Source organism: Psychrobacillus sp. FSL K6-1415 (genome assembly GCF_038003185.1).
GTDB lineage: Bacteria > Bacillota > Bacilli > Bacillales_A > Planococcaceae > Psychrobacillus > Psychrobacillus psychrodurans.
In genome coordinates this window covers 519,043-576,713 of record NZ_JBBOOQ010000001.1, presented here as the reverse complement: position 1 = coordinate 576,713, position 57,671 = coordinate 519,043, and the positions used below count along the sequence as shown (strand labels likewise).

Below are 57,671 nucleotides of genomic sequence, written 5' to 3'. Positions count from 1 at the left end.
ACAGATTTTATCGTAAACACTCCTTTTCTTTAAAAGTTTGCGTTTCACTAGGACTCTTTATACCGTTTTAATATGTGGAACTGTAAAGCTTATTGCCTAAGGTAAAAAAAGACTAAGGAGTTGCACATATATTTGTTTTTTTATGATCTTCTTGTGTTTTACTAACTAAATGATTTTCCGCAATTTCCTTGGTGTTCATTTAACGAGACTCCAGCGGAATAGCGTTATCCTAAGATCCCATAGAAGCATAACTAGTAGGATACTTGCCCATGTCATAGGTTAGATTATGATGTAGCATATGAATAAAAATATGGTATAATAGGAAAAATTAAAAAGCAATGAAGAGAAGAGTAGGTATTCGAATTTCTTAAACAGAGAGCCCTATTAGCTGCGAATGGGTAAGATTGAAGTTACCGAAACAAGCCTCTGAGCTTCACGTAGGACTTGTATAGTACAAGGTATTATGTGACAGTAGCTCCTGTTATCGAGCTAGGGTATAAGCATGGATACATGCCGTACTTGAAAAGGCCACTAATGGTGACATTAGGGCAAACTAGGGTGGCACCACGACATATTAATCTCGTCCCTAAGACAATAGTCTTGGGGGTGGGATTTTTTTTATTGTTCAAAAAAAATATGTCGGAGGTTTTAGCATGGATTCACTTAATTTGAAATTTCCTATTATATATTTGTTTACAGTGGGTATTGCCAATATTGGAGGATGGATATACTTATTAGCGATCAACTTAATGGTACTAGAGGAAACAGGATCGGCATTAGCAGTTTCAGCACTATACATTATTAAACCAATCACTCAATTATTAGTTGGACCTTGGGCAGGTAGTGTCATTGACCGAGTTTCTACAAAGCATATGATGGTGACTTTAGATGTGATTAGAGCAATGTTAATATTATTTATCCCTTTTTCTGATTCCATTCTAATCATTTATATACTAGTTTTTTTCATCCAAATGGCTGGTGCAATATTTGAGCCTGCATCCTTTACGTATATGACACTATTGTTACCTGAAAATATACGAAATCGTTTTAACGCAATTCTAAGTTTTGTTCATTCGGGTGCATTTGTGACTGGTCCATTAATTGCAGGTGTTTTATTTATGATCGGTTCTCTTAAAGAAGCATTATTTGTAAATGTCGTTATTTTTCTAGTTTGCGCTGCTATTACACTTCTCCTCCCAAAGAAAATGTCTTCAGCTACTATTGAAAATTCAAAAATAACTTGGATGAACATCAGAGATGATTGGCATCTAGTTGTACATTTCAGTAAGAAGGCAATCCCTTTTTTCGTCATATATATGATGTTTCAAACAGTAATGTTAATGACTGCTGCATTAGATTCCATGGAAGTGACATTTGCCAAGAAAGTTCTTCATTTATCCGATACTGCTTACGGATCGCTTGTCACTATTGCTGGAATTGGATTCTTAATGGGAGCTGTCTTCACCAACATATTAGTAAGATTCGCTCCAGCTAAATTATTGATGGGCCTTGGAACACTTTTAGTCTCTGTCGGATATGTGATTTACAGTTTCTCTTCAACCTACTTATTAGCTAGTATCGGATTTTTTGTCCTATCATTTTTTCTTTCTATCTCGAACACTGGATATATGACGTACATTCAATCCAATATCCCTACCGAAATGATGGGTAGAATATCTAGCCTATATGAGATGCTATCGAGTTCTATACAAATTGTAGTAATTCTTTTTTTAGGATTGGCCACCCATTGGTTTTCTGTAAAAGAGGTAGTCATTAGTGGCTCTATTCTAATGTTTTGTGTAGCGTTCTACTTAACCTTACTTTCTGCCAACCAAATGAAAAAGAAATTAGTCAAATAGAATGCATCTTTATTGGTCTTTACAAAACTCAAATGAATACCTTGATAAGAAGAGGTTTAAAAGTTTTTTGTAACCTCAAACAATGGTACGATTGGATAATAAATGTGAGAAGGACCAGGTGACGTTAACAAATGAAAAATACAATTCAACATCTTACAAAAAGACAATGGATTATTTGGGGCGGCTTGCTGTTAATTATAGTTTTCGTCATATTTAATAAAGATATTGTCGTGTCTTTATTGCACGGAGATATAAATGAGGTCCAACTATTTTTAGAAAGAAATATTGGCTATGCGCTATTCTTTATGGCGCTAGTCATGCTTATACAAAATTCATTTACTATATTCCCGCTTATTCTAGTGATTACGATAAATATCTCTTTATTTGGATTCATAAACGGCTTTTTATGGAGTTGGTTCACGAGTGTAATTGCTTCTATCATCGTATTATACGGTGTGCGCTATGTTTTCCAAGAAATTATTATCGAAAAATTCAATATAAGTTTGATTGAAAAGGTTGATGCTAATGGTTTTGCTTATGTACTTCAGGGAAGACTCTTCCCTTTTATCCCTACTAGTCTGATCAATATCTTATCTGGACTTAGTACGATACGAATCGTACCTTTTACTATTGCTACTGCAATTGGAAATTTCCTTTATTTCTTCGTCCTAGCATTAATTCCTGCTGGAATATTATCATCTGATGTAGATGAGTATGTCATCTTCGGCATTATTTTTGCGACTATTCTTATTTATTATTTAGTGAAATACGTTAAACACAAAAAGAAATCTACGGAAAAAGTGGAGTCGTTAGATTAGGCACTAGGAGTGATTATTTTTGAAGATAGCAATTATAACCGATATTCACGGGAATGAAATTGCGTTAAAAGCAGTATTGAACGAAATAGATGCTGGGAGAGATGTGCAGGAAATTTGGTGTCTTGGAGATATGATTGCTATGGGACCAGATACAAATGAGGTTCTAGATATTCTATTTGAACGTCCAGACGTTCGAATGATTACGGGTAACCATGACGAGGCAATACTATCCCTTGTTTTAGGCGATGGACACCCCGATAGCTATATGCATACTCGCGAGCACCATGAATGGATTGCTAAACGTCTATCAGACCTAAATGTTCAAAGGCTTCAACAACTACCAAGAACTTTAGTAAAAGAAATTAACGGCAACCGTCTATTTGGAATTCACTACCATATAGAAACACATATGCGTGATGCTCATATTAGAAAAGAGCCCTTTTTTTCCATTTTAGAACCAACGCTAGAAAATATGGAAACGATGTTCGGTGATTATCCGGCAGACATCATTTGCTTTGGACATAACCATCCAGAGCATCTATTTCAAACTGAGTATAAAATTTACTTAAATCCAGGTTCTCTAGGTGTATCTAAAGGTAATACTGCACCATATGCAATAGTAGATTTAAGTTCTATTACACCAGAGGTTAAAATTCATCACGTAGCCTATGATAAACAGGCCTTTTTACAAAAGTTCGATACACTCCAGGTGCCACAAAGAGAAATAATGTTTAAGCTTTTTTATACAAAGGAATAAGGAAATTTCACCCTAATAGATATAAATCTGAAGAGATTTTTTAGTCGTATGAATTACTTACTTTGAAAATAATTTAATCACATTTGTTTGCGAAATATATAATCTTTACAAATTATGTATCTCTAATTTATTGGAAAGCTATTATAATTATAATTCTTATCCAAATCACCTTTACCTCCATTTTACTAACATTAATAACCTAATTGACCTTTAGAATACTTAGTCCCTAAAGGTTATAGTATATTTACTATTCTTTTATTAACTTCTCTATTTAGAGATTTGATGAATCTTATTAATATTATTATAATAGAAATAAATTTAAAATTTTTCCATAAATGGAGGGGATTTTATGATAAAAACAATTTTAGTGGATGATGAAGACCTTTCACTTTTCACCCTAGAAAAAAAATTACAGGAATTCCCTAACATACATATTATTAAAACATACAATTCACAAGAGCATATTCTATCTGACCTAAAAACAAATCATGTGGATGTTGCATTTTTAGATATTGAAATGGCGGACTTAAATGGATTAGACTTAGCCGAGGCTATCCTATCAATTCAGCCATCTATACAGATTGTCTTCGTAACTGCCCATTCGGAGTACGCAATACAAGCATTTGAATTAAACTCGATTGATTACTTATTAAAACCAATTACTACAAAACGTCTTCTTAAAACCATTAATAGATTAACTAAAACTGTAGAAGTATCTAGAAATCATGAAGATAGAACTGACGTTATCTCTACTTCTGTACCTTACATTAAGTGCTTTAATGAATTGCAAGTATTCCGTAATGGTCAGCTAATTCATTTTAAAACCGCCAAAGTTAAGGAATTATTTGGGTTCTTTCTTACAAATATTAATACATATATAAATCGTGATATTTTAATAGAAAACTTATGGCCAGGACAAGATTATAAAAAGTCTAAAATTCACCTGCATACATGCTTATCTTATTTACGCAAAACTTTAGATGAGCTTGGATACTCTAACTGTATTACATTCTCCAACCAAAGTTACTTTTTCACATTGGAACCAATTTACTGTGATGCAATAGAATTGAAAAAAAACCTCCAAAGCCTGGATAAACTTGATGTTACAAATATTCAAATTGCTGAAAATGCAGTCAATTTATATACAGGTGAATATATGGAATTGAATAGGTACGACTGGGCTTTTGTAGAAGCACAGGCATATCAAAATCAAATGCTGATTTTTTTAGATAAAATAATTGATTACTATCAGCTTAATGATGACTCAAAAACCCTATTTTATTTGCAAACTTACCTTAGGTTAAATCCATACTCAAATGAAAAAGTTAAGCAAAAAATCAATTTATTAATAAAAATGGAAAATCGATTCGAAGCAATTAAAACGTATCACGAGTATGAACAATTATTATTGAAAGACTTAGAAATAGAACTAGATGATTCATTTGTTGAGTTATTTAATGTTCTTATATCAACAGCTGAACGTTCCTAGACAGAGTTCCAAACGTTGTGAACATCAAAATGTACTATAAATAATGGTTGCACAGCATAGCAATATGGAGATGTATACTTCAAGTATATTACGAAAAATCGCCTTTACCGTCCTCTTCTGTTTCTTATTGAAGCTATTAGGGGACTTCTGCTTTTATTGTCATTGTTCCAATGTGGGATTAGATATGTCTTATCTTTTTGGAGTAACAAATTCTCTCTTAGATTTATTCTGTTTCTTTTGTTCATACATCAATCTATCTGCATGATGGATTAACGATTCTTCGTAAAGCCCGCAGTCTGGATAAACACTATCCCCTAAGCTTATATAGACTGAAATAGGACTATTATCGATATAAAAATCAGCAGTAAATTGATGTTGAATAGAATCGCAAATATCTTGCATTTTTCCCACTTCGTCAACAATAATTAAAAATTCATCCCCACTTTTGCGAAATATAACCGCACTATTGCCCACAGCCTCCACTAATCTTGATGCACATTCCTTTAAAAGCTGATCGCCCACTACATGACCATATTGATCATTTATGTGCTTAAAATTATCAATATCCAAAAATAATAATCCAAATTTTGAACTTTGTTGTTTACTCTTTTCTATATGATAAGAGATGCATTCGCTAAATTTTCTACGATTAGGAAGACCAGTTAGATCATCTGTGTAGGCTAAACTTCTCCACTTTTCTTCTTCGTTGGAGCTATTGACAGGAAGTATTATTAAAAGATAATTCCTTGCTTTATCCCCCTCATCACTAAATTCCAAAATATCAACAATAGAATCTATTGGTTGGTTAAATTTATCTATTAGTCTCAAATTACCCGACCAATACTTATCCTTCTCGAGATTTTCATAAATGTTTTTTAAACCCTTGTTTGAGGACTCACTAATTACCATATCAATAGTTAAAGTCTCTATATCATCCAACGAATAGTTAAAAACACTTAAAAATTTCTCATTAGCTTTTACAATATTTCCACTAGAATTTACTAGTGCAACTATGAATGTTTTCAATACAGATAAAGAAATGTTGAATACTTCTTTACTTACTAAATTATCATTATTTTTCTTGCGTTTACTTTGTTGGTAATCCATATTATCCCTCTTCTTCGATTTATTAATTTGTATATTCAAGTTTGAAATACTAAAAATCACTTCTTTTATTGTAATAGATTACTCTTACAATTCTCTTAAATTACTAAATTAATGAACCTTTTGAATGCCAACGAAAAGGAAGTTAACATAGGTATATTATACTACTCAACAAATATTTTCGAGATTTTCAGTTCATTTTAAAGTATTTATACCTAGTTTAATTATATTAGAGCCGTCATTAATAACACTCTATAGACAAAAGGATATCCACCAGGATATCCTTTTTACTCATTTATAAAATTCTGTCGGGATTGCACCGATATTTCTACGGTGATACAGTAAAGGCTCTTTAGCTGCATTTTGAATATGCAGTACCTCACCAATCATAATTGTATGATCGCCCGCTTCAACTTTGTTAAATACTTTACATTCTAATGTTGCTAAGGAATTAGAGAGCACCGGCAAATTCAATTCTGATTTATACCATTCACACTCAGCAAACCTATCCTCCACTTTACTAGCGAATAAATTACAAATATCTCCCTGATCTGCTGCTAGTATATTTACTGTAAACTTATCTACTTTTAAAAACTCTTCGTATGAGTATACTCTTTTATCAATAGACCATAATATTAATAATGGTTCCAACGATACAGAAGCGAAGGAATTAACGGTTAACCCCATAGGTTTACCGTCGCTGTTATAAGCTGTAACTACAGTGACTCCAGTAGGATAATTCCCCATTGCCGCTTTAAAGCCGGCTACTTGATCTAATTTATTTTCCATCTAAATAACATCCATTCTCTTTTTCTTTTAAGCATATCAAAACCACACATTTCTTTCACATATTTGGATTCATTCGAACCGATTTTGTTTAAAGTCGCTACTACCGGGTAAATATAAACTAGAACACATTACAAACAAAATGGAGGAATTATTCATGACAGTCAAACTAACAGTTGAAAATGCAGTTCAAGCTAAACAAGAAATTGAAAAACTTGAGACCCAAGGATACGTTCGAGACAATATTCATATTTTCGCCCATTTTAAAGAACGAGCAGACGATATCAATGATGCGCTCGACACTTCCGATGTGGGCATGAAAGAACAAGGCTTTTTACAATCTATGAAAAACATGTTCACCTCACGTGGAGATGAGCTTCGTAACAAAATGGAAGCAGCTGGCATCTCTAAACAAGAGGCAGAAGCAGCTGAAAAAGAACTTGATGAGGGCAAATTAGTAATCATTGCTCACAACTAATTAATAGAAGTACATCCCATTCCTTCATAGGAATGGGATTTTTATTTTCTAAGAAAACTATCCGGTCCTTTTCAGCATGAATATGCAAATGTGGTTCAAATGTATTCTCTGAAATCCCTACGCATCGAATTTTACCTCCAACATTTACTTTCTCATTTTGGATTAATGTTACACTAACTTTTTTCTTATAGGCTAAGTAAATAATTACAGTCGTATTTTCACATCATAAAGTCACATAATTACCGGTCGGTTTTCTGCATTAGCATCTGGTGTTCTAAGATCTAGTAATTCATTTTAAAATTCTTACACCTCTCCTTCGGAAATAGATCATTTGGGGTCATTTTTTTGTGCTAGATAAGCCTGGTGATAATTCTTTTGCGCTTGATTTCCTCCTTGCCCAATATAGTAGGTACCATCTTAAAGGGAAAAGTGATTCAATCGCCACATCAACAGTTGAAATATAATACCAAACAAAGGTATAAGTAATGTATATACAGCAAGTGTAAATTTTTGATCGTTACTATATATTTTATTCTAAAAGGTGAAGTACGTACTTTGAACAGCAAAGCTATAATGAGAAGTGCTAATAAAAGAATACGGAGATAGTCCTCGACCCAACTCCAATTGACCGATTGAAATATCCAAGCAACCATCGCAATAGTCGTAAGTGAATCGAATAACCATTCCAACTTACCTTTTAAAAGAATCAGTATACCAACTGAGAAAATAAGTGTAATAAACATTTACATCGTCTCCTTAAAAAATCTCTCCTTTTGCCCATCATTAGTTATCTACTGGTAATAGCGCCGTCCCGTAATACTAATTGAATAGAAACCCGATTAATCATTGTTCTTAGTTAAACAGCAGATGCACTATCTCACGCATTTACAGGAGGAAAGAATACATTAACTGGATAATCAATTTACTTTTATTGATAAAGACCTTTATCAATAAATAAGAGCCGCAATAATGCAGCTCTCTTCAACTAAATTATTAACATTTTAAATCTGTCTTTTCAATATTACGGATTGCAAAGTAAGCGATACTAATGCCAATTATGGCTAGTGATATTGGAATTATAATAATATCGTTTAATGAAAAATTGCCGCTATTCGAAGAAACAATCATGACAATGAGAATGGAAGAAATAATTGTAGTTGATGCAGAGTACTTTTTCATTCCGAAATATAATGGAATGAGGCACATTCCTGATGCTGCAATCGCGTTCATCAGCATGGAAGGCGTATGCTGTGTGACCATAGTGATTGATAATGTGCCAGGTATCAGATCAAAATAGTTTGTGACAGAAGAGAACACTATTGTTAAGAATACATTAGAAAGGATAATGGAGCAGAATGTGAAAAGGATTACGATTGCAAGCTTTGCCGTAATTAGTTTTTTTCTATTAATAGGATATAAAAATAATGTGGTAATTGTTTTATTCTTAAACTCACCAATAATGAGCTTAGAAATTAAGCTTGCAGCAAAAATAATAAAGGTTGCCCTTACAATCGTATCAATTATGGTTATGGCTTCTGTATAATTGGTTAAAAATAGGTCACCTTCCACCTTCGCGATGAACAGCATGGCTACCAACAATCCTGCTATAATGATATTGGCAATTATTGCTCCCTTTATATATGAAAATAATTTATACTTTTTCATTTCTAAACGCATTAAATTAGGCACTCATCTCACCTCCGTTAATTAACTTTAAGAAGTAATCCTCTAACGAATTTTTTTTCATGCTAATTTCCTTTATCTCCACGTTTTGCTCCATCAAAGCCCTTGAAATAGTGTTCTGTGTTTTTTGATTCATAGATACGGATACAATGATCCTCTACTAGTTTGTAATTGACGATGGCTAATTTGTCCTCTAAAATAAAAGCTGCTTTTTTTCCATCGTCGACAATCATTTCGATGTAATCTATTTGACTAAGTTTTACATCAGACATTGCAAGCTCACTAATTAATCTGCCGTTGTGAATAACACCAATTGTATCTGCAATTTGCTCCATTTCACCTAAAATATGGCTAGAAATAAGAATGGTAATGCCATATTCTTTGCATAACATTTTCAATAAATCACGAATTTCCTTAATACCACTCGGATCTAACCCATTAATGGGCTCGTCTAGAATAAGTAATTCGGGTTTAGTAATAATTGCACGTGCAATGCCCAATCGTTGTTTCATCCCAAGTGAGAAATCTTCTACAGGCTTTCCTTCCGCATGTGACAAATTAACTAGATCAAGTACTTGGTCGATTTCCTTTTTGTCGTAATAGCCCATGTATTCACAATGGAGATCCAATATTTCTTTAGCAGTTAAATTTTCATGGAAAATAGGATATTCAATAATTGTGCCCATTCTTTTTAAAACTTCATAAGATTTATGCGTTAATGTCTCTCCAAAAATTTCGATGTAGCCATTAGTTGGTTTTATTAAATTTGTAATTAATTTCATGATTGTTGTTTTCCCTGCACCATTGGAACCTAAAAAACCATAAATTTCACCTTTTTTTACATGCATGCTCACTTCGGAAACAACTTCTTTTCCCCCATATACTTTTGTGAGCCGATTTGTTCGGATTAGATATGTCATATGAATTTCCTCCCTCATTTGTTACTTTCCTTAGTATAAGAAATGAAGTTCTCTTTTTTCTTACCTGTTTCTTAAGAATTTCTTACGTAAAAAATATGTATGTATATACCTATGTCAGTCTCACAATTAATCGAAAAAAGAAGAATATTTACAAAATATCTTCTTACAGACTGTAGACAAACTCAATTTTTGGTGCATATATACTAAAATCGGCAAGGACCACCACTTCGCTTTCCGTGGGCTTGGCTTTAGCCTCCTCGTCACTGCGTTCCTGCGGGGTCTTCTGCTCAAGCTGTTCCCACAGGAGTCTTCGTGGTGGTCCTTGCCTTATAAACAACTCCTTAAAGATATTTATTATTACTTATAGCAGTTTATAAAAACACTTTTGTCGTCAAGCTGAAAGAAGAATATTTACAAAATATTCTTCTTATTATTCGCTTTTTAAAATCGAATCCTTTGTTTGACTAATGTCTTTGCGACGAGTAACCGCAGGAGCATATGTTTTCGTAATGGCAAGGAGATTGGAGCCATACCCGACTAGAGTGGAAATCAGCGTTGTTCGGATTTCCCTATTGAATATGCTTTTACGAAATTGTTTCATATATGAAAGTAGAGGTTTATTCCATATATGTTATTCTTTTTAAGGACACGCTAAAGACAGTCTTTTCATAGGGAATACTTGATAAATGAATAGAACCTCCCAACACTTCAACTAGTCGCTTTGTAATTGTCAGCCCAAGACCACTGCCTTGAAACGACTTATTCCTAGAATCTTCGAGGGTGTACATTCTTTCAAAGACATGATCTCTATGATGTTCATCAATGCCTTTCCCCCGGTCCCAAATATCAATAGAAATAGTCTTATCATCATATCCGATAGCTAAGCCTATTACCTTTCCCTCGGCACCGTAAGTAATGGCGTTAGATAGTAAATTGTTCAAAATTCTGTCCAGTGCTTCTTCGTTTCCAAGGGCAAAAACTGTTGATTCCGGGATGTCGATTTGCATGTCAATTCCCATTGTCGTTACGATATCATAGAAAGATAAAATATTTTTCCGACAGATTTCATTCACATTTATCCTTGTAATGGGATAATTCGAATCGCCAGCTTCAATTTTTGCCAAATCAAAGAATTGATGAATTAGTTGAAGGACTTCAAGTGATTTTGAATGAACACCTGAGAGCAAACGTTGCTGTTCTTGTTCACTGATTGCAGTGTTAAGTTGAAGCATTTCCGTATACCCCAAAACAACAGTCAATGGTGTTTTTATATCATGAGAAATATTTGCCAACATTTTCTTAGTCGAGTTTTCTATTTTACGATGGGTAGCAATAATTTTTTGATTATGGTCCAATAACCTATTAATCTCATTGAATAATAGCTGTAATTCCTTATTGGTAGTCATATTTAAAATTTTTTCTCCCGATTGCTCAGCGATGATGGATTGTAATTTTTGAGAAGTATAATAAATGGAAGCATTGTGCTCTTTTTTTTCACGGTACTGGAAAGAAATAACGATGAGTAATAGCAATATAATAATAGAAAGAAATAGTACCATTTTAATCCCCCTCAAACTTATAGCCAATACCCCAAAGTGTTTTAATATAATGTGGATTGGATGGATCGTCTTCAATTTTTTCACGAAGACGTCTTATATGTACATTTAGTATATTTTCATCACCATAATATTCATCGTTCCAAATCATTTGATAGATTTGCTGTTTCGTAAAGACACGCTGACGATTTGTAGCAAACAATTTCAAAATGGCGAACTCCTTTGAAGTAAGCTTTATAGTTTGCTGGTTTTTCATGACAGAAAAGTTCATAAGGTCAATCGTAAGATCACCGATTATCAACATATCTTGCTTGTTATCTGAATGATTCGAGTAAATTGTTGCTCTCCTAATTGCAGATTTCACTCGTGCTGACAGTTCCAACATTGAAAACGGCTTAGCAATATAATCATCTGCTCCTAATCCCAGTCCTATTGCTTTATCCACATCACTATCTTTTGCTGACATAATTAAAATCGGCAGTGCACTTTTCTCTCTAATTAATTTTAATACTTCTAAACCATCCAGCTTTGGCATCATAATATCTAATATCATTAAATCAAATGAAGTACTCTTACACTTATTCAGTGCTTCGACTCCATTTGAAGCAGATGTAACGCTAAAGCCTTCGGTGATTAAATATTTCTCTACCATTTCGCTAATTGATACATCGTCTTCAACAAGTAGAATATGCTTTGACATTGTTATGCACCCTCTTTTTATTTTCCTAATACTATCTAATTATCATAACGAATTCATGAAATGAAATATAGTAATAGATGTAAGCCTATTCTAGTACATCTATTTCTATCGGTATCCATACACTAAAAAGACAACAAGTAAAATATTGTGGCATGAAATACAAAAATGCACATAAACAGATTAAAAATCTGGATTTATGTGCATTTCAAAATGAGAAGAAACTAATAGTTCCGCTTCTCTAGATTGTAGGAAATACAATGTATTGACCTAGTATAGTTTTTACTATATTTAAAAGATATGTATCAATTCATTAGTTGAGCCTGTTCAACACCACAAAGTTCATTTAAGGAATCTTTCTTTTGATGGTCATAGTAATAAGGACTTCAATTCCATTAGAAAACCTTCTGAATTTATGCGATAATAAAAGATCGAAGTTTCTATTATATCCGAAAAGAGGTGTCCTCATGAAACCGGTCATCCTAGCCGAAAAACCTAGTCAGGCAAAAGCATATGCAGATGCTTTTAAAGTAAAACGTCACGAAGGCTATTTAGAGATCCACCCTTGTTCTATTTTTCCAGAGGGTGCCTATATTACATGGGGAATTGGGCACCTAGTTGAATTAAAAGAGCCCAAAGCATACGATCCAAAATGGAATAAATGGTCTTTAACTAGTTTACCCATTTTGCCAGAGAAGTACGAATTTCAGATTGCTAAAGGGAAATTTAAACAGTTTTCTGTTGTAAAAAAATTACTCAAGTCTACTGATACTGTTATTAACGGATGTGATGTGGACCGCGAAGGATCGAATATCTTTTATAGTATATACAATCAAAGCGGAGCCCGCGGTCAAACGATTAAACGTTTATGGATTAATTCTTTAGAGGTTGATGAGGTTCTGAAAGGTTTCAGTAATTTACAGGATAATCGTAAGGATCTTTTATTATACGACGAAGCCAAGGCTCGTCAAATTAGTGATTGGCTCGTAGGTATGAATGGTTCCAGATTATATTCTCTTTTATTGCAAGGACAAGGTATTAAGGAAGTATTTCCTATAGGACGGGTACAATCACCAACTATATTTTTGATTTATCAACGTCATCTAGAAATTGAACAATTTGTTTCAGAACCCTTTTATGAGATAGAAGCTACATTTCAAGCGGAACAAGGGAAATACAAAGGAAAAGCAAAAGCAAAGGAATCCAAAAGAGAAAAGATTCAAGAGCTCCTTTCCGGGCATCTTATTCAGCCGAACTCTCCTGGTGTCATTACTTCTATAGAAAAAATCGATAAACGAACATCGCCTCCTCAGCTCCATTCTTTATCGACATTACAAGCAACTGCCAATCGTTTATGGAAAACGAGTCCAGCAGATGTGCTAAAAACAATGCAGGGACTATATGAAAAAAAACTAGTTTCATATCCGAGAACTGATGCAAGACATATTACACCAAATGAGTTTTCCTATATAGCATCTCAGGTTTCATCCTATCAACAGATTATTGGTCACACTTTTGAAGTTGCTTCATTCGCCCCTAAAAAACGGTATGTCGATAGCTCAAAGGTACAGGAACATTATGCTATAATACCAACGAAGAAGCTCCCAACCCCTGCTAAATTGGGTGGACTCTCGAGTCTTGAGAGAAATCTTTATGAAGAAATCATTCGTACTACTTTAGCGATGTTTCATACTGACTACTTATATACAGAGACGAAGGTTATAACAGATGTGAATGGACTAGCCTTTTTTACTACTGGAAAAACGGAACGAGATCAAGGCTGGAAGGCTTTGTTTGCCCGCTCCACTAGTGATAGAGAAGAACAACCTCTTCCTCCATTACAGGAACAGGAAAAGGTCGAGAGCGATATTGGTATTAAAGAAGGTAAAACAATGCCTCCGAAGCCATATACAGAAGGCCAACTCATTGCCATGATGAAAACCTGTGGAAAGCTTGTGGAAGACAAACTAGAAACGGAGATTTTAAAAGAAGTGGAGGGTCTTGGAACCGAAGCAACCCGAAGCGGAATTATCGAAACTATTAAACGTCACGGTTATATAAGTGTCACGAAAAATATTGTTTCCATAACAGATAAAGGACGAGTCCTCTGTCAGGCAATTGACGGTAATCTTCTCGCTAGTCCATCGATGACAGCTAAATGGGAGACCTATTTACGAAAAATCGGTAATGGAGAAGGTTCAATGGATCGCTTTTTAGGAAGTATTGCTAAGTTTATCCATAGTTTAATGCAAGAAGTACCAAATCAATTAAAAACAAAACAAATTGATATAAAGCTAGCGCCTCGTGCATCAAAATATGATTCCAAATTTAAGAGAGACCCAATTGTAATATGTCCAAAATGTCAAAAAGGGTCTATCATAGCACATAAAAGTTTCTATGGTTGCACTGAATATAAAAATGGTTGTACTCAGACATTTAATGGATTCTTTTTAAAGAAAAAAGTAACCCCTAGCCAAATAAAAATGCTTTGTACAAAGGGTAAAACAAATATTATCAAAGGATTTGAAGCTGAAAACGGTCAAAAATTTGATGCCTACTTAGCATTTGTTGAAGGTAAAATTAAATTGGAGTTTTAATAACAACAGTATGCTCACTTCTCTTTCTTTGGCCGTTGCCAGATGAAATAAGAAATTGAAATAGCAAAATCAATTCCGAGGATGAATAACCAGAGTTCCAATGTGCCGGATAATACTTTTGTTCTTGTAGTGTCATCTATGAAATAGATCATCGCAACAATAATTACAGCACCGATAACATAAGCAAGAAGATGCAAAATAGATCCTTTCATAGAGTGATAGGCATAATCCATACCAGTTTTCCGGATGGGTCTCGTGCCTTGTTTTTTCACATAATAAAGAAACCGTTCGTCCGTCCATCGAATCATACTTTTACCAAATGCAATCGATACTCCAAGGTAAATTGCTGAAAGTGCATGAAATCGATTGGCTATTGCACCGTTATATAAATCTACAGCTGTAACGATGAGAAGAACAAGATCGATAACAGGCGTCAGTGCCAGAAAGAATAAGCCTAGTTTTTCACGTTTAAACATATAGCGGATTAAAAGGCCTAGTAAGATAACAACCCAAAATCCAATTTCACAGACAACTATTGTCCAAGCAACAAGATTCATCTAAACACCTCCCTTATAATATAATGTTGTTATTTAAAATTCATAACACAATATTGAATTCCCAAATGATATCTTTATTCAAAATAAGGCTGATCTCCATGGTGAAGATCAGCCTTCATTTTATTCAAAAGGATATGCATGAACTACCGTTCCATTTCGCCCTGTTGTAGTTACAGCCTGTGACAAAGAATTTAAAATAGCCTCTTCTGTTACCTCTGCCACTCCTTGGAATAAATCATTCATAATTGAGTGGTCATCTCGTAATTGCCGCCTTACCTCCACACTTTCTTGTGAATTATGCTGTATTTGATGAGCAGTGGAAAATGCGATAACTATATCGCCACTTCCATTACTAAAATGACTACCTGTTCTACCTAGGCCTATCCCGCATCGTTTAGCAAGTCGCGTAAGCTGTCTATTACTTAAGGGAGCATCTGTTGCCAATACAATCATGATGGACCCGTCTGCTAGCTTAGGAAAATTAGGCACATCTCTCATTTGATTTACTTGATATTGAGTAGCCTGAAATTCTTCTTTTCTTCCGAAATTACTCAGCACCATACAACCGATAGTATATACCGAATCATTATCTTCAATAATACGTGATGAAGAACCGATGCCACCTTTATATCCAAAGCAAATCATACCTTTACCTGCACCAACTGCCCCCTCTGGTGAAACATCAGCCGAAGCACTTTGAATACACTCAATCGCATGTTTTGGCTCAACAGGGAGTTTACGAATAGAATTTAACCGGCTGTCATTGCATTCTCCTACCACTATATTAAGAGTCCCCGTAGAATCCCCTATTTCAGGATTGTTTTCTAGCATGTACTCCAGTGTCCCTTGAGTAACTGCTGGAATGCCAAATGTATTCGTTAGCATAATGGGTGATTCAATTAGCCCTAGCTCATTCACTTGTACAAGTCCGGTTGTTTTACCAAAACCGTTTAAAATGTAACTTGCCCCAACTACTTTCTGTTGAAATAAATTACCTCCATGCGGTAAAATAGCGGTCACTCCGGTACAAGCATAATCTTCTCCTCCAAGTGAGCTATCTAATGTAATATGTCCTACTTTCACACCTTCTACATCTGTTATGCAGTTTTTTTTACCAACAGGTAATCTACCAATCTTTATACCACGCTGTCTAATCTTTTTAGGATCCACTTTTACTACCCCTTTACTTTAGAAACCTCTTTCCACCTATGAAGGAAAGATCCATCACAAAAATCTTGTTTTTCTCCATATAATCGAAGAACATCCTTAATCTCTTCTGCTAAGTATTTTTCATTACGATTGTTCATGAGACTTGGATAACCTGACCCTCTTTGTAGATAGTCTGAGCTGCCTACCATGTACCATCTTTCCTCTTCTAACAAATCCCCATTCACATATATTGCATGAATCTTTTTCCCGTCATGTTCTATTTGAAGTCCCGAAGCATGAAGGCTCCCTACAAATCTCCCTCTAAATCCCGGACCTCTCCCATCTGCTAAGCATATTTGTGCATCTAATGACTGCTCCAATGCTTCCTTTAAATACTTCCCTTGCATCTCAAAAGAAGTTGGATTTAATGGAGAAGGACATATCTCGATTAGCTTTTTTTGTGTCATTTCATGAAATATTCCCGCATTACAAATACCACTATTGATAAGGCCAATTTCTGTTCCCAGCATATCCTTCAGCCCGTCAGCTATTAAATTAGAAATTGGATTTTCTTCCACAACGTCATGCCACAAAGGATGTTCTATTGTATACAAAGGTTTACTTAATGCTTCTATAGCTCTTTCTTTACTATATCTCAAAATAGATTCTATCTGTTCACTCTCTTTTATATCCTTTGTAGAAATAGTCTCTGAATGGACAAGATGTACTTTACCATCTAGTATATCTAACTCCATAATGCCTATATGTTCCCCGTAATTACCTGCGCTATTCATAATTGTTTGATCTATAATCTTTGCCTGCTCAAATAACTTATGATCATGTGCAGAAATAATAATGTCAATCTCTTTAATCTCTTTAGCAAGAGATTCATCTGCAAAGGTGCCAATATGACTTAACAAAATGCAAATATCATACTTACCTTTGTTTTTATATATCTCTTCTTTTATAGCTCTTGAGTAGTCAGTCATATGAATGCCTAGCCCGTCATTAAATACTCCCATATCAGGGGAAGACCCTGTAATAAGGACCCGTACCCCATTTTTTTCTAAAATAACGCTTGGCTTTACCCCATTAATAGATGAACAATCTTTTTTTAATAAATTATTGCTAATAAACGGAATCGGACTGCTACTTGCCATAAGTTCTAGTGTGTCAATTCCATTGAACATTTCATTGTTTCCAATTGTTATTGCATCGTAACCAGCGGCAGCTAATAACTCTATAGCAGCCATACCTCTTGTGCCTTGGAGCTCAATGCTTTTAAAATCAGCAAAATCCCCTCCGTCTAAAATAATCGTGTCTTCATCTTTCTGTTGGTTAATCAAAGTAACTATTTTTTTGTAGTTTTCAAAATTACTATGTATGTCATTTGTATGCAATATTTTAAGTCTCATAGACGCCTCCGTTTATGTATTTAACTTGACAATTATACCATATTCAAATTTTTCTAATTAATCTACTTTGATAAAACTAGATTATTTTGAATGGTTTAGGGAATGGAATAACAAATAGAACAAGGAGGCTGTAAAATGGAATTGCTACAAGTAAATGGTCGTATAAATAAAAAAAAATTAGCACTTAGTATTCTTATACCAGTGATTGGAGGCTCAATTACTGGTTGGATTGCTAATAAAAATGCACAGGAGAAATACAAAAAACTAAAACAGCCATCATTCTCACCCCCTGGCGCTGTCTTTCCTATCGTTTGGACCACACTCTACACGACAATGGGAATTGCTAAATACCGTGTAGATCAAAAAAAGAAGGACTCTCCAGTTGCTGTTCCCTTGTATGACCTACAATTGGGTTTGAATTTTTTATGGTCCTTTCTATTTTTCCGATGGGGATTACGTGGAACTGCGCTTGTAGAAATTACCCTTATGCTAGCATGCATTACATTAACGGCATACGAATTTCAACAAGTAGATAAAACAGCCGGAGCACTAATGGTTCCATATGTTGGATGGGTTGCTTTTGCATTGGGCCTTAATTATGCCGTTTGGAAATTGAATAAATGAGTGCTTAAGACAGGCTATTTCATTTCTCCGATTTCCGCTGGAGTCACCGTCTGCTGCTCCAACGGGAACGACTTTTTTTAAAAAAGAACAATAAATTTCGATATTAATTAAATGTTTGTTTTTAAAATAAAACATGTAATTATTTATGAAATTGACTCCATTAATTTTGGTAAAACAATTTATAAGCTACAGGAGTGGAATTCAGCTAACATTCGGGTTTCCAATCCTTTTCTCCATCTTAAAATTTGGGTTGAAGCTCCTTTTAAATATTACTAAGGGAATCCTTGCTATGTTGTTTTCTTTTTTCATATGAACTTGCTTTGAAAGAATTACAAATGAGAAAAATTAATGTATTATATGATTATTAATCGCAAGCATACTTTTAGGAGGAGAGCCCAATTTATCTTCAACATAATATCGGTAAAAAAGTTAAGGAAGCTAGGTTAAGCAAGAATTTTACTCAACAAGATCTAGCTGAAAGATGTAATCTTACAAAAAGTCATATTTCAAAAATAGAAAATGGACAAGCTGCACCCGCTGTAGCGACTCTATCAAAAATAGCACATGAGTTGGATACTCCTTTGTCATGGTTTTTGGAATCCAATCTTCAAAATAAATTATCAATAGTTAAAAGCAATGAAAAAAAATTAAAAATCGGAAATAAAGAGATTGGATATACTTACGAGGCACTTGCCAATCGTCCCCGTTTCAGTAAAGTAGAGCCAGTTATAGTAACCGTCCTACCTGAAGCTGAGTATGTAGAACCATTTACTCATGTGGAAGACGAGTTTATTTATATTCTTAACGGATCTATCAATCTTTATTATGATGGTGAGCTGCATTATTTAGAACAAGGTGATAGCGCCTATTTCGAAGGAAATATACCACATATTTTTCTTTCAGCAGATAAGAACAAAGAAGCAACAGTGTTGACTTTTTTTATACAAAATAATCCCCTTTAATTCGTATCATATCGAAGGAACCAACCGTATTTTTCTCCTTCTCTGCCATTCCTAATCTTCATTAATAATTATTAAGCTAATATTTAAAGAGATTTCATTTTCTGAATAGATTTTAAATTTGGTATTTACAAGTAATAATTATTAATGTATTTTTGTGTAATAGCATTCAACTAGGTTGAATGCTATTACACAAAAATAAGGGGTGTATATTATGTCAAATACAAGAGTTCCAGGATTTTATCGTTTATCACCTAAAGAAAGATTTGATATTGTAACAGAGGGACGCAACCTAACAGATGATCAATTAAAGTATTTATCTGGGGAGTATCCACTTTCGATGGATTTAGCAGATTCAATGATAGAAAACGTTATTGGTCAGATTGGAATTCCACTAGGGATTGCAACCAATTTTAAAATTAACGGAAAAGATATGTTTATTCCTATGGCAACAGAAGAACCTTCTGTTGTAGCAGCCGCTAGTAATGCAGCAAAAGCAAGCTATGAACACGGTGGTTTTTTCACATCAATAAGCGGAACCATCATGCGTGGACAAATTCAAGTTTTAAATGTAGCAGATCCATATGCTGCAAAAGCTAAGATTTTTGAGCATAAAGAAGAAATTTTAGCTTATTGTAATGAGAAAGATCCAACATTAGTTTCATTAGGCGGAGGAGCTAAGGATTTAGAGGTTCATATCATTCCAACAAACTCTCAAATAATGTTAGTTATTCATCTAATTGTTGATACAAAAGATGCAATGGGTGCAAATGCTGTAAATACGATGGCAGAAGCAGTTTCCCCTACTATCGAGACAATTACTGGTGGTAAAGTTGTATTAAAAATTATATCTAATTTAGCTGACCGTAGATTAGTTCGTGCAAGAGCTACTTTTTCTACAGATGCATTTGGTGGCAAAGAGGTTGTCGATAACATTGTAAGCGCTTTCGAATTTGCCGATTATGATCCTTATCGAGCTACTACCCACAACAAGGGTATAATGAATGGAATTTCTGCTGTAGTTTTAGCAACTGGGAACGATACTCGTGCTGTAGAGGCAGGAGCACATGCCTATGCATCTATATCTGGTCAATATAAGTCTTTAACAAAATGGGAAATAAATGCAGATGGTAATTTATCAGGTTCTATTGAGCTACCGATGGCTGTTGGAATTGTTGGTGGAGCCACGAAAACACATCCTGTTGCACAAGGCGCTCTTAAAATTATGGGAGTAAATTCTGCTGAGGAGCTTGCAGGTTGTATAGCAGCGGCAGGATTGGCGCAGAATGCGGCTGCCTTAAGGGCCTTATCAGCTGAAGGTATCCAAAGAGGCCACATGTCATTACATGCCAGAAACTTAGCAGTAATGGCAGGAGCAAAAAAGGAAGATATAGATAGAATCGTCGCACAAGCAGTCAAAGAGAAAGACCTTAGGTATGACCGTATCTTAGAAATAACTAAAGCAATTCGAAGAGGTGAATAGGATGGTAAATAACAAGAAATCATCAGCTACTAGTTTGAATGAGAACAAAAAAACGTATTTAGAAATACTTGGAGATACCATCCTACCAAATCAATTGCTTCTAGCGGTTTTATTAAGCGTAGGAATTAGTTTAGGAGGGTATAATATTGGTCTTTGGTTGCTTCCTGCTATCGCAAGTGAAAGTATGGTTGCTTCATACTCATTGTTAATCGGAATTTTAGGAAGTGTTATCTCTTTAGTTCTTTGTTCCATTCTATTTAAACCAAAAAGAATATTAGTCGAAGAGGAAACCTCGTCTGAAAGCATGAGACAAGTTTTCGAAGATTTACAACTGGATCCTCAAGAAGAATTAGAACTAATCGAGAATGACCCTATTACTAAAAAAGAACTGGAAGAACTAGGAGTTTTAAATAGTTTTCGGGCACTTGGAGAGGAGCAAAAGAAATGAGTTTACTAGTCACAGCTATTTTATTTGCATTACTTGGTGCTATTGTCTTTTCTTTAATAGGATTAATATCTGGTACTGATGAGACTGCAATTATGGTCCCTCTTACTTTGTTAGTAATTCTATTAGGTGCTCCTCCTGCTGCTGTATTTTCATTTTTCATGGCAGCTGTTCTAGCAAAACATCTTACACATGCAGTTCCAACTGCATTAATGGGTATTCCCGGGGATACTACTGCTGTACCATTAATAGATCATGCAACTACTTTAAGAAGAATGGGTATGCCCCATATTGCCCTGAGAAAGATGATTTCTGGTGGGATTATAGGCGCATTTATCGCCCTACCAACCGCTGTTCTGTTAGGTCAATTTTTAGGACAATTTGCCGACTTTTTCAAGTCATCAACAGGAATAATTTTTACACTTGCTGCAATTTTAATCGCCTTTTTCTCTAAAGGTAAATGGGTGAGTGTTTTAATGATTATTCCATTTGCATTCTTTATTAAAAGTTTAGATTTTATGAGTTTTAGTATATTAGATAAGCATTTATCAATCAGTTTTTTCTTAGGAATTGCGATAGGTCCGATTTTCTGTGATCTTCTATTTGCCACTTCCTCTAGTGCTAAAAAGACAATTGAAAGAGATAAGCCTAAAGAATATCATCTAGCACCAGAAACTAAATCATGGAAGGGATACTTCCCGAATCCCTTGAAGATTTTAACTGGTCGACAACAAATATTCACTTCTATTACTACGTTTATATCTTCTCTTACTTTTGTTTTTAGTCCTGTAGGTATGACATCTCTTATGGGTGAAATTGTCGGTTCCCGTACAAAAGGTGCTTATAAGAAGTCTACAACTAGTTTAGCAGTAATGAACGGGGTAACAGAGTCAACATATATTGCAGAGGTAATCATTCCATTAATAGCGTTTGGAATTCCACTAAGTCCTGTCGCTCTAGGTCCTGGTTCGCCATTATTTAATGCACCACCTGTTTTCACCGTAGATCCTATTAATAATCTGCATACCTATTTAACTTCATGGGAGTTTTTCCTTTACGGAGCAATAGGTCTTATTGTAGCTTCATTGATCGCTTACCCTTTCTCTATGAACTATGCAAGAAAAGCTTCTGTTCTCGTAATGAAACTTGTAAGTCAAGAAGCTATTGTTGCAATGTTCATCGGGCTTGCTTGTCTACTGGCTTACCATGAAGCACAACTTGTTGGTGTTGTACTTACATTCACAGTAGCAGCAGTTGGTGGTCTTTTAAATCGAATTCTTGGAATCGGGGCTGGTGTGCAATTTATGATTTTCTACGCTTCAACTTGGATTATGATGACCCTATTTGGAATTTAAGAAAGGAGTTTTTAATATGGTCGTACCTAGTTTTCCCGAAAAAGTATACATTAGAGAAGTAGGCCCACGTGATGGATTACAAAATGAGTCTAAATTTATTCAAACAGACGATAAAATTCAATGGATAGACCACTTATCTAATACAGGATTAAACTATATAGAAGTAACTTCTTTTGTAAATCCTACATGGATACCCGCACTTTCGGATGCAGATTATGTAACAAAACATATAAAGAAAAACCCCGATGTTACTTATGCCGCACTTATTCCAAATATAAAAGGATTATCCCGAGCATTGGAGAGTAGTATTGATGAGGTAGCTGTTTTCATATCTGCGAGTGAGTCTCATAATAAGAATAATATTAATAAAACAATTTCAGAAACTGAAATTGTTTTATCCGAGGTCGTTAAAGAAAGTATCTCTAATAAAAAAACAGTTCGAGGGTATATTTCAACTGTTTTTGGTTGCCCTTTTGAAGGACATATTGAAATTGATCAGGTAATTCGATTAGCAGATTCGTTGTTTGAAATGGGCATAAATGAATTATCATTAGGTGATACCATTGGAATAGCTAACCCATCTCAAGTAAAAAAAGTATTAGAGAAAGTTCTCAAACGATATTCTCCCGAAAGTATCGCTATGCATTTTCATAATACCCGTGGAACTGCTTTAGCAAATGTATTAGCTTCATTAGAAATGGGTATTTCTAAATTTGATAGCTCTTTAGGTGGGTTGGGTGGATGTCCATACGCTCCAGGAGCATCTGGTAATTTGGCAACGGATGACTTAAATTACATGCTTACAAATATGGGTATTGTAACAAACATAAATCCCGTCGAACTCAATAGAGCAGCACTTTTTATACAAGAAAAACTACAAAAACCTTTAGATAGTTATAGCGTAAAATACTATGAATCTCAACATTAGGTATTAAGTAATCAACTAACAAAATAAAAATACCAAGTATCAGCAGGCTGATACTTGGTATTTTTATTTGGATTGAAAGCCTTTTACTTTATCAACAGCTTCTAAAAGCTTTTCAGTAACTACTTCTGATTCATCGATATGATTCATCAGCACATCATTAGTTTCATCGAACAATGCAGTTGTCTTTTGGAATTTGTGTATAACATCTTCATTCGAAACTTTTTGATGCTTAATGAAATTTAATAGTTCATTTACCTCCCCTTGAACATTTGTAATAATGTTCAATAAGGAGTTTATTTGCTCGGATGTTTGAGAACTAGTTTTTATGCCTTCACTTACTAAGTTCATGTTGTTTATATTGTCTTCGTACGCTTTTGAAATTTGTTCTTGAATTTTTTGAGTTAGATCTGCAATGTCTGCGGTGCTCTCCTTCGTGCTTTCAGCAAGTTTCCGGACTTCATCTGCAACAACCGAAAATCCTTTCCCATGCTCTCCCGCTCTCGCAGCTTCAATCGATGCATTTAAGGCAAGTAAATTTGTTTGACTAGAAATATCGCTAATCACTTTTACAATTTCTTCAATCTGTTTTGACCGTTCACTTAATTGATTCATACTTGCAGATGTTTTTCTAGATTGATCCCCCAAGGTATCGATAAGATTTTCTACAGCGTGTACAGCTTCCCTACTATCTACGGATAATGTAACCATCTCATCTGATGAAGCGATTAGTGACTCTCCTTTGACCAGCGCTTCCTCTGAAATCTTATTTGAGTTTATCGTACTTTCTTCAACTCGTTTAAACTCTTTTAAGATTTCTCCAACCATTTTCCCTAAAATAGCGTGTTGATTGTTTACAATGTCATGTTGACCGATAGTAGATACTAATTCTTTATGTAAATCATTCAAGAAAATTTGAAACTCATTATCTTTTTTATCCAGCTTTGTGTTTAAATCATCTATCTTTTGTTTGAATTGTTCAATATCTTCTTTTTTCGATTTAAATGCTGTTAACATTTTGCTTCACTCCAAATTTTAAGATTACTTAAAAAATACGGTATATATATCTATCATACTACTAATGTAGGATAAAACAAATATTATTTCTGAATCTTTAGATTCAATTAAAAATAGATATATTTTCATAACAAATAATTTTCACCACTTACTTCCCACCTATTTTTATCGGAATATTTAAACTTTTACAACATTTACACAATCCTGTCATTTTCTTTTGCTATAATCTATTCGAAATATAAAATTCATAAGGAGTGGATAGAGTGTCAAAAGAGAGTATTTGGAACCATGCTTATAATAAGGTTATTGTTTCCTTCATATTAGTAGTTTCCATGTTCGTCCCATTTATAATTGAAACTAATGTTCAGGCTGCTGAACCAATTAGCGTGTCAGAAGCAATTACAAACAACACGGGTACAGCAACCGTACAGGGTTACATTGTTGGAACTGCTAACTCGGGATCTTCCTACGATCAAGAAGCCCCCTTTACAGTAGCTACAAATATTGGACTAGCAGATTCACCAAATGAGACAAATCCATCCAATATTTTACCGGTACAATTACCATCTGGTACAATTCGAACTACACTAAACTTAAAGGATAACCCACAAAATTTTAAAGCAGAAATAACGGTGACAGGCTCACTTGAGGCATACTTCTCTGTTCCCGGTCTAAAAAGTCCGACCGCATATACTATAATTTCTGATGGTGAAACTCCTCCCGAAACTCCTGAAGCAGAGAACATGGAAAACATTGCTGCTGCTCGAGCAGTTGAGGATGCAAACAAATTGATAAAAGTTACAGGAACTGTAACAACTGGGACAGGCTTTTGGGGTGGAAAAGCCTTTTACCTTCAAGATACTTCCGCTGGAATCTATGCGTTTACCTCTTCAGCTAATGTTAATCCCGGTGATGTTGTTGAACTAGAAGGTAAAGTTAGTCCATATAGCGGTGAATTACAGATTCAACCTACCAAAATAACAAAAATCTCCTCTGGCAATGAACTACCTGCCCAGCAAATCATTACACCAGCTGGAGTAAATGATGAAACACAGGGTGAAAGAATTCTATTAAAAAATGTTGAAATTACTAATTTAACTAAAACAAATGACTATGGAACATTCGAATTTACTGCAACACATGAAAACGGAGAGTCCGTTATAATTCGAAATGACAATCGTAATGGTCTAGATTATGATACATTCACGCAGCGTTATAAAGAAGGTGACATAGTTCAAGTTACAGGTATTTCTTCAATCTTCAACACGACCTACCAAGTTAAAACACTTGGTCTAGAGAGCTTTGACTTAGTAAATAAACCAGCTGTATACACAGATATTTTCCCTGGTACGGTATCAGAGGGAACACAAATTTCATTAATGTCACCAATTGAAGGTGTAGCAATATATTACACAATAGACGGCTCTACCCCAACTACAGATAGCACGTTATATACTGAACCAATTACCTTATTAGCTGACACAACGATTAAAGCAATCGCTGTAAGTGAAACTACCTCGGACGTATTTACTTTTACGTACAATATATTAAAAACAAACAATCTAACTATACGAGATATTCAAGGACAAGGTCACTTCTCTGACTACGATGGTACAACAGTTCAAAATATTACTGGCGTTGTTACTCATCTGTATAATTCAGCAAACTTTGTAATTCAAGATATTAATGCTGATGATGACAACACAACATCAGAAGCAATCATAGTCAACAAGGCTTCCAATGGTTTTGCAATTGGAGATTTAGTTACAGTAGCTGGAACCGTGGAAGAATGGTATTACGAGGGCTACTCAGATATGAAAGCAAATGATCTTCCCATTACTAGAATACGTGCCACTTCTGCTACTAAAACTGGAATAGCAGAATTACCTGCACCTTTAGTGATTGGAGAAGATATTTTCCCACCGACGGAAATCATTGATAATGATGATTTAACAACATTCAATCCATTAGAAGATGGAATAGATTTTTGGGAATCTATCGAATTAATGCGTTTGGCTGTACCAAATGCAAAAGTTATTGGACCTCAAGAATATGGTGAAATACCTGTAATTTCAGGGAATTCAACGAATACACAGTTCAATGTACTTGGGGGCGTAAATATTTCTGCTAATGACTATAATCCTGAAAGAATATTAGTATTAACAGGTAATGAAGCATATGATGCAAAATCTGGCGATTATTATACAGGAGATATCGTTGGTGTTATGGGATATGGTTTTGGTAATTTCAAGTTATGGACAGAGGAGGATAACCTTCCTCCAATCACTCGTATTGAAAAACCAACTGTAGTAACCGATATCGAACCTTCAAAAGATAAATTAACAGTAGCAGCATATAATGTTGAAAATTTCTCAACAAACACAAATAACACGCCAGATGAAAAAGTTGAGAAAATCGCAAAATCATTCGTGGAAAATATGAAATCTCCCGATATTATCACTCTTGTAGAAGTACAAGATAATGATGGACCGACTGCCTCTGGAAATACAGATGCATCAGCAAGCTATGAACGTTTAATCGCAGCAATTGAGGCTGCTGGTGGACCAACTTACGCTTGGACTGATATTGCACCCGAGTATGATCAAGATGGGGGACAACCAGGAGGAAACATTCGTGTTGGTTACCTTTATAACCCTGATCGTGTAACACTTACAGAAGGAACAAAAGGCAGTTCAACTGATAAAGTTGCCTGGGACAAAGTTGGTAATCTTACCCTGAACCCTGGTAGAGTTCTTGACTTACCCCAAAAGAACACACGTAAGCCATTAGCTGCACAATTCGAGTTCCAAGGAGAGAAAGTAGTCGTAATCGGTGCTCATTTAAATTCTAAAGGTGGGGATCAGCCTTTATTCGGTAAAAACCAACCTCCATTCCTTGGGTCAGAAGCAGAAAGAGTTGAACTAGCTACGATGATTAATAACTTCATCCAGGAAGGTTTAGAAAAGGATCCAGATTTAAATGTAATCGTTGCTGGAGATATGAATGATTTTGAATTCACACCGACTCTTGCTGCACTTAAAGGTGGAATTTTAACAAATATGGTAGAAAAAGTACCGGCAGATGAGCGTTTTTCTTATTACTACCAAGGGAACAACCAGGTACTTGACCATATTTTAGTAACAAATAATTTAGCCAATAAAACAACTGTCGATATGATTCATATCAATGCTAACTATATGGATATTCACGGTCGCGCTTCAGACCATGATCCTATTCTTATTCAACTAGATTTGAACGAACCAGATACTAAAACTCTTGACGCAAACAAAACAGCCATTGAGTTAGAAAAAGGTAAGCAGTCCAACATCAAACTTATTGAAACAACTACCAAACAGGATGGTACTACAACAACAAAGGATGTTACTTCCGAAGCTACTTATAGTGGCTTTAATAGTAAAGTTATTTCTGTAGACAAAGGGGTTATAACTGCCAAAGCCGCTGGGTTAACTACTATCAAGGCAGCATACGGCGGTAACTCTGTATCTATTAGTGTAACTGTCCAGTCTGTTAAAGATGGCGAAGCCGTTATTACAGAAGATGAAGTAGACACTTCTAAGAAGGTAATTATTGTGGATGGTTCAGTAATGCATAATGCGGGAGATGTGAATATTCGTTTTACAGAAGCTGCAACTACTAAGATTAATGCAGCAAAAAAAGATGTGGTTATCAAACTTATCAACGGGACATTCTTGATAACCGCTAAAAACTTTGATGTTCTTGCAGTAAGTGGACAATTCACCTTATATCTGGATTATCATATTCCACCGGGATTATTAAAGGAAAAAAACAAACACAAGATTAAAGACAATTTAAAACTAAAAGATATGGCTTTCTATGATAACAATAGGAAAACTATAACAAAAGGATTTTCTGATTACTTTACCATCACTACAGAAGGTAAAAAAGTTACAAAGGAAGTCGCATACTACGATCAAAAATCAAAGAAGTGGAAGTTTAAAAAGATTAAGTAATAATGAAGAAAAGAGACTGGGACAGAACCCCAAAACAGCATTTTTCTCTGTGAGAAAAATGCTGTTTTTTTTGCTGTGCACAAAATTGGTTTCCATTCCAGGGACGCTTTTCACAGGCGTGGCCTGAGCCTGTAGTCTCAGGCGTCACGCTATTCCCGTAGGAGTCGCCCCTCCATTCCAATCAATTTCATTAAATATCCATCATTTAATATAGCTTTCTCCTAATCCAATAAATTTCTACTTCTGTCCCAACCTCTTTCTATTTCACTAATGATTTCCCTCTACGTATCTGTTTTATTAACATTCTATTTATTAATACGCATATATTCTACAACCTTCTTATCGATAAACCCTCTCTCTTGAACTCTTTCATCAAAATTTTCAATGAGATGATAAGATTGGATAGCATCTAATAAATCATCTTTTTCTGTAAGATCTCGATCTAAAAAGCCATTTTCATATAACATGTTTTGAATCTCATCCGCTAACACACCATCAATAGAGACAATATCCTCTGGAGCTGTTCCTGAAAAATATAGTTGATGAAGTTTCAATAGTCTTCCTAATTCTTTAACTGGGTCGGTATGGTCATCCACTCTAAGGTCGATGTAACGATCAGTATACTCACCGTAACTTCCATTTTCTTTTACTACTAACAAAGCTGCAGATTGTTTCCCCCTGCTGTCTCCCCCTGCAATATCTCCAGCATATAACGCTGCCAATAATCGTTCTTCAAGTGGTCCATCCTGTTGTAAGAAAACTGATTTCATTGCATCCACTGTTTCCTGATTAACCAAGATATTTCCTTGAATCGCAAAGTTTTCTCCAGAGTGTCCTCCTGCCCATTCGAAACAGTCTTCACCCGTAAATGTAACACTGCGACCGACAGCATCTACAATTCCAACTTGTCGAGCACCTGACTTTTCATCATTTACAACTAATTCTTTAAGAACTTCTTCCGGTGACATACCACTTTGTAGCATGTCCAAGCCATCTATCCCATAATTTAAATTTGCCCACGACTGAGTTGCTATTGCTCCTACGCCAGCCTTGGCAAATGGTACGACTGCTCCAACACACAAAAACTTGGACGCAACAGCTATACCTAATTCCTTTGTATGTGGATCGAAACCAACGATAGAAAATGTCATATGTACTCTCCTTTCAGTTAATATATTTACATTTTAACTTTTTATTCTGATAATTAAAAGAAGATCCCGTCATTTTTGGATGAATGGGATCTTGAACTTTTACTGTATTTTTTTATTTACATATTTCCCATGACTAGGTAAGGCAATCGAGTCAAATTCAGTCACTAGTAAATGCAAATTACTTGTAAGTAAATCTCCTGTCATAGGTAAGCCATGTCCTGTAATCGCGACTTTTGGTTTTAGTTCGACAAGTTTATTCACCGATTCCCTAGCCGCTTCCCAATCAGGAGTAAGATATCTTGGCGGACCACTTATTTCCTGCTCCTGTGTGAACACTTTATATAAGTATTCTTGCTTTACAGTAACAAATGCATCTCCAACTATTAATACCCCATCCTCTTTTCTAAATAATGAAATATGGCCAGGTGTGTGACCAGGTGTATGAATCCATTGAAAATCAGACATAAAAGGAACTGCTCCATCTGCAGGCAATACCTCTATGTGATTACCCAAATTTATGGGATCAACAGGAAATATAAAAGACATTTTGGCAACTGATCCACCTTCTACGGTTGGATCAGGCTTAGGATAGCTTTCTTTGCCAGTTAAAAATGGCAATTCCGCCTCATGAGCATATACTGGAATTTCCCACTTTTTTACTAACTCAATTATTGCTCCAACATGATCAAAATGGCCATGAGTTAATATAATGGCTTTGGGTTTCTTATCTACTCCAAAACGCTCTTCAACTACTGAAATAATTTCTTCTGCTGAGTAAGGCATACCTGCATCTACCAACACAAAGTCATTTGAATTAGGAATGCCTACTAAACAAATATTGACGATTTGTATAGTATGACAAAAAATGTCTGGAAGAATCTCCAAGCCTATTCCACTTCCTACTGAAGTTGCTGGTATATATTTATAATCGTCACCGTAAGATATTGAATTGTCCAAGATGATTCACCCTTTCCTTAACTATTAATAGGATTTCACCGGGATAACTTATTTATACAATTTCTCAGTTATTAAAAAGAAATGCGTTATTATCATTTAATGATCGTAACTATTGTTCATTAATCCCTATCTTTATCAAAATGGATATCGAACTAACCTTAAAAAATCTTGCTCTCCAACGATTTCAATTGGAAGTCCTTGTTGAATCATGCCTTCTACCTTTTGCATTTTAGAGCTTTTGATGCCTTGTAGGTACTTGGCTAAATCATTATCCCCTACGACTAAGTAATTTGTTTGATGATCCACTGTTCCCTTACAAACCGCCCCACAATTCACTGCAAGTTGCGCTGCTTTCGATCTAGTCATCGCAAGCATTCTTCCCGTGAAAACAATTTGGGCTCCATAAAACGGATGTTTGGAATTTAGCTCTGTACTTTCAGGTTTCAAATATTCAATAGTCAAATCTGCTTTACCATTACGTTGAGAAGATGGTTGTTTCTTAGTTTGAATCGATGGATTTATTTTTACATTATGTAGTTTTGCCAGTTGTTGAACTGTATTTGTTTTGGTTTTCTGCATCGCTTCTATCGTAATAATAGCAGCTGCACGGGCATCCTCTAAAGCATCATGATGTCTTAAGCTAATACCTAAATAATTCGCTACCGTTGATAACTTATGATTGTAAAGTTGTGGCCAAACTTTTTTGGCAATTCGATAAGAGCACCCGTACTCAAAATTTGGTGAGGGTTCATGAAATTGACGTAAGGATTCCTGTAATACACCCATATCAAAACTAGCATTATGTGCAACGACAACTTGATCTTTAATTAGATTTTTCATATCTGGCCAGAATTCTTCGAAGGTTGGTGCACCATGTACCATATATTCAGTAATTCCATGAATTTTTGTATTATAATAATGAAATTCACTTAAAGGATTTATTAAGGAATGTATTTCTTTATATATTTTCCCGTTCTTAACTTGTACAATCCCTACTGAACAAACACTTGAACGTAGGCTATTAGCTGTTTCAAAATCGATAGCTATAAAGTCCATTATAAGTCACCTCATGTTGTTGGATTAAAACTCATTATCTCATAATAGAATACAAAGAAGAACCTCTCCAAAAAGAGAGGTTCTATAGTTAGGTGTGATTTAGTATAGTCGATTAGTTGGAGGGATATCATCAAGTTTCCTTTGATAGTCCAACTTTTCTTCATATTGATCATGAGAAAGTCTTTCTTCTTCCTCATTTACAGTGTCACTTCCATATGCTGCAGGACCTAGATTCGGATCAGCTCCTGGAGATTGCGTGCCATATGATTTCCCTTCATTCGTAACAGTTTCATCAACAATCGGTCGAGAATCTCTAACTACTCTATCTTCTTGCATAGAGTGGCCTATATGATCCTCTTCTCTAGCTAAGTGTGGATCCGTCGCAAAGGTCTCTCCACGTGCGAAGCGATCCTGAGGTTCATCAAAGCGACTATCTGTTTCATTTACAAATTCATTATTAGATGGTTTAAATCCTTGCTCTTTGGCATAATCACTAATCGGGTCTTCGTTTTCCATAAAACGATTTTGTACTACCTCTGTACCTACTGTATCCGTATACTCTTGCTCAAATTCATTTTCATGGGTACCGTACATTGGCTCGTCGTTTAGCGTGAGAACATCTGTATATAGGACGATACTTCCTCCCGCTACTTCTCCCGCATACCTTGTTCTTTCCTCTTCACTTAAATCTAACTTTCGTAATCCTTCTGCTACTGCATTTTCTCCAGTAAACCAAGATTTGAACTTATCTATAAATGTACCAGCCTCATGGGTAGACACTTCTGAATGACGACTAAGTGCATTTAAATGTACATTTTCAGTTGAAATGACATGTATATCGCTTTCTGCATAACCCTGATTTTGTAGGCCTTCCAATTTTTCATACATTTCTTCTTCCGTACGAGCAATTTCAATTCGTCTATTCGATTCAATGTTCATGGTATTGCCTCCTCAAAATTAGTCTTATTCTGTATGTACCCCCCTTAAGATGGAAACTAAACACAATGTGACCATTGTTAATCACTTTGTAATGAAACAGTAATTATTCTACTATTAGAATCATAGCTTTATATTTATAGATTCTAAGAAAACCAAGTAAAAAACGCCTGAACTAAGGTGTGCTTTGGACAGGTTTGTTGATGGATTTTTACCGATTGACTATTTGGAGATACTGTCTGTCGCTCAGCTTTTAGAAACAGGTTAGTGCTTTATCGGAACTAGGGAAAAGATGCTTTTCTATTTATAAAGGAAGCCCCTGAAGTTACAATTTCGGGTGCTCACTTTCCTGCTACTTTTTGTCATATGCTTTTTAACTAGTTGAGGAGATTTAATATGTAATGCCTTTTTATTTTGCATGATCATATATCGTTCAATGTACCAGGAACACTGAATTTTATTTGTGCTCTCAAGAGGCATTACATCTTTACCTCATGAATGATTCAACTCTATTTTAGCTTTATTTGCTCCAATCTATTATTTACTTGCTCCCAACTGCAGCTTACTTGCGGTCGTATAGGATTTACTTGCTCGAAGCCAATATTTACTTGCGGACTATTACCATTTACTTGTGTAGTGGATAACATTACCAAATAACTTCACTAATTCTCTACCTAAATGTGTAGATCGAATGACTAAAAGTTACTTTCTACTCAGTGTCTATAGATAACCCTACATTTATTAGAAATCTTAATTGATTGAAGCGGAAACAAGAACACCGCCTCTATCCAGAGAAACTTATATAAGATATAAAAAACCTTAAGAAACAGCTTTCATTGTCTCTCAAGGTTTTAATCTTCTATTTCCTATCATTAAATTCTTGTGTGTCTCCGTCAGAGAACTCTACTTCTAGCTCGAACTCTGTATACTCCTCTACTCCAAATGCTTGAGTAACTTTTTCAATCACTTCTTCCTTGCTCATATCTTTAGTTAGAGCAATTTCCTTAAAAATAGGCTCCAACTCTGTGTAAGCATCGTTTCCAGAAAGATTATTCGATTCTAATTGGTTAACGTACTCAGCCTCTGTTTCTGATATATCAATATCAAAAGAAGCGTCAATTGCATCCTTTTGATCTGCCGTATCTACATCCAGTTCAAATGACTGAAAACCAAATTCACTTTGAGCAGTCTCTTTATCGGGCGCTTCGCTCACTTCTTCCTTATCTCCACAAGCTCCTAATAATAGGAAAGATGAGATAACCACACTTCCAAGTAATGGATACTTCCTTATTTTCATTTCGAAAATCCTCCTGTCTACTATATCAATTAAATTATCACCAATGTTTAGCGAAAATAAACAACTCAAAAGCACTTATCCTGGATAACGCTCTTCACTAGCAGAAGTAGACTTAGTATTTCGCTTATCTTTTTCATCTTTCACTTTTTCATTTAATTCTTCTACTGGGATAGGATCAACTGTCTTCATATCTTCATCTTTATCAAAAATACTTTCCTTTTCTGTATTTAATAAATCAGGATTGTCCATAATACGACCCGAAATATCTTGTTTTTCTTTATCCTTTGAATGCTTTTTCATAGTTACCACTCTCCTTAGTATGTTTTAAATTGTTTATCCTTTTTTTCGATTACTAAACATTGGCCAAATGTTTGTTTAACATCAATAAATGTGGGAAAACAATTCATAACAAAAAAATTTAGGAGGAAACTATTATGAATAAAAATAAAATGGCACTAACTGCACTAGGTCTTGGAGCTGCATTTTTAATGAGAAATAAGGGATCAAGGGATAAACTAGCAAAGCAATTTAGTAGCTTTAAAAATACTCCTATTCGTGGAACGAAAGCAGATAAAACATACAGTAACTCATCAAAAGGCAAAGGGATTTTAAGTGGAATATTTAATTAGTACTTGCCTTGAATTCCATTATTAATAGTTAAAGGTCACCACTTATAAAAATAATAAGTGGTGACCTTTTATACATAAACTATTTTCCTTTGTAATACTCCGTTATTTCATTGTAGTACTTATTTAGAGAGGAAGTGGAAACCTCAAAAGTCTCTGCAATTTCTTTTATAGTCATATTAAAAGGTTCAAACAACCCATTTTCTTGACCAAATCGAATGGCTCCAGCAGCAATTGCCACTTCCTTACGTGCATTCGGTTGTTGCTCCACTAAATAATCTTCTACAATTTCTATAAACTTACCATATTCACGATTATTTTTCTCTAAGAAATCTATCGCTACTTGTAATACTCCGACTTCAAAGTGTGTATACTCTCCACCCTCATAGCCATTTTCTCCAAGCAATTTCCATAAGGTTGCTCCCGTATCCTTTAAAAAGGCCGAAGCTGATAGAGTATCTTGCTTTTCAAATTGTTTTTCTATTTTATCAAAGACTTCTTGATGATCAACTGGGAAGAAAACTAAACTTGAAATAGCTAAATAATGATTTTCTTTGTTAGTGCCATCTGGCAAGATAAAACAGTATACATGGACTCCTACTGGCACTGGCTTATCACTTTCTCGTCTAAGCATAATGCTCTCTTTGGTGAGTATATGAGAAACCGTCATATAGTTCTCATCCACCTCTGCTACTTTACCAACAAACACCACCGGATTATCCCATTGGCTCAAAACACTTAGTGTAGATGGACGCACCATCTTCTTCTTTTGCTTTTCTATATAGCCTAACCATATCTGCTGTTTATAATGGAAAAAGAACTCATCCATTACGATGGCTTCAATCATTTCTAAATCTAAATAGTCGCCAATCGTTTTGCTCCAAGCACGCACAAGGTTCGCATATTCTTCCATATCCTTACGCTCTGGATAGTGGTCATAAAAAGATTGCAATAATCGTTCCAATTCCTCCGTTTGTACCTCTTCTATAGAATCAGTCTGCCTTGACTCGCAGCACTTTTTGTATTTTTTTCCACTACCACATGGACAAGGATCATTTCGACCTACCATACTTAACACTTCCTTCTCTTTTGGTAAGTGCTTATTTTAACATGAAAGTAGGAAGAATTTAAGATTAAGTAAAAAATAGTAACATGACGGCAAATAAATATATTTAAACACTATTAAATAAGTAAACAATTTACCGTTTTATGGATGTATAACCATCAATATTATCTAGTATTTAACAATATAATAACATATTCTTATTAAGGCTTATAAAATACTATTTTATAAGACTTACATTTTAGGAGAATACATATGAAAAAATTATTATCTTATGGATTGATAGCGGGAATTATTAGCGCAAATATATTCATACCTATTACAAATGCTGAGGCAGCTTCTATTTCAAAAGCAGAATCTCTAGTTAAAGTAGCGGAGGAACATGCAGGTGCATTGAAATGGCAAATTTCGTATGAACTGACTAAGGACATTAAATACCCTGATATGAAAATTTTCAACTTAACTAAAAATGCTTATTTAAATGCAAAAAGCGAATTAGAAAAAGTAAACGTTAAGGATAAGGTGAAGTTAGAAAAACGATTAGAAGATAATGCTGGTATTCATTATAAAAGAGCAATGGGATATATCGATGCGATTACTTCTGGAAAGAAAATAGTAGAAAAGGCAAATGAATTTAATGCTCTATATTCTAAAAATCCAACATCTGATGTAACGGAGAAAAGTTACCATAACTTATCTAGTGAAATACGAAAACAAGCAATTTTACTTTACCGTGTTTACGGAAAGTCTACTAGAGATGCCATTTTAACTCAGTTTAAAACTCCGGGTGAAAAAGCTCTTCAATCATCTAAAAACGTAATTACGGCGAAAATGCATATAGACAAGTTAGATCAATTAATCATGGAAAAATCCAACCAAAAATTAGTGGAAGAACAGGTTAATACGTTTTTTGACTCACTAGATACTATCAAAGATGAGGCAATTATAGAAGATCTATATGAAGCATATTATCAAAGTATTCGCAAAGATGAGAACTTCCTTAAGCAAGAAAACGAAATTAAGGAGTTTTTCCAAAAGGCTGATGAATATGCAAATGCTGAAAATCTAGAGGCAACTATCGGTTTATATAGTGAAGAATTCCCTGGCTATGCTACGCTGTCAGAAACAATAGAAGCAACATTTAAAGACTTCGATGTTCGATTCGAAACACTTAATTTTGACGTTCAATATATTCTGAATAACAGCGCTTTAGTTATACAACATCAAAAATCCACAATTGATGACAAAAATACAATTGAAACCACTATAGCCTATCTTTTAGAAAAAAATGAAGCTGGTGAATGGAAATTCTTTGATGTATTAGAAGAGTCTGATGAATCAGATCTTCCAGAAGTAGAATAATACTTATTATTGCAGTAATTCTCGGTCTACTATCGAGGATTACTGCATTTTTTATACTTTATAACAAAACAATCATAAATTCAGACCCTATCTATATATAGTCAATTACTTTATTACACATCCACTTTTCTTTCCACATCCAGAATCTAGAAATAATCTGTCAAAAAGCATCACGCAAACTTAGCTTTGCGAAAAAAAGTCCATTTTTTAGCGTTAAATCACTATAAATTAAGTAAATATTCCAAAACGGAAGATATCGACTACAAATTAGGGTATACTTAACATAGGAGTCTGTAAATGTTGAGGAGGTATGGAATATGTCAGTCGCTAGTGAAGCGTCTCAAGTGAACTTAGATTTTCTTATTAATGATTTAGGTCTCAAGCAAGTGTCGAATACAGCCTTGTTCCGCAAAGGGAATATTTTAGTTCTTTCGCCATCTGTTCAAAACAAATCGAATACGTTCGAGTTAGGTGAATCCCTAATGAAAAAATTCAATCCTGAAACAGATGAAGGTTACCTATTAATTCGTATAAAAGAAAAATTTTTAATGGCTAAGCTGCACCCTTTTCAACGCAAAATGATGACAAAAGATACGGAAAAGAGTACAAAAAGTAAACCATCCTTTTGGAAATTCAATGTAATAGAGTCCATCATTCCACGTATAGAAAACAGTGGTGATCGAGAGTTAACCTACAAAATTCAAGCCCCTACTAAAAAACAGCTTACCACCTTTTTTAATAAAAAGTAAAAATGCTCAAGTACGTGGAATGTTTATGCCATGTACTTGAGCATTTTTTTAGATAATAGATGATATGAATATTGAGTTCATCGGACTGGCAAGTATGAGCCCTCGTGGATAAATTAAGTAGCTCCTTCAACCTCTTACACATCTTACATATAATTCAGCTTATCCCGTTTAAATGAGTTGAAATTAGCCATATTAAGTTTGAACGAATAAAGGGAAGGAGATTTATATGGGGAGAGACAATAAGCAAGGAAGAAGTAACAACAAAGATTCACTACCTCAAACGCCAAAAAATCTAAAAATCAAACCAGGCGACATCCGAGAAGAATTTGCCAAAGAATTTGAAGAACTAGAAAAAGCTACTCCTAAAGCAAAAAAAAAATAAGCTTCATGAATAAGCCCGCTCTTATCAACTGAGTGGGTTTTCATGAAGCTTTTAATCTAAGAGCTATTAAACTCCTAAAGTTTCTTTTACATATTGCTTAACTTGCTCCGATGTCTGCATAGACAGGGCTTTATCCGCAAGCTGTTTCATCTCCATTTGCGTCAGCTGATTGATCTGATTTCTCGCTTTTAGCATTGAAGGAGCACTCATAGAGAACTCATCTAACCCTAAACCTATTAATAATGGAATAGCTATAGAATCTCCTGCCATTTCTCCACACATTCCTGCCCACTTTCCATTGGCATGTGCAGCATCGATTACCATTTTAACTAATCGTAAAATAGCTGGATGATAAGGCTGATATAAATAGGCAACTGATTCGTTCATTCTATCTGCCGCCATTGTATATTGGATTAGATCATTTGTTCCAACACTGAAAAAGTCCACTTCTTTTGCGAATTGATCAGCTAATACAGCGGTCGAAGGAATTTCTACCATAATACCGACTTCTATATGATCTGATACTAGTGTGCCTTCCTGCTGAAGCTTTTCTTTTTCTTCTAAAAGTAATTGTTTTGCCTCTCTGAATTCCTCTAGAGTTGCAATCATTGGGAACATTATTTTAAGATTCCCAAAGTTACTTGCGCGTAGTAAAGCGCGAAGTTGAGTTCTGAATATTGTTTGTTCCTCTAAGCATAGTCGAATTGCTCTGAAGCCAAGGAATGGATTCATTTCTTCTGGAAGATTTAAATATGGAAGCTGCTTGTCTCCTCCAATATCCAATGTACGAACAACTACAGGTTTATCATCCATCTGTTCAAGCACTTGCTTATATGCTTGGAACTGCTCTTCCTCTGTTGGTAAAGAATCTCGTTCCATATACAGAAACTCTGTACGATATAGCCCGACTCCTTCTCCACCGTTTTCAAGAACACTTTCTATGTCCTTTGGAGTTCCGATGTTTGCTGCTACTTCCACATGTATTCCATCTAATGTGATCGTTTGCTTATTTTTTAGCAACAATAGTTCTTGTTTCTCTACTTCTTGCTGATTTCTTTTCGTGACATAGCTCTCAATAACATCCTTGGAAGGGTTTATAATTACTTCACCATTATCTCCGTCCACAACGATAAAATCACCTTGTTTAATAGCAGATGTAGCATTTTTTGTACCAACAACCGCAGGAATTTCTAATGAACGGGCCATAATAGCAGAATGTGACGTGCGTCCACCCATATCCGTTGTAAATCCTTTAGCGAATGCTCTATTCAATTGAGCCGTATCTGAGGGTGCTAAATCTTTGGAGATGATTATAACTTCTTCATCTATCAACCCAATATTCGGTACTTCCACGCCAAGAAGTCTTGCTATTACTCGCTTCGTTACATCTCGAATATCAGCTGCCCGCTCACGCATATACTCGTTATCAAGCTGTTCAAACATGACAACTAATGTATCTGCAGTTTCTTGCAAAGCAGCCTCTGCATTTACTGCTTCGTCATTTATTTTGCCTTCTACGGTGCCTATTAATTCAGGGTCACTAAGAACAAGTAAATGTGCATCAAAAATCGCAGCGTTTTCCGCGCCTAAGTCAATTTCAGCACGGTCACGAATCTTTTGCAGTTCTAACTTAGCAGCGTTTACTGCCTCATGGAATCGAGTAACCTCTTCTTCCTTATTAGAAACTGTACTTTTTGAAATAGTTAAATCTGGTTCTATCATCAAAAAAGCTTTACCAATGGCTATACCACTGGAAGCTGCAATTCCTATTAAATTTTCTGTCATCACTCAATTATCCCTTCAGATTTAAGAAAGCTTTCGATTGACTCCAACGCTTCTTGTTGGTCAGTTCCCTCAGCAAATATAGAAATACTAGCTCCTTGCCCTACACCTAGAGACATAACACCAAGAATTGATTTTAGGTTAACTTTTTTCCCTTTATACTCCATGGAAATGTCTGAAACGAATTTTGATGCAATTTGTACAAGTCCCGTCGCCGGTCTTGCGTGAATTCCTGATTCTGCTACAACTGTGTAAGTGTGGTTTGTCATAATAATCTTCTCCCTTGAATTGGTTTTATTTTATTTTGCTTATAGCCATTCTATCATATTGCTCATGAATCAGCTCAAATAGATCTGTACCAGGCTTTAAACTAGTCGTTTCTTCTATTGCAAATTGAATTCCTTTTTGTTCAATCATAGTTTGTATTTCATTTGCTTCTGGATCCTCTTTGAAGTCATAATGTAAAGCTGCTGCTATCCCTTTTACTAAGTATAAAGGATTCTCGTTGAACATTTCTACATATTTGGTCGCCGGACGGACAAGTCGATCATTGTTTTTAAGCTTACGCATAGGTGAACGCCCAACTCTCGTTGTATCATCTGAAATATATGGGTTAGCAAAACGATTTATGATTTTTTGTACATATTCAGCATGCTCTTTTTCATTAAAAGAGTAGGTTGTAGTAAGGTATCTTCCTGTTTCCTGCAATACTCGCTCTATCATTTCTCTTATTTCCATATTCTCAAGGGCTTCATGCATATTGCGAATTCCAGCTAAATAACCAAAGTAAGCAACAACAGCATGCCCCGTGTTAACAGTGAACAATTTACGTTCAATAAACGGCTCCAAATTCTGTACAAATGTAACTCCTTGAATTGGTGGATTGGTTCCCTTTATCTCTGATTCATCCACTACCCACTCATAAAATGGCTCAACTACTACTGCTAATTTATCGGCATTAGTTTGATTTGGGACAATTCGATCTACTGCCGCATTTGGAAAGCTGAAATGCGTGTTGAATTGGATTTTTTCATCCATTGTTAGCTCTTCTAATACTTTTTCCTTTAGGAATGTACTGCCACCAATCATATTTTCACAAGCAATAATAGTTAAAGGCTTTTTCGATTGTGTCAGCCGTTTTTTCAATCCCTTTGCTATTAATCCTGATATTAAAGGAAGTATATTAGCTCCTACTGCAGCAGTTACAATATCCGCATTCGCTACCGCATTAATGACAGATTCAGGATTCTTTATACTATTAATTGCATGAACATTCTCAACGAGGAACTCTTTCTGAGATTCCTCAGCAAACTTAACAGTATATTGCTTCTTCTCGTTCAATAAATTAACAATTTCTTCATTGACATCGACAAAACAGGTCTTATATCCAGACTGATGCAACAATAAACCGATAAATCCCCTTCCGATATTTCCAGCTCCAAAATGAACAGCATTCATATTAGTTCACTCCTTCAAAAAAGGCAAGTACGTCCTTTGGTGAAGTTGCATTAACTATCTTTTCTACATTTTCTACTTCAGAAACAGTAATTGCAATATTAGAAAGAATGTCCAAGTGATCATCACCCTTGCCAGCAATACCAAAAATTAGTTTTACTATATTTCCATCTCCAAAATCTACACCGGCTGGAACTTGAATAATAGTGATACCTGATTCTTTCACTTCTTTTTTGGCATCATCTGTCCCATGTGGAATTGCAACAAAGTTTCCCATAAACGTAGATGTCATCTCTTCTCTTTCTAACATTTTTTCTATATAACCAGACTCCACATAACCTTTATCTACTAACATTTGACCCGCTAAACGGATTGCCTCTTCCTTTGTAGCTAATTGTTGACTTAGTAAAATATTTTCTGCTGCTAAAATTGGTAATGCCATTGTAAAACGCCTCCATTAATTTATATTTTCTCTAATAAATGCTTCAAATTCTTCTGCTAAAAATGCTTGAATTTGAGATTCATCTCCTGTTTCAAATAATTGGGTATTTTGTTCATTTTGAATTATTAAGGTACTGATTAAACTCAGCACTTCTAAACCTGCCTTTAGAAATGCTTCAGGTGAAAGTAATACAAGTAGTGTATCCACTTTCATGTCGTTTCCATCCATTCCTTTTGTACGGATGGCCTGTTTAAGTTTGTGAATAGTAAACGATGGTTCTTGAACATATTCGTTACGTGTATGATATAACGCAAGTTTTGTCCCCGGAATACCAATACCACCAATTTTCTCTCTTTCCAATAAAGCTTCTATAACTTTTTCCTTTTCTTCAATGATTTTTCTATCCTCCAACAACACACAAATCTCTTGCATATATTGCTTAACTGTATTTTGTTCTTTTAGTAGACTAAGTTGAAAATTCGTTAAAACCTTTAGCATTACTCCTGTGAACTGATTTAATTTTTCTATTTTTTTCGTTAATATTTCTACAGTTGGATGACTTTCCTTTACTAGTGTTTGAGGTTTCTGGATAAGCATTTTCCTTCTTGCATACAGTTGCACTTGGTTAATCTCTTCGGTTGTTAAAAAAGGGTTAACCATAATATATTCCCTGTGAAAATCCTGCAGGTAAATGGTTGAGATAATAAGGTCCCTATCAGTGATAGTGGTGGTCAACTTATTTAATTCGAATACGGAAATATTCGACACCTCTGATATCTCTTCAATTTCCCGCAATAATCTTGATGCCAGTAATTTAGAAGTTCCAATTCCACTTGAACAAATAATATATGCCTTTAGATCTCCCTTACCTAGTACCCCAATTAAGGCAGATCCAAAATGCATAACCAAATATCCAATTTCTTCATCTGGGATTAATAGCTTTGGAAAAACTTTTCGTGCAGCAGCCTCTACTTGCTCAAACAACTCTTTATAATTCGTTTGAATTTCCTCTAGTAAAGGGTTCACTATACCCATATTTTGCTCTACCCGATAAATCGCAGGTTTTAAATGGGTAACTAATCCTTCAAGAAGGGATTCATTATTTGATAAACGAAAGCTAGTTTGCTTCTCCATTTCCTGAATTAACTTTTTCGCCTTTCTATATAATTCTAAATTGGAGGATTCAACTAATACCCCTTCTTGTTGACGAAGTTTAGATCCTTGAAGATGCATCGTTATATAACCGACTTCTGCTTCTGGTATATCAACTTGGAAACGGTCCATTAACATATTAATAATTTTTTTTGCAATCGGGTATTCTGGTTCAAGCGCTATTTGCTTTAAATATGCTTCATCAATAGTAATATTTTCACCTTGTAAAATACGTTCAATAGCCAAGGCAAGATGAACGATTAACCCCACGTAAGCACTATCTGTCATTGATAAAGAGAAGTCTGGATATAAATCCTTCATAGCCTCTTCAATCATCCCTAACTTTTCTCTATCTACAAGGTGCATTAGCCTTTCCGAAATTGGATCTTCATACTTGCTCGTTTTTTGATGAATCTTTTCTTTAATTAAGGAAAAAAGTCCCTCTTCCTTTAAGGTTTTAGATATTGCGTAACTGATAGCTCTACGCTTTGCATTTTCCGTTCCTGAAAGTTCTACTCCATAACCTCTTTTTTTCAATATCGAAAGCTGGACAGGCTGTAGCTGTTCCTCAAGCTTCATCAAATCTGCACTGACGGTTGAAATCGAAACTCCCAAATCTTTGGAAAGGGAATAGAGTTTGACCGGTTCAGCTGATTCATACAAAATACATAGTATCAATGTTAGCCTTTCCTCTAATGTATATTCCCTTTGCCTGAACTGTTTAAGCTGTTGAACTAATTCTTGCTTTCTTTGTTCATTCCCTATGATTTGAACACCAACTCCTGATTTCCTAATCAGTTCAAGCTCATAGGAATCTAAAATACTCTGAACATTATTTAAATCTCGCTGTACTGTTCGTGAACTCACATCAATTTTTTTAGATAATTCTTTAATCGTTATTTCTTCCTGCTCTACAATTAGTGCTTCAATAATCATCTTTTCTCTGCTCGAAATAAGCATGGTCAACACCTCATTCCTAACGATCCTAAATCATTGGCAAAACTCAGCCTATAAAAATAGGCCGAGTTCCGGATGTGTTTCTATTTTTTTAGTTGTTCAATAAGCTCATCATATTTCGGGCTATTCAAGAAATTCTCTACGGAAATATGATAGGCATTTGGCGATTGTTCCTTTGCACGACTCGTTAAATCCTTATGAGTTACGATTACTTCTGCATCTGACGGAAGATTGCTAATAGCAGTATTCGTTACAGATACATCGAGACCTTCTTTTTTCATTTTGTTTCTTAAAATAGAAGCTCCCATCGCACTTGACCCCATCCCCGCGTCGCAAGCAAAGATAATATGTTTTACATTAGCAAGAGAAGTTTCCTGAACTAAGTTAGCTGTTGTAGTTGGCTGGATAAATTCTGCGGCTCTACTTTCTTTCCCTTTAAGTGAAGAAGTTTTTTCTGTTGCTTTAACTAAATCATCTTCCGCTATATCTTTAGACGTTTTAAGAATAAGAGAAGCAATCAGGAAGGATACTGCAGTAGCGACTACTACAGCCAATATGACTCCTATATGACTTCCTTTTGGAGTTAACGCTAGTATTGAAAATATACTTCCTGGTGAGGGAGCTGCCACTAGACCTGCATTGAATAATTGCAGTGTAAAGATACCAGAAGCTCCACCGGCAATAGCGGCTACAAGTAAAAATGGCTTCATCAAAATATAAGGGAAGTAAATTTCATGAATTCCACCTAGGAAGTGAATAATAACTGCTCCAGGTGCAGTTTGTTTAGCTGCTCCTTTTCCAAAGATCATGAATGCAAGTAAAATACCAAGACCTGGTCCTGGGTTTGACTCCAATAAGAACAGAATCGACTTACCTGCATCCGCAGCTTGCTCAATTCCCAACGGTCCTAATATTCCATGATTAATAGCATTATTTAAGAATAATACTTTGGCTGGTTCTATGAAAATACTTGCAAGTGGTAATAGACCTGCATCAAATATGAATTGAACTCCAGCTGCAAGGAAATCTGTTAATGCATTAACCGCTGGTCCTATTAATTTGTAAGCAACTAATGTTAGGAAACCACCAATAATACCTGCTGAAAAGTTATTCACTAGCATTTCAAAGCCAGCTTTAATTTTACCCTCTACTAGCTTATCAAATTGCTTAATAGCCCAACCACCTAGAGGTCCTACAATCATAGCCCCAAGGAACATCGGGATATCCGCTCCAACGATTACCCCCATCGTTACGGTAGCACCAACTACTCCACCTCGAATACCATGGACAAGTCTACCACCAGTAAAACCAATTAGGATTGGCAGTAAATAGTTGATCATTGGACCGACTAGCTCTGCAAAATCCGCACGTGGCCACCATCCTGTCTCTATAAATAATGCTGTAATAAGACCCCATGCTATGAACGCACCGATATTTGGCATAATCATACCACTTAAAAAGCTACCAAATCGCTGTACTCTAACTTTGAACGCAGATTGTTCTTGTTGTTCTGTACTCATTTTCTCTGTCCCCCTATTTAAATTATTAAGTTATTGTTGTTTACCATATTAAAGCGTTTACATTTAGTATTCAACAAAATGTAAACGCTATCATGTCTTCTTTATTCACGCCAAAATTGAACTTGATTGTTATCATAATTCCGAATCTAACGATTTACTTTAGATTACCTGTACTGATAATAGAAGTTTCTACTTTAACATCTACCTGTAATTTACTAATAATATCAATTGTTTTCTCTTTATCCCATCTACCATGATAATGTTTCCGAAATTCTTCCGCTAAACCAATGGGGTCTACTTCTAATTCTTTCAACTTATCTAGAAATTCTTCGACCTGCTTGGAGGTATGCTTATCTATATCCTCTTCCAATTCAGATAATTTTTCCATACTTTCTAGTTCACCAACTCTATATCCTACATAATCTACAAGAGTTCCTTCCATTTTTAAAGTAATAGATAACTTTGGTGCTTCCATATTTTTGTTACTTTTCATCTTTACCTTATTACTGATTAAATCCAATACAAGCTTATCTTCTTCTCCATCTCCAAGGTCTAAAGCTAGCGGTGCTAGGTTTTTTCTCCCCTGTAGTGCTTGTATAATAAGGGCTTCATCATGTGGTATACTTTCTATCATTTCTTTCCCCTTGAAAATAGCAACCTCTTCTATTTTAATTATCCCATTTTTTTTATCAACTATCGGAACAATAGAATCATGAACTGTACTCGTTTGAGTATATATAAAGTCATGAATATTCGTGTTTGGGTTGAAGGCAGTATTAATACTAGGCTGTAATAGATCATTAATATATAAATTGACATTAGGTTTGTCAGGATAATCGGCCTTTAACACTTCTTCTCCATTTTCCTTTACTATTGCAATTAGTACCTTATTGCCAACTGATGAATCCCGATATAAATGTCGTATCACTTTCCTCATTCTTCCATGCTTTGCAAATTCCTCATTGAAAAGCACTACCCTTAGCTGATTTAAAACAATTTTTTTGTCCGATTGCATTTCGATCTCAACAATCCCTTTAGAAATCATATCAGTAGTCACCGAGAAGAGTTGCGTATTCTCTTTAGCCTCCGGTGAAAATTGTGGTATTGCAACGGTTAATTTCATCATTTCTTCATCAATATAGTCAAATGAGAGTGTACTAACCATTCCAATATCTTCTAAAGGCACTTTCAGCTCTTTATCGGAGCAACCGGTTAACAATATCGTTAAAACGAATAGTATGATACTCTTCTTCATTTTGATTTCACCTGCTTTTTTCTTACTAAATGTATTAGGCATAAAAAAATCGGCCATAGGATTACTATATATTCTATATAAATACTTGCATCAAAAAGCTTCTGTTGAAATTCACGGTTAACTGGGAGCATTATAACCCCAAAAATTGCCGCTGCAATAAAGTATACATGGTATCTACTTTTTTTGGATCTAATGGAATCCAATCCCTTTCTTGCGCTCCACAAGTATACCGATGCCGTCGTTAGTATTAAAGAAACCCAAAACGTAATACCCATGATATCGATTCGTTCTACAAAAGAGAACTCACCTGCTTTAAATAGGTGCAGTACCGAGAATTCAACATGCTCTAACTGCCATTCTGAGTAATACATCACACTCACCAATGTTGTAATAAATACTAAAGAAATTGTAATCCATATTCCAATCATGGCATGTTTAAATGCCTTTTTTTGATCAATTATATATGGAAAATAAAACATAATTAATTCATAGCCAAGAATTGATAAATAGCCTTGCTGCATAGCTTTGAAAAACTCCTTTGAAGTAAAGTTAAACAAAGGAAATATATGACTTAGATCACCTTTTTCAATGCCCCATCTTAAAAAGTACACCATCGGCATTGCTAAAAAAAAAGTTAACGTGCAGAATCGTGCAATTGTTTTAATACCACCGTTCACAATATAAGTAAGAAGTAGAAGCACTAATATTATGGTTACAGTAGTAGTTTGTTCAGGTAACGCAGTGCTTTGTATCAGATTCATATAATTACTAACGACAGCAGAAATCAACAAGGTAAAATGGAGAACTATTAAGACATTAATACCCTTACCCATCCACTTTCCTAATAGTATTTCATTGATACGAAACAAGTTATCCCCTTTATACTGAGAACAAATCCAAACCATAGGCCATATAGTTATAGTTGCTATGATTCCAAAATAGATTGGCATCAGGACCTGACTATAGCCTAAAACACTTAATCTTTGAGGAGCGGAGAGAAGCCCAGTTCCAACCATTGTATTTTGCACTAAAAAAATTACGTGGTATACGCCTAGGACTTTTAAGTTCTTTGGACTCAAGTTCTCCCTCCTCCGTTTAAAATATTATTTCTTGGGCGATTTGGAAATCCCCGATTTCTTAGTCAAATACTTAGTCGGAAATCTAATGATGCCATTCAATAAATCCGTTGCCTTTCTAGGAATAACAGGACTCATATAAGGCTTTCCTAGGGAATCAATTCTTAGTAGATGGACCATTAACCAAGTAAAAGCAATCATTTGCCCAAACAAGCCAAACAATCCGGCAGAAATAATGAAAATATATCGTACAAACCTGCTAGTATTACTAACTAAGAAGATAGGTGGTAAAAAGGAAAGTAATGCGGATGTAGCAACAAGTACAACCAAGATATTACTAATCAGTCCCGCCTCAACAGCTGCAGTTCCAATTACAATACCTCCTACGATACCTATTGTTTGCCCTACTTTAGCCGGCATTCGAGATCCTGCTTCCCTTAGTACTTCAATAATGAGTTCGATAAATAACACTTCAAATAGGGGTGGAAACGGCACCTTAGCTCTAGATTCCTGTAGGTTTAGTAGAAGCTCATAAGGGAGAATTTCTGGATGAAATGTCAAAGCTGATACGTACAATGGAGTGATTGTGATTGTTAAAAAGAACCCAAAAAATCGAAGCATTCTTAGTAAGGAAGCCGTTGTCCAGCGATTATAATAATCCTCTACAGACATGAACATTTCCAAAAAAGTGACTGGGCAAATCATTACAGCAGAACTATTTTCCATAAAAACGACAATTCTTCCATCATGCAAATAGCCACTTACTGTATCTGGACGCACCGTTAAATAGTACTGCGGAAAAGGAGATAGAGGATTATCCTCTATAAGTTGTTTGAGAATTGTGACATCCGTATAAGCCGGGTGATCTAACTTTTCAATTCTTTCTTTCAAAACTTCTAGGTTATCTTTGTTTACAATGCCATCCATATAAACTACGGAAATTTTTGTATCCGTTTCAGTTCCTATTGTAAATGTTTCATTTTTCAGCATCGGACTTTTAATACGTCTCTTTACTAAAGAGATATTCGTTTCCAACGATTCTGTAAAAGCATCCTGCGGACCTATTACGGTAGATTCTACCTCTGTGTTTGTGATAGAACGGGTTGGTGCGCTGTATGTATCAATACTAAGTAATTGAAAGGTCTTGTGAAAAAACAAAATGGTTTGTCCAGTGATCACCTTTTTAGTTATCTCTTGTATATCCGTATCCTCAATAGAATCTGAAACCTGATGTATCTGATGGATTTAGTTTGTGAGAGGAATGAAAACCATCGTTTGTATCGTCATCTTTTCTACTAATGAATTAGAATATATAACTGTAACTACACCTTCATCTGTAGCAATTTTTTTAAACATAATATCATCTATCTCAGATGTCTGTTTTCTAATATTTTCCAGTCTTTCTGTAACTTGGTCCTTTAGTTCATTTGTTGGTTCTTCGTGCTCTATTTTTGTCGTTTTCTTTTGGGATGTACCACTTAAAGTGGCACGCACTAACCTCCCTATTTTCACAAGAACCACTCTCCTACTTAAAGATTTCCTTAGTTTGCCACCCCTTTCATTAATTATGTATTTTAAACAGTAGAAAATGATAGAATGAAACTATTTTGATGAATGGACGTATTAGTAAAAAGAGGTGATTTAATGATGTTAGATTCACAAGAATGGTTACATACTGAGTTAATAAAAGTAGAAGCTTGGGAGAAAGATCAGGGTGACCTATGGTTTTGGGAGAAAATCGGTAGATTGCCTTTTAAAATAATGGATAAATGGACTCCAAAATTTATTCAATCAAAAATGGGATCGTTAATCGATGAGCTTGGACAATATGTCCAAACAGGTGGCAGCTATTTAAGTTCAACATCGAAGATCAGATCATATTATCCAACCATGGGAATTGAAAATATAGAAGAAGTCAACCGATTACCCATTGCTACTATGGACAATGCAGTAACAGGAATAGCGAAAAATAGAAAAAACCTAGCTACCGTTCAAGGTGCCGGGACAGGTATTGGAGGTATCTTTACATTATCCATTGATATCCCTTTCCTATTAGGTCTACAGCTGAAAACGTTACAGGATATTGCCATTTGTTATGGTTATGATCCGAATGACAAAAAGGAAAGATTATTTATTATCAAATCTCTTCAATTTATTTCCTCAGATATTGTCGGAAAACAAGCTATTTTATCTCAGCTATCTAAGTTTGACAAACAAGATGAAGAGACAAAGCGAGAGGTATTATCGGAGATACAGGGCTGGCGTGAAGTGGTATTGTCTTATAGAGACCAGTTTGGCTGGAAAAAGCTATTTCAAATGATTCCAATTGCAGGTCTTGTTTTTGGGGCTTTTATTAACCGTTCAGCAATCCATGATATTGCTGAGGCTGGAATGATGCTTTATCGTAAAAGAAGAATTATAGAGAGATTAAACGAAGAAAGTAGTGATCTTATGCTAGATACTTTTAAAATCAGCAGTAAAGAGACCTAACTTAACATCAGAAAGGTCTCCGAAATACAGAGAAGGACTTTAGAGTTCTACAACTTGAGGTTCTTCTCCTTTTGTATTCATCACTCGGATTTTTGTAGGCGTAACTTTTAAGATTAACAAATCTGGATCTTCAGGACCTTCAAACCAACCTTTTAGCGCTTTGTTCCATACTTTTTCTTTCATTGCTTCATCATCTGATTCGATGACAGTCCCCTCAATTTCTAAAAAGCTGTCGCCAAACCCATGCCCATCATAGCCTAATAGTATATGTGTATTGGGATTTTGCTTAAGTTCTTCCGCTTTATGTGTTTTTTTACTTGTTGCTGTATACAGAGTAAGGTTATCGTTAAAAAAAGTCATATATCGGGAATGTGGTTTATTCTGTTGTACTGTCGCCATCGTACCAACCATATTTTTCTCTAAAATTTTTAGTGCTTCTTCTTTTGCATTATTTGCCATGAATGATCCTCTCCTTCGATTGTATCCTCTTTCTTATTATTCCTTTGTCTGCTCGAATTAAACATTTTACTTACCACGTTTTTAAAAATTGAGTGGCACGATTTCTACCCTTTTCTAGTAATTCGTGTTTTATTTCATCGCTCAAATCAAACTGTGTTGCCTCGTAATCCTCCACTGGAATAAAAATTATGTTCTTTTCAATTTTCCGTGAAATATATCTTTCGTCGTGGGCATTTTTCATTGTTGAGAATAGTGCTTCAAATAAATTTAATCCATTTTTTATTTTGCGAGGTTCCCTGTCTTCTGATTTGCTACTTAGTTTTAAGCCTAGTATCGGTCTCTCTTTGTTACCATTGTCAAAAATCCACATAGGAAAATTACTTAACACACCACCATCGACAATAATCGTATCAGATGAAGTAACTTTTAATTTAACGGGTTCAAAGAAAAATGGGATTCCGCAGCTCATACGGAGAGCTCGCGCTATCGGAAAACTAGATGCTGATATCCCATAACGCTCTAAATCATCAGGAATTACCATTATTTTACCGTTCGTAAGGTCTGAAGCTACTAACTTTAGTGAACCTTGCTCGATGTCTGAAAAGGTATATACTCCTTTCAAAGCAAGCTTTTCTAGAAACCAGTTTTCGAGTGCCTTTCCTTGATATAATCCTAGCCGCCAATATAGATTTATCCACTTCATTAATGGAAATGGCAGAATTGTATTCCGAGGATCTAAAAGCGCTAATGTATCTAGTTCGTTCAATAATTCTTCTATTTCTTTACTAGTAAAACCAGCCGCAATGAAACTAGCAAGAATCGCTCCTGCACTAGTGCCAGCTACTCGCTTGAATTTATATCCTTTTTCCTCTAATACTTGATGGGCACCAACCAATGCAAAGCCCTTAAGTCCACCTCCTGAAAAAACTCCATCTATTAACAAATGAACATCCCCTTTTTTCTAGCTGTTGTTACACTGTAAGAAACAAAGGGGAAAAATAGAACTCCAAAAGTTGATTTTGTTTTCATAGTAAAATTAAAGAATGATATATTTTATAAAAATAAAAAAAACCATATACAAAACAATTCTATCGTTTTGTATATGGGTTTATTAAAACTTCAATTCTTTTAACATTCGTTATTATTTTTATTGCGATTGGCATTGGTTTTATTTTCGTTATTATTTTTTTTCTGAGCATTATTGTTTTGTACGTAGACATCTAAATCATCTGGACTGACATCATATCCGAATCCATATTCTTCACGGTCTAATGAGTTACTCTTGTTACTGTTATTTTTCTTCGACATGAAATTTCACCTCCATGAAGAATAACTTGTGTAAGTTATTAGGTTTTATTCATCAATTATTTAAGCTTAACTTGAAGTAATTGAAACACTTCTTCTAATTTATCTTTTGGTATGGAATTGTATTGATCTCCAATACTCACCTCAAAACTATAAGTAGATTGGTTTGTCTCTTTGAGATAACTAGTCAAACCTACTCCAGTTTTGTAGTAAACTTCTTTAAGTACTGCTTCTAACTGCTCCTTTGGTCGAGTTATGTGTACATGGAACATGTTAGATACGGGAACAGTAGGTTTAGTTTGGATGGAAGGGCATGAATTAAATAGCATCGCTAACTCTATTGCATTTTCATAGTATAGCTCCATTTTTGATATTCTCTTATCAAAGTAATAACTAGAGCTTAAGATATACGGATACAGACTTATTAAATCTCCACCATGACGACGCTTCCAGACTTTCGATTGTTGTGTAAACTCTTTGTCTCCTGCAAGAATAGCTCCGGCTAGTCCTCCAATTCCTTTATAAAACGAAATATACACACTATCAAAAAGACCACAAATTTCGGCTGCAGATTTCTGATAATACGGAAGAATTTCAAAAAGTCTTGCTCCGTCTAAATGCAATCGAATCCCGTTTGCTTTACAATACTCGGAGATTTCTACAATAGTTTTGTAGTCAGGGAGCTGTCCCCCAATTTCTCGCTGAGGCAGTTCTAATAATAGACAGGCTATATCTTGATCTAAATTCAGGACATCCTCTAATCCTATTAAGCCTGCTTCATCACCAAGTAAAACTGTATCAATATGATGCAATTCCTTTAAACCATCTTCTTCATGTATTTCTAAATGGCTTAGTGGATGGTACGCTACTTTCTTAACCCCTTTTTCGTCGCACCAAATTCGTAAGGCTATTTGTTGAGCCATTGTACCACTTGGGAAGAATACGGCAGACTCTTTTCCTAAATACGTAGCCATTTTCTCTTGAAAAGACTCAATGATTTGTCCTTTTCCGTATATATCGCTTTCTTGCTGTCCATCTACCTGTTCAAAGACTTCTTTTATAACTTGCATATTTCTTTTTCCATTTCCAGCTACTTGATACTGAGTTTGTTTAAACGCTTCCACTAAAGAAATACTTTCAGTCATATTCTCTGCCTCCTGATATTTAGGAATTATCTATTTATTTTAACACTCCAAGAGGCAAATTATTGGTATTATTTATTCTTGCGTTCTATAGCTGCATCTATATAGGCTTTAAAAATACGCTTTGAAGGCTCGTCACCATCAATAGCAAATTCTTCTGGGTGCCATTGAAAGCCAAATACGAAACTATGGTCCTTACTTTCTAGACATTCAATGATTCCATCTGCTGCTTTTGCAATTATTTCTAAACCTCTGCCTACTTTATTGACTGCTTGGTGATGAAATGAATTTACTTTAAATTCTTCTTCCTGCAGAAAATCGTAAAGTCGGTTATCCTTTTTCAGTTTTACAGGATGCGATCTATGCGTTCGAATTGCCTTTTGTAAATGTTGCATTACTGGTTCTTCCCGCTGTGAATGAATGGATTGGTAAAGCGATCCGCCCTGTACAATATTTAACATATGTAAACCACGACATACCCCAATATAAGGTTTATCTAAATCCAACATTTTTTGAATAAGCTTATATTCCATTTCGTCTAATTGGGGTGTAATCTGCTTTAAGTGCACATGAGGAACTTCGTTGTAATAACCTGGATCAATATCCTCTCCTCCTGTAACAAAAAGTCCATCTAACCGTATACTCAATTCATCTATGTCTTCCTCTGGTACTAGAGGGATTAATATTGGAATTCCGCCGGCTTGTATAATCGCATTTGCATAAACTGGCGGCATAAAATAACATCCATCCTCAAGAACTTCTGTTGTGATCCCTATTATTGGTTTCATTTATTTTCTCTCTCTTCTCTTTTCATAAGTATATTCTTTCTATATATACCCACTTATAAATTTCCAGAAACGTAACGGACTATTCGGACAAATGAAGAGTTTTACGTTTGTTTTTATGTATCTAGGGAATAAATGTAACAATCAAGTTAAAGGAGGAATTCATAATGGCAGATAAATATGAAGAACTAGACAAAAAAGTTCTAGGTCAAACACAGCAACAGCAACCAGGTATCGAAGAGGAAATGACTCCACAGCCTATTTTTGATGACCAAAATTATAAAGGATCAGGCAAATTAACTGGAAAAGTTGCCTTAGTTACAGGTGGAGATAGTGGAATAGGACGCGCAGTTTCTGTTGCATTTGCTAAGGAAGGTGCAAATGTTGCTATTGTCTATTTAGATGAAAATGAGCAACAAGATGCAGAAAAAACTACAACGCTTATAGAAAAGTATGGTGGAAAAGCATTAGCAATCAAAACCGATTTGAGCGATGATGAAAACTGTCAACAAGCAGTGGAGCAAGTGATTCAGGAATTTGGGCAACTGAATGTGTTAGTTAATAATGCTGGTAAGCAGTTCCCAACACAGGATTTTCTAGCAATCTCACCAGACCAATTGCAAGAAACCTTCTCAACTAATATTTTTTCCATGTTTTACTTATCCCAAGCTGCACTTCCACATATGAAAAAAGGCGATACTATCATCAATACTTCTTCTATCACAGCCTACAATGGTTCACCTGAGCTAATCGATTACTCTGCCACAAAAGGAGCAATAACCACCTTCACGCGTTCCTTGGCATTGAACTTAATCGAAAAAGGTATTAGGGTAAACGCAGTGGCACCTGGTCCTATTTGGACGCCACTTATACCCGCTACATTTGATAAAGAGAAAGTGAAAAAGCATGGTGCAAATACGCCAATCGGTCGTCGTGGACAGCCTGCGGAAAATGCACCATCTTATGTATTTTTAGCATCCACTGATTCCAGTTATATGACCGGCCAAACGATTCATGTAGATGGTGGAGATTTTGTAGGGTCTTAATTAGGAATTTTAAATTCAGCGCTGATATTAGCTGTTGATTGTAAAATAAAGAATATGCTCAGAGTTTTTTCTCTGAGCATATTCTTCTTTATTTTACACATCTATAATTACAGTTCATTTATTTCCAAATATTTTTTTACCTTGAAGCCCTGATATTATTTAAATTTATTAATACTCTAATAATATCTTAAAGAAAGAAGGGATGATTAATATGTCAGGAAATGATGGTGTTAGTGGATACGGTTATGGTTCTGGTTTTACTCTGATTGTCGTGTTATTTATTTTGCTTATTATTGTGGGAGCTGCTTTTGTTGATGGTTACGGTGGCGGTTACTAATTCGAATAGTTGCAAATCGCAAATTAGTTGCTTCAAATCGCTAGATGCACCTATTAAACCGCAAGTAGAGGACTTCAAATCGCTATTTCCACTTGGATAATCGCAAGATGTTTAACTAAATCAACTATAATTGTATATGCAAAAGACGAGATTCTATAAAGGAAGAATCTCGTTTTTTATTGCAAATTATATTAAATTAAAAATCAAAGTTATCTGGATCTGGCCCTACTCGGTGATTTTTATTCAATTGATTAATTTGATCCATGTCCTCTTTTGTTAACTCAAAATCAAACACCTCTGTATTTTCTATAATGCGATGTTCTATCGTAGATTTTGGAATTGTAATAACATCGTTTTGGAGGTCCCAGCGCACAATAACTTGAGCTACAGTCTTTCCATGCCTAGATGCTATTTTTTGAAGTTCTTCATTATCAAGCAACTGTCCCGCCATTAATGGAGACCACGCCTCTAATTGAATGTTTTGTTCCTTACAGAATTTTTGTAACTCTTTTTGTATCAAACGCGGATGATACTCCACTTGGTTTACCATAGGATTAATTTCAGCATCCATCATTAACTCCTCTAGGTGGTGGATTTGAAAATTACTTACACCAATCGCTTTTACACGCCCCTCCTTGTAAAGTGTTTCTAGAGCTTTCCATGCTTCTTTAAATTTGCCTTCTACCGGCCAATGAATTAAGTATAAATCTAAATATTCTAGACCAAGTTTTGCCAAGCTTTCTTCATAGGCAGCAATCGTTTCTTCATAACCCAACTCGGAGTTCCATACTTTCGAGGTTATAAAAAGCTCCTCTCTAGCAACATTTCCTTCTTCTATACCTTTTCGGATTCCTTGTCCCACTCCGACTTCATTTCCATAAATGGCTGCTGTATCGAAGCTACGGTATCCATGTTTAATAGCAATTTTCACTGCGTCTATTAATTCTTGTCCATCCTCAACTCTAAATACCCCGAGTCCTAACAAAGGCATTTCTACACCATTGTGTAATGTTTTTGTAGATTTTAAATTTTTCATTTTTAATTCCTCCAATATTAATTATTGTGTTGGTCTTTTCTCTCTAGCATTCGACTAATACCGGTTAAGATAGCTGCAAGCATAACCATTATCGCTCCAATCCAAGCAGTGTGGATGAGGCCGAGAGAAGCAGCAACAAATCCTCCTAAATAAGATCCAACCGCAATACCAGCGTTAAAAGCAGCTATATTCATTGCAGAAGCAACGTCAACTGCACTTGGTACAAATCGCTCTGCTAGCATTACTACATATACTTGCAGTCCTGGAACATTCATAAATGCAAATAACCCCATTAAAATGATGGTTATTAACCCTGCTACTTTAAAAGGAGCTGTAAATGTTAATAGAAACAGTACAATTGCTTGTATTATAAACATATAAAAGAGTGAGCCAATCGGGTTTTTATCCGAAAGCTTCCCGCCAATCATATTTCCAATTGCAATTGCAATCCCATAAATAAGTAAAATTACTGCGATAGTTCCTTGTTTGAATCCCGTTACAGACTGTAGTAATGGTGATAAATACGTGAACACGACAAATGTCCCTCCATAACCAAGTGCTGTAATTATTAAAACCAATAATAATCTACCATTTGTAACAAGCTTTACTTGATCTTTTAACGAGGTCCGTGTGCCTTTCCGTAAATCAGATGGAATAAGTATGCTATTTGCTATAAATCCTACTATTCCTATAACGACAATTGCCACAAAAGCGAAACGCCAACCGAACTGTTGCCCAAGGAAAGTACCAAAAGGGACACCTGTAATAGTTGCCACGGTTAATCCTGTAAACATTATAGAAATTGCACTTGCTCTTTTATCTTCTGGCACTAAGTCAGCAGCTATTGTCGAACCGATGGACATAAAAACACCATGTGAAAATGCAGAAATGATACGTGCAATTAAAAGCACTGTTACACTAGTTGCTCCAGCAGCAATTCCATTACCTATAATAAAAACTATCATTATCCATAGTAGTAAGGATTTACGTGGCATCCTAGAAGTAAGTGATGTTAATACTGGTGCACCTATTGTTACACCTAGCGCATATAAGGAAACGGTTAGTCCAGCTGTAGTTAGTGATATATCCAAATCGTTTGATATTAGCGGTAACAATCCAACACTAACAAATTCTGTCGTTCCTATTGCAAATGCGCTTACTGCTAATGCTAGTAATGCAAAATTACTT

54 protein-coding genes, 1 pseudogene and 1 other annotated feature (2 of these 56 only partly in view) are annotated in these 57,671 nt (G+C 35.2%); of the genes and pseudogenes, 20 read left to right on the top strand and 35 right to left on the bottom strand.

All coding sequences use genetic code 11. The features are described 5' to 3' along the window. Positions 1–11 carry the 5' portion of an erythromycin esterase family protein gene (locus tag MKY60_RS02805; protein WP_241597888.1) on the bottom strand. 1,243 nt of this gene lie to the left of the window's left edge, so 11 of the gene's 1,254 nt are visible here — the first part of the coding sequence; it begins with the start codon at positions 9–11; its stop codon lies beyond the left edge, outside the window. Between the two features lie 318 nt (positions 12–329). Beyond that, positions 330–591: a binding site (T-box leader), on the top strand. A gap of 62 nt (positions 592–653) precedes the next feature. On the opposite strand from MKY60_RS02805, the gene MKY60_RS02800 reads away from it, so the two are divergent. The 4 genes from MKY60_RS02800 to MKY60_RS02785 all read left to right on the top strand — a co-directional run bounded on the left by MKY60_RS02800 (position 654) and on the right by MKY60_RS02785 (position 4,923). Beyond that, positions 654–1,859, top strand: coding sequence for an MFS transporter (locus tag MKY60_RS02800; RefSeq protein ID WP_241597293.1), 1,206 nt, complete (start codon positions 654–656; stop codon positions 1,857–1,859). Positions 1,860–1,990: 131 nt separating this feature from the next. Continuing rightward, positions 1,991–2,677, top strand: a complete 687-nt coding sequence (locus MKY60_RS02795) for a TVP38/TMEM64 family protein (protein ID WP_093493621.1) — start codon at positions 1,991–1,993, stop codon at positions 2,675–2,677. 19 nt (positions 2,678–2,696) lie between these two features. Continuing rightward, positions 2,697–3,434 (top strand): metallophosphoesterase family protein, encoded by a 738-nt coding sequence (locus MKY60_RS02790; RefSeq protein ID WP_241597295.1) that lies wholly within the window; start codon positions 2,697–2,699, stop codon positions 3,432–3,434. 349 nt (positions 3,435–3,783) lie between these two features. Then, a complete protein-coding gene (locus MKY60_RS02785) occupies positions 3,784–4,923 on the top strand; it encodes a response regulator (protein WP_241597298.1) in 1,140 nt (379 codons plus the stop codon). Between the two features lie 189 nt (positions 4,924–5,112). Here the strand turns inward: MKY60_RS02785 and MKY60_RS02780 are convergent, their stop codons facing one another. Both MKY60_RS02780 and MKY60_RS02775 read right to left on the bottom strand, forming a co-directional pair. Further along, positions 5,113–6,030 carry a sensor domain-containing diguanylate cyclase gene (locus MKY60_RS02780; RefSeq protein ID WP_241597301.1) on the bottom strand — a complete coding sequence of 306 codons (918 nt, stop codon included), beginning with the start codon at positions 6,028–6,030 and terminating at the stop codon, positions 5,113–5,115. Between the two features lie 288 nt (positions 6,031–6,318). Beyond that, a complete protein-coding gene (locus MKY60_RS02775) occupies positions 6,319–6,816 on the bottom strand; it encodes a flavin reductase family protein (protein WP_241597304.1) in 498 nt (165 codons plus the stop codon). A gap of 154 nt (positions 6,817–6,970) precedes the next feature. On the opposite strand from MKY60_RS02775, the gene MKY60_RS02770 reads away from it, so the two are divergent. Next, complete coding sequence (locus MKY60_RS02770) at positions 6,971–7,291, top strand: general stress protein (RefSeq protein ID WP_090564743.1); 321 nt, start codon at positions 6,971–6,973, stop codon at positions 7,289–7,291. A 993-nt stretch (positions 7,292–8,284) separates the two neighbouring features. On the opposite strand, the gene MKY60_RS02765 is transcribed toward MKY60_RS02770, so the two are convergent. The 4 genes and pseudogenes from MKY60_RS02765 to MKY60_RS02750 all read right to left on the bottom strand — a co-directional run bounded on the left by MKY60_RS02765 (position 8,285) and on the right by MKY60_RS02750 (position 12,150). Continuing rightward, complete coding sequence (locus MKY60_RS02765) at positions 8,285–8,980, bottom strand: ABC transporter permease (protein WP_093493606.1); 696 nt, start codon at positions 8,978–8,980, stop codon at positions 8,285–8,287. Next, a pseudogene (locus MKY60_RS02760) lies at positions 8,973–9,894 on the bottom strand (ABC transporter ATP-binding protein). The gene MKY60_RS02765 and the pseudogene MKY60_RS02760 overlap by 8 nt, the downstream one beginning before the upstream one ends. 617 nt (positions 9,895–10,511) lie before the next feature. Beyond that, on the bottom strand, positions 10,512–11,453 hold the full coding sequence (locus tag MKY60_RS02755; protein ID WP_241597310.1) for a sensor histidine kinase: 942 nt from the start codon (positions 11,451–11,453) through the stop codon (positions 10,512–10,514). A gap of 1 nt (position 11,454) precedes the next feature. Further along, entirely contained in the window at positions 11,455–12,150 is a 696-nt protein-coding gene (locus MKY60_RS02750; protein WP_241597313.1) for a response regulator transcription factor, read from the bottom strand. 464 nt (positions 12,151–12,614) lie between these two features. On the opposite strand from MKY60_RS02750, the gene topB reads away from it, so the two are divergent. Continuing rightward, positions 12,615–14,744, top strand: coding sequence for a type IA DNA topoisomerase (gene topB / locus MKY60_RS02745; protein ID WP_241597316.1), 2,130 nt, complete (start codon positions 12,615–12,617; stop codon positions 14,742–14,744). Positions 14,745–14,758: 14 nt separating this feature from the next. On the opposite strand, the gene MKY60_RS02740 is transcribed toward topB, so the two are convergent. From MKY60_RS02740 to MKY60_RS02730, 3 genes are all read right to left on the bottom strand, one after another. Continuing rightward, complete coding sequence (locus tag MKY60_RS02740) at positions 14,759–15,301, bottom strand: hypothetical protein (RefSeq protein WP_093493596.1); 543 nt, start codon at positions 15,299–15,301, stop codon at positions 14,759–14,761. 120 nt (positions 15,302–15,421) lie between these two features. Further along, the gene (locus MKY60_RS02735) at positions 15,422–16,471 is read right to left on the bottom strand and encodes a DmpA family aminopeptidase (protein ID WP_093493595.1); all 1,050 of its coding nucleotides are present in this window, start codon (positions 16,469–16,471) and stop codon (positions 15,422–15,424) included. Positions 16,472–16,476: 5 nt separating this feature from the next. Next, on the bottom strand, positions 16,477–17,865 hold the full coding sequence (locus MKY60_RS02730; RefSeq protein WP_093493593.1) for a bifunctional metallophosphatase/5'-nucleotidase: 1,389 nt from the start codon (positions 17,863–17,865) through the stop codon (positions 16,477–16,479). 135 nt (positions 17,866–18,000) lie between these two features. Here MKY60_RS02730 and MKY60_RS02725 point away from each other — a divergent pair, with 135 nt between their 5' ends. The 6 genes from MKY60_RS02725 to MKY60_RS02700 all read left to right on the top strand — a co-directional run bounded on the left by MKY60_RS02725 (position 18,001) and on the right by MKY60_RS02700 (position 23,659). Beyond that, positions 18,001–18,489: a TspO/MBR family protein gene (locus tag MKY60_RS02725; protein ID WP_093493592.1), complete on the top strand. Its 489-nt coding sequence runs from the start codon at positions 18,001–18,003 to the stop codon at positions 18,487–18,489. Positions 18,490–18,887: 398 nt separating this feature from the next. Then, positions 18,888–19,451 (top strand): helix-turn-helix domain-containing protein, encoded by a 564-nt coding sequence (locus tag MKY60_RS02720; RefSeq protein WP_093493590.1) that lies wholly within the window; start codon positions 18,888–18,890, stop codon positions 19,449–19,451. Positions 19,452–19,662: 211 nt separating this feature from the next. Next, a complete protein-coding gene (locus tag MKY60_RS02715; protein WP_093493589.1) occupies positions 19,663–20,931 on the top strand; it encodes a hydroxymethylglutaryl-CoA reductase, degradative in 1,269 nt (422 codons plus the stop codon). Position 20,932: 1 nt separating this feature from the next. Beyond that, entirely contained in the window at positions 20,933–21,379 is a 447-nt protein-coding gene (locus tag MKY60_RS02710) for a hypothetical protein (RefSeq protein WP_093493588.1), read from the top strand. Beyond that, positions 21,376–22,731 (top strand): tripartite tricarboxylate transporter permease, encoded by a 1,356-nt coding sequence (locus MKY60_RS02705; RefSeq protein ID WP_241597322.1) that lies wholly within the window; start codon positions 21,376–21,378, stop codon positions 22,729–22,731. The genes MKY60_RS02710 and MKY60_RS02705 overlap by 4 nt, the downstream gene beginning before the upstream one ends. Before the next feature lie 16 nt (positions 22,732–22,747). Then, positions 22,748–23,659 carry a hydroxymethylglutaryl-CoA lyase gene (locus MKY60_RS02700; protein ID WP_241597323.1) on the top strand — a complete coding sequence of 304 codons (912 nt, stop codon included), beginning with the start codon at positions 22,748–22,750 and terminating at the stop codon, positions 23,657–23,659. Positions 23,660–23,722: 63 nt separating this feature from the next. On the opposite strand, the gene MKY60_RS02695 is transcribed toward MKY60_RS02700, so the two are convergent. Next, on the bottom strand, positions 23,723–24,673 hold the full coding sequence (locus tag MKY60_RS02695) for a methyl-accepting chemotaxis protein (RefSeq protein ID WP_093493582.1): 951 nt from the start codon (positions 24,671–24,673) through the stop codon (positions 23,723–23,725). Between the two features lie 263 nt (positions 24,674–24,936). On the opposite strand from MKY60_RS02695, the gene MKY60_RS02690 reads away from it, so the two are divergent. Next, a complete protein-coding gene (locus MKY60_RS02690; protein WP_241597326.1) occupies positions 24,937–28,665 on the top strand; it encodes a DUF6359 domain-containing protein in 3,729 nt (1,242 codons plus the stop codon). Between the two features lie 305 nt (positions 28,666–28,970). On the opposite strand, the gene MKY60_RS02685 is transcribed toward MKY60_RS02690, so the two are convergent. The 6 genes from MKY60_RS02685 to MKY60_RS02660 all read right to left on the bottom strand — a co-directional run bounded on the left by MKY60_RS02685 (position 28,971) and on the right by MKY60_RS02660 (position 34,362). Further along, positions 28,971–29,816 (bottom strand): DUF1028 domain-containing protein, encoded by an 846-nt coding sequence (locus MKY60_RS02685; RefSeq protein WP_093493581.1) that lies wholly within the window; start codon positions 29,814–29,816, stop codon positions 28,971–28,973. Positions 29,817–29,915: 99 nt separating this feature from the next. Further along, positions 29,916–30,773, bottom strand: a complete 858-nt coding sequence (locus MKY60_RS02680) for an MBL fold metallo-hydrolase (protein WP_340928488.1) — start codon at positions 30,771–30,773, stop codon at positions 29,916–29,918. A gap of 135 nt (positions 30,774–30,908) precedes the next feature. Further along, positions 30,909–31,829: an exonuclease domain-containing protein gene (locus tag MKY60_RS02675; protein WP_090564783.1), complete on the bottom strand. Its 921-nt coding sequence runs from the start codon at positions 31,827–31,829 to the stop codon at positions 30,909–30,911. 99 nt (positions 31,830–31,928) lie between these two features. Beyond that, positions 31,929–32,768: a general stress protein gene (locus MKY60_RS02670; RefSeq protein WP_093493575.1), complete on the bottom strand. Its 840-nt coding sequence runs from the start codon at positions 32,766–32,768 to the stop codon at positions 31,929–31,931. Positions 32,769–33,624: 856 nt separating this feature from the next. Next, positions 33,625–34,062: a YusW family protein gene (locus tag MKY60_RS02665; RefSeq protein WP_340928487.1), complete on the bottom strand. Its 438-nt coding sequence runs from the start codon at positions 34,060–34,062 to the stop codon at positions 33,625–33,627. A 75-nt stretch (positions 34,063–34,137) separates the two neighbouring features. Next, entirely contained in the window at positions 34,138–34,362 is a 225-nt protein-coding gene (locus MKY60_RS02660; protein ID WP_090564790.1) for a hypothetical protein, read from the bottom strand. 134 nt (positions 34,363–34,496) lie between these two features. On the opposite strand from MKY60_RS02660, the gene MKY60_RS02655 reads away from it, so the two are divergent. Next, on the top strand, positions 34,497–34,691 hold the full coding sequence (locus tag MKY60_RS02655; protein ID WP_093493572.1) for a hypothetical protein: 195 nt from the start codon (positions 34,497–34,499) through the stop codon (positions 34,689–34,691). Between the two features lie 79 nt (positions 34,692–34,770). On the opposite strand, the gene MKY60_RS02650 is transcribed toward MKY60_RS02655, so the two are convergent. Beyond that, positions 34,771–35,757, bottom strand: a complete 987-nt coding sequence (locus tag MKY60_RS02650; RefSeq protein WP_093493570.1) for a YecA family protein — start codon at positions 35,755–35,757, stop codon at positions 34,771–34,773. A 249-nt stretch (positions 35,758–36,006) separates the two neighbouring features. On the opposite strand from MKY60_RS02650, the gene MKY60_RS02645 reads away from it, so the two are divergent. The 3 genes from MKY60_RS02645 (at position 36,007) to MKY60_RS02635 (ending at position 38,244) form a co-directional block, all read left to right on the top strand. Further along, positions 36,007–37,113 carry a hypothetical protein gene (locus tag MKY60_RS02645; protein ID WP_093493568.1) on the top strand — a complete coding sequence of 369 codons (1,107 nt, stop codon included), beginning with the start codon at positions 36,007–36,009 and terminating at the stop codon, positions 37,111–37,113. A 317-nt stretch (positions 37,114–37,430) separates the two neighbouring features. After that, positions 37,431–37,862 (top strand): hypothetical protein, encoded by a 432-nt coding sequence (locus MKY60_RS02640; RefSeq protein WP_090564797.1) that lies wholly within the window; start codon positions 37,431–37,433, stop codon positions 37,860–37,862. A 226-nt stretch (positions 37,863–38,088) separates the two neighbouring features. Continuing rightward, positions 38,089–38,244: a YfhD family protein gene (locus MKY60_RS02635; RefSeq protein ID WP_139219666.1), complete on the top strand. Its 156-nt coding sequence runs from the start codon at positions 38,089–38,091 to the stop codon at positions 38,242–38,244. A 66-nt stretch (positions 38,245–38,310) separates the two neighbouring features. Here MKY60_RS02635 and ptsP read toward each other — a convergent pair whose 3' ends face one another. The 10 genes from ptsP to MKY60_RS02585 form a co-directional block, all read right to left on the bottom strand. Next, a complete protein-coding gene (gene ptsP / locus MKY60_RS02630) occupies positions 38,311–40,029 on the bottom strand; it encodes a phosphoenolpyruvate--protein phosphotransferase (RefSeq protein WP_340878897.1) in 1,719 nt (572 codons plus the stop codon). Then, positions 40,029–40,295: a phosphocarrier protein HPr gene (locus MKY60_RS02625; RefSeq protein WP_090564801.1), complete on the bottom strand. Its 267-nt coding sequence runs from the start codon at positions 40,293–40,295 to the stop codon at positions 40,029–40,031. Before MKY60_RS02625 ends, ptsP begins: the two co-directional genes overlap by 1 nt. 25 nt (positions 40,296–40,320) lie before the next feature. Beyond that, on the bottom strand, positions 40,321–41,484 hold the full coding sequence (locus MKY60_RS02620; protein WP_241597342.1) for a mannitol-1-phosphate 5-dehydrogenase: 1,164 nt from the start codon (positions 41,482–41,484) through the stop codon (positions 40,321–40,323). A 1-nt stretch (position 41,485) separates the two neighbouring features. After that, positions 41,486–41,923, bottom strand: coding sequence for a PTS sugar transporter subunit IIA (locus tag MKY60_RS02615; protein WP_093493562.1), 438 nt, complete (start codon positions 41,921–41,923; stop codon positions 41,486–41,488). 15 nt (positions 41,924–41,938) lie between these two features. Beyond that, on the bottom strand, positions 41,939–44,044 hold the full coding sequence (locus MKY60_RS02610) for a BglG family transcription antiterminator (protein WP_340928483.1): 2,106 nt from the start codon (positions 44,042–44,044) through the stop codon (positions 41,939–41,941). Between the two features lie 71 nt (positions 44,045–44,115). Continuing rightward, entirely contained in the window at positions 44,116–45,552 is a 1,437-nt protein-coding gene (locus tag MKY60_RS02605) for a PTS mannitol transporter subunit IICB (protein ID WP_340928481.1), read from the bottom strand. Between the two features lie 154 nt (positions 45,553–45,706). Continuing rightward, the gene (locus MKY60_RS02600; RefSeq protein ID WP_340928479.1) at positions 45,707–46,807 is read right to left on the bottom strand and encodes a Ger(x)C family spore germination protein; all 1,101 of its coding nucleotides are present in this window, start codon (positions 46,805–46,807) and stop codon (positions 45,707–45,709) included. Further along, on the bottom strand, positions 46,804–47,886 hold the full coding sequence (locus tag MKY60_RS02595; protein ID WP_340928476.1) for a GerAB/ArcD/ProY family transporter: 1,083 nt from the start codon (positions 47,884–47,886) through the stop codon (positions 46,804–46,806). Before MKY60_RS02595 ends, MKY60_RS02600 begins: the two co-directional genes overlap by 4 nt. A gap of 24 nt (positions 47,887–47,910) precedes the next feature. Beyond that, positions 47,911–49,119, bottom strand: a complete 1,209-nt coding sequence (locus tag MKY60_RS02590; protein ID WP_340931062.1) for a spore germination protein — start codon at positions 49,117–49,119, stop codon at positions 47,911–47,913. A gap of 9 nt (positions 49,120–49,128) precedes the next feature. Beyond that, on the bottom strand, positions 49,129–49,395 hold the full coding sequence (locus tag MKY60_RS02585; protein WP_340928475.1) for a hypothetical protein: 267 nt from the start codon (positions 49,393–49,395) through the stop codon (positions 49,129–49,131). 132 nt (positions 49,396–49,527) lie between these two features. On the opposite strand from MKY60_RS02585, the gene MKY60_RS02580 reads away from it, so the two are divergent. Then, positions 49,528–50,373, top strand: a complete 846-nt coding sequence (locus MKY60_RS02580; RefSeq protein WP_340928473.1) for an EcsC family protein — start codon at positions 49,528–49,530, stop codon at positions 50,371–50,373. A gap of 39 nt (positions 50,374–50,412) precedes the next feature. On the opposite strand, the gene MKY60_RS02575 is transcribed toward MKY60_RS02580, so the two are convergent. The 5 genes from MKY60_RS02575 to MKY60_RS02555 form a co-directional block, all read right to left on the bottom strand. Beyond that, complete coding sequence (locus MKY60_RS02575; protein ID WP_093493554.1) at positions 50,413–50,832, bottom strand: pyridoxamine 5'-phosphate oxidase family protein; 420 nt, start codon at positions 50,830–50,832, stop codon at positions 50,413–50,415. Positions 50,833–50,902: 70 nt separating this feature from the next. After that, complete coding sequence (locus MKY60_RS02570) at positions 50,903–51,775, bottom strand: patatin-like phospholipase family protein (RefSeq protein ID WP_090564817.1); 873 nt, start codon at positions 51,773–51,775, stop codon at positions 50,903–50,905. Positions 51,776–51,960: 185 nt separating this feature from the next. Continuing rightward, positions 51,961–52,140 carry a hypothetical protein gene (locus MKY60_RS02565; protein ID WP_241597368.1) on the bottom strand — a complete coding sequence of 60 codons (180 nt, stop codon included), beginning with the start codon at positions 52,138–52,140 and terminating at the stop codon, positions 51,961–51,963. A gap of 56 nt (positions 52,141–52,196) precedes the next feature. Continuing rightward, complete coding sequence (locus tag MKY60_RS02560; RefSeq protein ID WP_093493550.1) at positions 52,197–53,282, bottom strand: threonine aldolase family protein; 1,086 nt, start codon at positions 53,280–53,282, stop codon at positions 52,197–52,199. A gap of 68 nt (positions 53,283–53,350) precedes the next feature. Then, on the bottom strand, positions 53,351–54,067 hold the full coding sequence (locus MKY60_RS02555) for a gamma-glutamyl-gamma-aminobutyrate hydrolase family protein (RefSeq protein WP_090564823.1): 717 nt from the start codon (positions 54,065–54,067) through the stop codon (positions 53,351–53,353). A 164-nt stretch (positions 54,068–54,231) separates the two neighbouring features. Here MKY60_RS02555 and MKY60_RS02550 point away from each other — a divergent pair, with 164 nt between their 5' ends. Together MKY60_RS02550 and MKY60_RS02545 are read left to right on the top strand one after the other, a co-directional pair. Then, positions 54,232–55,110: an SDR family oxidoreductase gene (locus MKY60_RS02550; protein WP_445677975.1), complete on the top strand. Its 879-nt coding sequence runs from the start codon at positions 54,232–54,234 to the stop codon at positions 55,108–55,110. Between the two features lie 211 nt (positions 55,111–55,321). Continuing rightward, the gene (locus tag MKY60_RS02545) at positions 55,322–55,447 is read left to right on the top strand and encodes a YjcZ family sporulation protein (protein WP_093493546.1); all 126 of its coding nucleotides are present in this window, start codon (positions 55,322–55,324) and stop codon (positions 55,445–55,447) included. 196 nt (positions 55,448–55,643) lie between these two features. Here MKY60_RS02545 and MKY60_RS02540 read toward each other — a convergent pair whose 3' ends face one another. Together MKY60_RS02540 and MKY60_RS02535 are read right to left on the bottom strand one after the other, a co-directional pair. Next, entirely contained in the window at positions 55,644–56,483 is an 840-nt protein-coding gene (locus MKY60_RS02540; RefSeq protein WP_340928471.1) for an aldo/keto reductase, read from the bottom strand. Positions 56,484–56,500: 17 nt separating this feature from the next. Beyond that, a protein-coding gene (locus MKY60_RS02535) for an MFS transporter (protein WP_340928469.1) crosses the window boundary here: on the bottom strand, positions 56,501–57,671 show its 3' portion. 20 nt of this gene lie beyond the right edge of the window; the window shows 1,171 of its 1,191 coding nt (coding positions 21–1,191); the start codon falls outside the window, past its right edge; it ends in the stop codon at positions 56,501–56,503.

What these genes read in the sequence shown, in the direction of transcription:
- MKY60_RS02800 (WP_241597293.1), top strand. Translation starts at nt 654, where the DNA reads ATGGATTCACTTAATTTGAAATTTCCTATTATATATTTGTTTACAGTG.
- MKY60_RS02795 (WP_093493621.1), top strand. Translation starts at nt 1,991, where the DNA reads ATGAAAAATACAATTCAACATCTTACAAAAAGACAATGGATTATTTGG.
- MKY60_RS02785 (WP_241597298.1), top strand. Translation starts at nt 3,784, where the DNA reads ATGATAAAAACAATTTTAGTGGATGATGAAGACCTTTCACTTTTCACC.
- MKY60_RS02780 (WP_241597301.1), bottom strand. Translation starts at nt 6,030, where the DNA reads ATGGATTACCAACAAAGTAAACGCAAGAAAAATAATGATAATTTAGTA.
- MKY60_RS02775 (WP_241597304.1), bottom strand. Translation starts at nt 6,816, where the DNA reads ATGGAAAATAAATTAGATCAAGTAGCCGGCTTTAAAGCGGCAATGGGG.
- MKY60_RS02770 (WP_090564743.1), top strand. Translation starts at nt 6,971, where the DNA reads ATGACAGTCAAACTAACAGTTGAAAATGCAGTTCAAGCTAAACAAGAA.
- MKY60_RS02755 (WP_241597310.1), bottom strand. Translation starts at nt 11,453, where the DNA reads ATGGTACTATTTCTTTCTATTATTATATTGCTATTACTCATCGTTATT.
- MKY60_RS02750 (WP_241597313.1), bottom strand. Translation starts at nt 12,150, where the DNA reads ATGTCAAAGCATATTCTACTTGTTGAAGACGATGTATCAATTAGCGAA.
- topB (WP_241597316.1), top strand. Translation starts at nt 12,615, where the DNA reads ATGAAACCGGTCATCCTAGCCGAAAAACCTAGTCAGGCAAAAGCATAT.
- MKY60_RS02740 (WP_093493596.1), bottom strand. Translation starts at nt 15,301, where the DNA reads ATGAATCTTGTTGCTTGGACAATAGTTGTCTGTGAAATTGGATTTTGG.
- MKY60_RS02730 (WP_093493593.1), bottom strand. Translation starts at nt 17,865, where the DNA reads ATGAGACTTAAAATATTGCATACAAATGACATACATAGTAATTTTGAA.
- MKY60_RS02725 (WP_093493592.1), top strand. Translation starts at nt 18,001, where the DNA reads ATGGAATTGCTACAAGTAAATGGTCGTATAAATAAAAAAAAATTAGCA.
- MKY60_RS02715 (WP_093493589.1), top strand. Translation starts at nt 19,663, where the DNA reads ATGTCAAATACAAGAGTTCCAGGATTTTATCGTTTATCACCTAAAGAA.
- MKY60_RS02710 (WP_093493588.1), top strand. Translation starts at nt 20,933, where the DNA reads ATGGTAAATAACAAGAAATCATCAGCTACTAGTTTGAATGAGAACAAA.
- MKY60_RS02705 (WP_241597322.1), top strand. Translation starts at nt 21,376, where the DNA reads ATGAGTTTACTAGTCACAGCTATTTTATTTGCATTACTTGGTGCTATT.
- MKY60_RS02700 (WP_241597323.1), top strand. Translation starts at nt 22,748, where the DNA reads ATGGTCGTACCTAGTTTTCCCGAAAAAGTATACATTAGAGAAGTAGGC.
- MKY60_RS02695 (WP_093493582.1), bottom strand. Translation starts at nt 24,673, where the DNA reads ATGTTAACAGCATTTAAATCGAAAAAAGAAGATATTGAACAATTCAAA.
- MKY60_RS02685 (WP_093493581.1), bottom strand. Translation starts at nt 29,816, where the DNA reads ATGACATTTTCTATCGTTGGTTTCGATCCACATACAAAGGAATTAGGT.
- MKY60_RS02675 (WP_090564783.1), bottom strand. Translation starts at nt 31,829, where the DNA reads ATGGACTTTATAGCTATCGATTTTGAAACAGCTAATAGCCTACGTTCA.
- MKY60_RS02670 (WP_093493575.1), bottom strand. Translation starts at nt 32,768, where the DNA reads ATGAACATTGAATCGAATAGACGAATTGAAATTGCTCGTACGGAAGAA.
- MKY60_RS02665 (WP_340928487.1), bottom strand. Translation starts at nt 34,062, where the DNA reads ATGAAAATAAGGAAGTATCCATTACTTGGAAGTGTGGTTATCTCATCT.
- MKY60_RS02660 (WP_090564790.1), bottom strand. Translation starts at nt 34,362, where the DNA reads ATGAAAAAGCATTCAAAGGATAAAGAAAAACAAGATATTTCGGGTCGT.
- MKY60_RS02655 (WP_093493572.1), top strand. Translation starts at nt 34,497, where the DNA reads ATGAATAAAAATAAAATGGCACTAACTGCACTAGGTCTTGGAGCTGCA.
- MKY60_RS02650 (WP_093493570.1), bottom strand. Translation starts at nt 35,757, where the DNA reads ATGGTAGGTCGAAATGATCCTTGTCCATGTGGTAGTGGAAAAAAATAC.
- MKY60_RS02645 (WP_093493568.1), top strand. Translation starts at nt 36,007, where the DNA reads ATGAAAAAATTATTATCTTATGGATTGATAGCGGGAATTATTAGCGCA.
- MKY60_RS02640 (WP_090564797.1), top strand. Translation starts at nt 37,431, where the DNA reads ATGTCAGTCGCTAGTGAAGCGTCTCAAGTGAACTTAGATTTTCTTATT.
- MKY60_RS02635 (WP_139219666.1), top strand. Translation starts at nt 38,089, where the DNA reads ATGGGGAGAGACAATAAGCAAGGAAGAAGTAACAACAAAGATTCACTA.
- ptsP (WP_340878897.1), bottom strand. Translation starts at nt 40,029, where the DNA reads ATGACAGAAAATTTAATAGGAATTGCAGCTTCCAGTGGTATAGCCATT.
- MKY60_RS02625 (WP_090564801.1), bottom strand. Translation starts at nt 40,295, where the DNA reads ATGACAAACCACACTTACACAGTTGTAGCAGAATCAGGAATTCACGCA.
- MKY60_RS02620 (WP_241597342.1), bottom strand. Translation starts at nt 41,484, where the DNA reads ATGAATGCTGTTCATTTTGGAGCTGGAAATATCGGAAGGGGATTTATC.
- MKY60_RS02615 (WP_093493562.1), bottom strand. Translation starts at nt 41,923, where the DNA reads ATGGCATTACCAATTTTAGCAGCAGAAAATATTTTACTAAGTCAACAA.
- MKY60_RS02605 (WP_340928481.1), bottom strand. Translation starts at nt 45,552, where the DNA reads ATGAGTACAGAACAACAAGAACAATCTGCGTTCAAAGTTAGAGTACAG.
- MKY60_RS02600 (WP_340928479.1), bottom strand. Translation starts at nt 46,807, where the DNA reads ATGAAGAAGAGTATCATACTATTCGTTTTAACGATATTGTTAACCGGT.
- MKY60_RS02580 (WP_340928473.1), top strand. Translation starts at nt 49,528, where the DNA reads ATGATGTTAGATTCACAAGAATGGTTACATACTGAGTTAATAAAAGTA.
- MKY60_RS02575 (WP_093493554.1), bottom strand. Translation starts at nt 50,832, where the DNA reads ATGGCAAATAATGCAAAAGAAGAAGCACTAAAAATTTTAGAGAAAAAT.
- MKY60_RS02565 (WP_241597368.1), bottom strand. Translation starts at nt 52,140, where the DNA reads ATGTCGAAGAAAAATAACAGTAACAAGAGTAACTCATTAGACCGTGAA.
- MKY60_RS02560 (WP_093493550.1), bottom strand. Translation starts at nt 53,282, where the DNA reads ATGACTGAAAGTATTTCTTTAGTGGAAGCGTTTAAACAAACTCAGTAT.
- MKY60_RS02555 (WP_090564823.1), bottom strand. Translation starts at nt 54,067, where the DNA reads ATGAAACCAATAATAGGGATCACAACAGAAGTTCTTGAGGATGGATGT.
- MKY60_RS02550 (WP_445677975.1), top strand. Translation starts at nt 54,232, where the DNA reads ATGGCAGATAAATATGAAGAACTAGACAAAAAAGTTCTAGGTCAAACA.
- MKY60_RS02545 (WP_093493546.1), top strand. Translation starts at nt 55,322, where the DNA reads ATGTCAGGAAATGATGGTGTTAGTGGATACGGTTATGGTTCTGGTTTT.
- MKY60_RS02540 (WP_340928471.1), bottom strand. Translation starts at nt 56,483, where the DNA reads ATGAAAAATTTAAAATCTACAAAAACATTACACAATGGTGTAGAAATG.